Genomic DNA, 57,671 nt, shown 5'->3' with positions numbered 1-57,671 from the left:
AATTCTTAAGAGCCTATTTTCATTTTGAATTGGTCAGATTATTTAAGAATATTCCACTGATTAACAAAGTTTTGAATGCTGATGATTGGTATACGATTACTCAATCTTCATCTGAAGAAATTTACAAACAAATTGAAGAAGATTTAAAAGCCGCGATTCCTGATTTACCTGAAAAAATTCAAGTTAAGGAGCAAGGTCGTGCAAGCAAAGGTGCGGCAATGGCATTGCTGGGAAAAGCTATTTTATTCCAAAATAAAGACGATAGAATGATAGAAGCAGCGACTTGGTTCAATAGTGTTTTAAGTTCAGGTCAATACGCATTACTCGCCAACTTCGGAGATATTTTCAACCCGGAATTAAAATTCAATCAGGAATCCATTCTAGAAATTCCGCAAACAAATAAGCAAAATGCGACTTGGGAACATACCGACATTCTAGGTAATTTATATCCAACGATTATAGGGCCACGAGCTTACGTCGGACCTATTTATTGGGGAGGAGGATATGGTTTCAATCCTGTAAAGGAAAGTTTTGCGCTAGAAATGAAAGCTGATCCAAGATATGGCTTTACGATTCTAAATTTAGATAGTTTAGTAAACAGCAATACAAATGCATCATATAGCAAAGGGTATCAAAATTCGGGTTATTTTATTAAAAAATTTGCAGCATTAAAGAAATATGAGTCAACAACAGGTATTGCTGAATTAAATTGGCCAAATAATTATATTGAAATACGATTAGCAGATGTGTATCTAATGGCAGCAGAAGCACTTGTAAGAGGAAAAATAAACGCAGTTGGCAATAACGGTCATACGGCACAATGGTATCTAGATGAAGTTAGAAAACGTGTTAAATTAGCTTCTGTGCCTGCGACATTAAGCAACATATACCAGGAGCGAAAAATGGAGTTAGCCATGGAAGGACATCGCTTTTATGATCTCGTAAGAACAGGTCAAGCCGCCGAAATCTTAGCCTTTAAAGGTTTTGAGAAAAATAAAAATGAAATTCTGCCCATCCCTTTAAACGAATTGAATAATACGGCCTTGAACCAAAATCCTAATTATTAAAACTAAAACTATACCACATGAAAATTATTAAACGGATTGCTTCGCTAGGTTTAAACTTTCTGTTCTTTTGCCTAATTTCTTGTCAAAAAAATATAGAGAACCTAGGTCCCGCGACTAAAGGTGATTTTGAAATACTTCAATCTAGCCCATACCAATTCACTTTAAAAAACACCACGGCAAAACCAACAATTTCAAGATGGAGAATTCCCAACTTAGGTAAAACATTTGAAGGTGATACTGTTTCCGTTTACATTGGAAGTTCTGGGACATATGATGTGATTTTATATCCAACATCAAAAGGTGGTATTGACTCTGTCGTAAAGCAAATTGAGGTGATTGAAAATGACCCTGAACTATATAATAAAGAAAGTTCCATTGTGGTTTCAGGTTGGTATAATGATGGATGGAATCAGACGAGTCATCAAGTCTATCTCAATAATGATAAGCTGTTTTCTGAAGTTAACCCGTATTGGTACAACCTTGGCACAGATAGTCAGGAACCTGGAAACAGTGTGGCAGATGGATCTATATACGAAAGACCTTATGTTTTCAATGCACAACAAATAGCACAAGTTCGTAGCCGAGGAGATTTAATGATACCAACTATTGGTGATATGTCTAGAAATCAAATCAATGAAATACTTGCTTCAGAAGCATCTCAAGAAAACTTAATAAATAATTTAACTCAAAAAGCATTATATAGGAATTATGATGGATGGGATTTAAATTTTGAACATGCAAATGAAATAGACAAAGATAAATTCTCCGCATTTGTGAAAAAATTAGGAAAAGCATTAAAAAATAACCATAAAATTTTAGATGTTACGATAGGCGGAATTCCTAATGAACTTGAAGAGTCCTATTGGATATTCGATTATAATGCTTTGAATATTCCAGAAGTACGCTACATCAAAATAATGGCATATGATCAATATTTACGTGGTACTCCTAACTTAAATCCTGTTAGTGAATAGCTGGGTCATTAATATTTTAGATTACGCCATTCACACTCGAAATGTTCCTCCAAAGAAAATTATTCTAGGTATTGCAAACTACGGATGGTCTTTCAAATATAATTCAGATGAAGGTCAAATTATTCGGCCATTTACACCTTGGGAAGAATACATGTCGAAACCCGGATTTCAAAGTTGGTATCAAGATTGGTGTGATGAACTTTACGGAGAATGGTTTGAAAATGATGTATACCATGCTGCATTCTTCAATAATGCGGAATCCGTTAATAAAAGAATCAACTTAGTGAACTTATATGGTCTAGCTGGAGTTTGCTTTTGGGTTTTGGGCAAAGAAGACCCAGCAATATATTCTACTAAAATTCCTGTCACACTACCAGGATCACGATAATTTTATAAAAAAACATAGTTAATTCTAAAACATTCATTCTTCTACTTGTCTATAAAATCAAAACTTAATTATTTTTGTTATAGAGTTTCTAATAATCAATTATAAAATTTAAGGTATATCCAGTCATTTCCATAATAAACTTTATTAAACATGATAAAATTACAGTTCAAACAATCGATCAACGCTTCTGCGCAAAACGTTTATGAAACGATGTTAGGTTTAAAAGACAAACGTACATATGAATACTGGGTTTCTGTCTTTAATCCTACCTCCACCTATGAAGGCAATTGGGAAAAGGGTAGCACTATTAATTTTGTAGGGTTTGACGAATTTGGAAAAAAAGGCGGTCTAGTGGCGACCATAGTAGAACATCAACCTGCGGAATTCATATCCATCAAGCAGCTCGGAATATGGGCAGACCCTTTGAATACTTCCAATTCCCAAAGCATTGAAAAACTAGCAGGTGCACATGAAAACTACACTTTTGAAAATAATAATGGAAATACAACAGTTATCGTAGATTTAGAAACCTTGGAGGAATATTTAGAATTTTTTCAAGGTACTTATCCTATTGCTTTGGAAAAATTAAAAGATATTTCCGAAAGGGAATTAGCATAATTCAATATTAATTAAGAAAACCAAGTGAATTAAAATCTGGTTTATATAAGCAGAAGAACATGCCTGTAGACTCTAAATTTTGGTAAACTAAAAGCAATATTGTATACTTCATAGGAAAGTGACAAGAATGACCTTTAAGTAAATATTATACGTTAACTTTGATCACTAAATCGAACAATTATTTATGAAATACCTATACCTAATCATAGCAATTGTCTGCGAAATATTTGCGACTACTTACCTGAAGAAATCGGAAGGTTTTAGTTTATGGAAACCTACTTTAATTTGTGTAATTGGATATTTGGTAGCTTTTTACTTTTTAAGTTTAACCTTAAAATCCATGCCTGTAGGCGTTGCTTATGCCTTATGGTCTGGAATAGGAATCGTTTTTATCACACTGGTCGGTTTATTTATTTTTAAGCAAACACCCGATTTGCCTGCCATTTTAGGAATTACATTAATCGTTGCAGGCGTATTAGTTATCAATTTATTCTCAAAAATGAGTGCTCATTAAACTTAATCTAGGTATTGACCTTGCCTTACTAATAAATTTCTGTACTTATTGAATACCGAAGATTTGGAAATAAATCCCAAATATTTTCCTTCCTTATTGGTCACTGGTAATATCCAAACATCATCTTTATTCATCTTGGCCATCACGACATCCATTGGTTCTGTTTCTAAAAGTACATCTGCCGGCTTTTGAGCCAATACACTAAAACTCGTATCTCGCCCGTTTTCTTCCCCTAATAAAATAGAAAATAATCGCTCACTATATATAATCCCTAAGAACTTTCCTTCTTGATCGACGATTGGAAAAATATTGCGTTTGGAATGAATAATATCAGATTGCCTCATTTTAGGTGTTTCTTCTGGTTTCAATTCCACGAAGTTAGTTTCCAGCACATACCTCATTTTCATCATACTTAATACTGTTCGATCTTTATTTTCATAGGAAATCAAATCGCCTGATTCAGCAAGAACTTTCGTATAGATGGAATGTTTCATTATCGATCGATTGATTAAATAGGATATGGAAGACACCAGCATAAGAGGTACCATCAGGGTGTAACCGCCTGTAATTTCTGCAATTAAAAAAATGCTCGTTAATGGTGCATGCATGATGCCTGCCAACGCAGCAGCCATTCCCGCCATCGTGAAATTGGGTACATTTAATTGAATAAATCCGGTTTGATTCACCCCAAATGCAAAAGCAAATCCCAATAGACCTCCCATGACAAGACTGGGGCCAAATACTCCCCCATTTCCTCCGCCATAAATAGTCAATAAGGAAGCCATAGATTTGGAAAACAGGGTTAATATGGTATAGGCCAAAACAACCCACCAAATGTCTTTAAAATCAGAGAACAACGAGTTTTTAACGATTGCATCGAAATGCCCATCTAATATTTGTTGAATGGTTAAATATCCTTCTCCATACAAGGCGGGGAAAATAAATATCATAATTCCTAAACTGATTCCACTGAACCAAACCTTATTATATGGATTTTTTATCTTTCCAATTCCTGTTTTTATAAGTGTCGATATTTTAGAAAAATACACAGTAAACAATCCCACTAATATCGCCATCAATACGTAAAAGACTAAAGCTTCCACCTTCCATTCGATCGCGGCAGTGTGAAATAAAGGTTCTGCATATAATACACGGGAAATCACGGCAGCTAATGCCGATGAAATCAACAAAGGAATAAATGCGGGTATGGAAAACTCCGTCAATAAAATCTCGATGGCAAAAATCATCCCCGCTACAGGACTATTAAACGCTCCAGATATCCCTGCAGCAGCCCCACAAGCTAAAAGCATCGTAACTTCCTTGTAACTCAATCCGAAAAAACGGCCGATATTGGAACCTATGGCAGAACCACTGTGCGCAATTGGAGCCTCCAATCCGGATGATCCTCCAAATCCTACAGTTAATGCCGATGTAAATATCTGGGAATAAACATTGTGTAAATCAATCTTACTGGATCTTCTGGAGATCGCATAGATGATGGGTGTAATCCCATGATCCATGTGTTTACCTTTTAAAAACTTGCGAACATACAACACGCTTAAAAAGATCCCTATCAATGGAAAAACTAAATACAATAAGTATTTATAATGCCACTCAATATCATTTTGCAAGGTTTCAGCAATAAAATGCGTTAAGCCTTTTAATAATGCGGCTGCCAATCCACCGACTATACCCACTAAAAATGCTAATACGATCAAGAAGTTCCTATTGGAAATTTTTCGCATTCGCCAATTATTAATATTGACAAGCTTTTTTAATAGTTTTTCCTTCATAAGTACCGTATTTGTTTCCAAATTTCTATTAGAAATTGAGGAGGTGTGGAATTCAATGGATGAAAATCAACATCCGTTTGTCCATGTTTAACAAAATTTGATACAAATATAAAATTAGTATTCTGTAGTTCGTATAAGAGTTAGGTATTTTGATGGCTCAAGCAAATCAGAATACTACCTTTGTTGCAGCACACATAAAGGGGAAGATTTGAATAAATTGCATGGAAACAATCTACAGCATAAACTATAAAATCACGAAATCAATGAACGACAAAGCCTATCAGGCGTTAAAAGTATAAGCTAACTGTTCAAAATTAATTCGACCTCTTCCTTAACGTAAAGTAATACTTCTTCTACCATCCTGACACTTCCAATAATTAAAGGACAGCGTTGATGTAAAGCATTTGGTTGAATATCTAAGATTGGCAAAAATCCTGTACTGGCTTTACCCCCAGCCTGTTCAGCAATGAAAGCTAAAGGATTACACTCGTACATTAATCGAAGTTTTCCATTGGGATAGGTTGATGTTTCTGGATACAAGAAAATACCACCTTGAATTAAATTACGGTGGAAATCGGCTACTAAAGATCCTATGTACCTGGATGTATAGGGTCTTTGAGTTGCTGGATCCTGATTCTTACAAAATTGGAGGTATTGTTTGATTCCTGCTGAAAACTGATTATAGTTGCTTTCATTAATAGAATAAGTTTTCCCTAGTTCAGGAATTCGTAATTGCGGATGTGACAAGCAAAACTCACCGATCGAAGGATCTAGTGTAAAACCATTCACTCCTTTACCTGTGCTGTAAACTAACATGGTTGAAGAACCATAAATCACATAGCCTGCGGCGACTTGCTGCCGACCTGTTTGTGCAAAATCTTCATCCTGTAATTCTCCTGAAGGACTAACACGCCTATAAATTGAAAAAATAGTACCAACAGATACATTGGCATCAATGTTTGAAGAGCCATCCAATGGGTCAAAATAAACCATATATTTTCCATTGGGGTAGTGCGATGGACTACTGAGATCTAAACCATCTTCGTGTTCTTCTGAAGCTAAATAACAACATTCTCCCGCTTTTTTTAATATGTCAAGGAAGTAATAATCGGCAAATACATCTAATTTTTGTTGTTCTTCCCCTTGTATATTTTGACTTCCTTGTTTCCCAAGAATATCAGCCAATCCTGCCTTATTAACTTCTCGATGCACAATTTTAGCAGCCAAAGAAATGGATTGTAGAAGACGGGTAAACTCTCCTTTGGCTTGTGGAAATTGTGTTTGTTGTTCGGTGATAAATTGTTCTAATGTCTGAATACTCATATGATTCAATAGCTTAGCTATACTCAAATAGGATGAAAAAAAACTTATTTAACCAAAGTTTCTGCCGCTACAAATTGCTTGTAATTGGAATCAAACATACTTTTCAATTTTAAAGCCAGCTCATCGTAAGCTTCTTCGTTATCCCACATTTTTTTAGGATTCAACAACCTAGAAGGGATTCCAGGGCACTCCTTAGGGATATTTAATCCAAAAATAGGATGTTCCTCAAAACCAGCATCCCCCAAATGGCTGTTCATTGCCGAACGGATCAGTTGTCTGGTATAAGTTAATGAAATCCGTCGACCTACACCATATGGGCCAGCTACCCAACCGGTATTGACCAGCCAAACTTGAATATTGGGGTTGGCTTCCAATTTTTCCTTCAACATTTGCGCATAATGCATGGGATGAAGTGGTAGAAAGGCAGCTCCAAAACATGCAGAAAACGTCGCTGTAGGCGTTTTTACTCCTAACTCGGTTCCTGCCACCTTGGCGGTATACCCATTTAAAAAATAGTACATAGCCTGTTCTGCATTCAATTTTGATATGGCCGGTAAAATGCCAAAGGCATCAGCACTGAGGTAGAATATATGCTTAGGTTCTGCATCCTGACCCTTTGGATTGATATTCGTCAAATGATCAATAGGATATGATGCACGCATATTTTCAGTAATGTTGGCATTGTCAAAATCAACTTCCCTAGTTCCAGGTTTAAATAAGACATTTTCTACCAGTGAACCAAACTTAATCGCATTGTATATCTGAGGCTCTTGCTGTGCAGATAAACCAATAGTTTTGGCATAACAGCCCCCTTCAAAATTGAAAACTTCTTCCTCGGACCAACCATGTTCATCATCTCCTATTAAATAGCGACCTTCATCGGAAGATAAGGTAGTTTTCCCAGTACCTGATAAACCAAAAAATAGCGCTGTGTCTTTCTCTTTTCCTACGTTTGCTGCACAATGCATGGTTAACACCTTATGTTTCAAAGGGAGGTAATAATTAAGTGCACTAAATATACTTTTCTTAATTTCCCCAGTATACGCTGTTCCTATGATTAAAACAAGCTGCTTAGATAAATCGAGTAAAACACAGTGTGCTGTAGGCAAACCTAAATCTGCATAATCTGATACCTCCATCTTGGATGCTACTAATACAGTCCAATCGATATGTTTTTGTTCCTGCACATCGGTATTAATAAACATGTTGTGCACAAAAATATCTTGACAAGGCCCTTCGGTAACCGTTAATATTTCTTGGGCAAATTTAGGGTGATTGCATGCTTGCACCGTACGGATATACAAAGGAATATCTGAAAGGTATAAGCTCACTCGATGCAATAGTAATTCAAAAAGTTGACCGGTAATCGGTTTATTAACTTTTCCCCAATTTACAGTTTGAGCAGTTAATTCATCATGAACTAAAAAACGTGATTCAGGGCAACGACCAGTAAACTGCCCAGTTTGGAAACATAAAGCACCGCTGTCAGATAAGCTTGCTTCTTGATTACGGATTGCGTGTTCTACTAATTCTGGAACGGAAAGCTGGAAATACAATGGATCCAAGGGTTGTATACCCAAATTGGCCAATTGATTGCTAATTAATTTTGTCATATATAGGCTTTATTACGCTGACAAATCTATATATATTTTTAGCATAAAAAAATGAAAATTTAGCATATTGTATAAATTACACATATCTAAAACACTTATTTACAAGGATTTAAATTTAAAATTTTTTATAAAAAAATTTAGCTTGATTTCAATTAAAAAATTATCCAATAACAAAAACATAGTTTAAAGGAAATAGCAACATATTAGCCATCAACAATTGAAAAACAAGTATTTAATGCTTCAAATAATTATAATAAATACATTAAAAAAGTAGATTGTTTGATTTGCTAAAACTTTAAGATAATATTTATTTATAAAATGACAAAATAGGTTTATCTAGCGCAACAATTAGGATTATCCACTTTTTATAAGTTCCAATTGAAATTTACTTGATAAACTATTGCCGTTACAGGGATGTTAATTGGAACTTTCACGGATCTTGTTCGTTTTTTACCGACTGAAATAGAAACGAGATCCGAACAAGATCCGCACGAGATCCTTAGAAGAACAAGCTAAAACCTTAATAAATGGCCTGGTTAAGACGGTCGTGGGAAGGAAACTTTAAGCATATTTACAGTCAAAACAATCCTATAAGGCAATAGAGGTATACTGGGTTTAAATAGCTGCAAATGGACTTAAGCCGTATAAAACAGCAGTCTTCAGCTTTTGAATTCGTTAAACAAATGTCATAACTTCTATTTCTCTAAGGATTTTTATCATTCCTAAGTCATTTCCATGGATTTCAATTTTTTAATTTGAAATATTTACCTGTTATTTGCATTACTTTTTGAACAAATAGATAAAATAGTCAAAAAGTAATATTATGAAAACATACATACTACGCTTTACATTCTTTCTCCTATTGAGCTTACAGCTTCCCCTTGTTTGGGCACAGCAAACCCTGCATATCACTGGAAAAGTATTCAATGCAGACAGCTATGAGCCTATACCTTATGCTACGGTAACCGTGTTGGGTGGAGATAAAAATTTGAAAACGACTACGAATGCCAATGGAGAATATACGATGAACATACCCAACAGCGCTAAAGCGATAAGAGTAAGTTCCATCGGTTTTTCTGCAGAGGAATATCCATTAAATCAAGATCCACAGCAAAACATTCGCGTGATGTTATTTCCATCGAACAGTATCGAGGAAATCGTGGTTACAGCGCCAAGACGTTTAAAATATTCCAACAAAAATAATCCAGCAGTTGAGTTAATCCGAAAAGTAGTTGAACATCGCGATGAGAATAGACTTACGGGTCAAAAGCTTGCAGAATTTGATCAGTATGAAAAAATAAGTTTAGGCTTAAGTAATCTAGATGCGAAGTTTAAGAATAAAAAGATATTTAAAAAATACCAGTTTTTATTCCAAGAAGACGATAGCACGAACAGTGGCAACAATTTTCTATTACCAGCGTATATGGAGGAGAAATTCTCCAAAGTGTATTACCGAAAGGATCCCAATGCGAAAAAACAATACATTCTTGCTGAACGAAAAGCAGAATTTGACCCTAAATTCGTTGATAATGATGGACTAAGTAAATATTTTAATCGATTGTACGATGAGGTTGAAATATACGATAATAACATTCATATTTTAACGAATCAGTTTTTGAGTCCAATAGCGAATTCAGCCCCTACATTTTACCGGTATTACATTACAGATACGATTAAAACAAGTCAACCTTATTTGGTAGAATTAAGCTTCTTCCCTAGGAATAAAGCAGATTTATTATTCAAAGGGAAGTTATACATTACCCTAGATGGACAATATGCAGTTCAACGTGCTGAAATGACGGTAAATGACGATATCAATTTAAATTTTGTACGAGATTTAGCTATCGAACTGGCTTTCAAAAAAAATGATGATCAAAAATACTACCTCAGCAAATCCAGTTTAGGTATCGACTTTTCCATTACCGACAAAGGCAAGGGCATCAAAGGAAAACGCGTGGTATTAATAGATAAATATCAAAATGGCATCGAACGTCCTGATAGTATATACCAGGTTCCTGACAAGTATGTGGTGAACCAAGAACTTGTAAAACCTAAAACTGAAGAAGAGGAAACTTTATGGGCTAATATGCGTTTAGAGCCTTTACAGACCTCTGAAAAGATAATCTATGAAAATATAGACAGTTTACAGCAAATGCCTTCATTTAGGACCTTTATGGACATTTCTACCTTGATTTTTTCAGGCTACAAACAAGCTGGGCCATTGGAAATAGGACCTGTAAATACATTTTATTCGTATAATCCGGTGGAGGGCTTTAGGTTACGTGTAGGTGGAAGAACCACCGACCGCTTAAGCAAGCGATTTTACATGGAAGGTTATGGTGCATATGGCTTTGAAGACCAAAAATGGAAATATTTTCTTAGCGGAACGTACTCATTAAATAATAAGTCCATCTATAAATTTCCACAACATTATGTGCGAATTTCTGCATCATACGACACCAAAATTCCAGGACAAAACTTAGAATTCATCCAAGAGGATAATGTTTTATTGTCTTTTAAACGAGGAGAAAATAAAAGTTATTTGTACAATGAAGTTTATCGCTTAGATTATAAAGTCGAATTCAGCAATAATTTCTCCGTAAATGCTGGATTGGCTACCTGGAAACAGAACCCAGCTGGGGTATTAGCCTTCCGCTTACCGCAATTAAATGGTGCATTCAAGCAATTGAATGAAATGAAGAATACGGAATTTAATATAGGTTTTCGCTATGCTCCAAATGAGGAATATTTTCAAGGAAAATTGTATAGAACTCCCATCGTTAATCAATATCCGATACTTAGTTTCAACTATGCTGCTGGGATAAAAGACTTGTTTGGCGGTGAAAGTGCATACCACAATTTTACAGCTGGCGTATTTAAACGCCTATACTTATCGCAATTGGGCTATGCTGATATCAATGTAGATGGAACTTATATTCTAGGAGATAATTTATCGTTTCCAGTTTTAAATATTCACCGGGCCAACCAAACGTATGCCTATCAGTTGCAATCTTACAACCTCATGAATTTCATGGAATTCATTTCGGACAAGCATGCTTCTTTAAATGTGCAGTATTATATGAATGGTTTCCTATTCAATAAAATCCCTTTACTTAAGAAACTAAAGCTACGGGAGGTTTTTAGTTTTAAAGGTGTTTATGGAAGCTTAAGAGCTAGTAATAATCCATCCTTAAATAATAACATATACGCTTGGCAAGTCAATAATGAAGGCCAACAAACTTCTTATACTTTTGGAAATAAACCGTACATGGAGGCAAGTGCTGGTGTAGCAAATATCTTTAAAATCTTACGTGTGGATGTCGTGAAACGACTGAACTATTTAGATCATCCGGATGCACCAGCATGGGGTGTTCGTGCAAGGGTAAAATTTGATTTTTAGACTAAATAAGGTAGCGGATAGGTTTTTTTTGCTATCTCCTTTGGAACGAGGTCTTCCGAGGCTTTGTGCAGCCGGATACGGATGTTTTGGAAAAAGAGGAGCTATTTAGACTCCGTATCGGTTCTAAATAAGTGCTGAACTTAATCATTTTAAAATCTAGCTTTCCTTAAGCTGTATGTTTAAGTTGATGTTTGCGGAAAAACCGTGTTTTAATCAGCTTTTCTTCAAAAAATATTTGCAATAAACTTTTGTAAGACTTACATTTGTGTCGTTATTAATATGAAGATCACTTGCACATACCATCACTGTTTTCATCATCGCCATTGCGGCGATAGATAATAGTATTGGCTTTTACGTAAAGCAAGTTTTTCCCTTGGATCTTATAACAACATATTAATAAAATACACACACAACAAAAACCGATATTTTGAAAAATCTTAAAATTGCTATCCAGAAATCGGGTAGGTTAAATGAAAAATCAGTACTTCTTCTTAAAAATTGCGGATTAGACTTCGAAAACTATAAAAGTTCATTAATAACACGCGTTTCCAATTTTAACTTGGAAATTTTATTTCTTAGGGATGATGATATTCCGGGTTATGTGGAACAAGGTATTGCAGATTTAGGGATTGTTGGTGAGAATGTGATTGATGAAACCCAATCTAAAGTACAATATCTACAACGTTTAGGATTTGGTAAATGTACATTAAAATTAGCTATACCAAAGGATTCAGCAATCGAGCGATTGGAAGATTTGAATGGAAAATCTATCGCGACCTCCTACCCTAACATCTTACAGCAATTTTTAAATGAATACCATATTCAAGCAGCTATCCGTGAAATCTCCGGTTCGGTAGAAATTGCACCTGGATTAGGCTTGAGCGATGCAATTTGCGATATTGTTTCTACTGGAGGAACATTGAAAAGCAATGGTTTAAAACCATTTGTTGATGTTCGTCATTCTGAGGCTATTCTAATAGGTCGTGAAGGATTGGAAGAGAATCCAATAATCTGCGAATTATTACAACGTATACAATCGGTTTTGAGAGCCAAAGAAACGAAGTATGTGGTATTGAATGTAGAAAAGAAAAATCTAAGCCAAATCACGGAATTATTGCATGGGGTAAAAAGTCCTACAGTAGTGCCATTGGCTGAAGAAGGTTGGGTTGCTGTTCATACTGTTATTTCAGAAGATGACTTTTGGGATAAAATCAACAAATTGAAGGCTGCAGGTGCACAAGGCATTGTAGTTATGCCTATTGAAAAAATTATTTTGTAATATGCTGAAATCTTATTCTTATCAAACACTATCTGCCGAGGAGATTCAGCAGCTAGTGAGCAGAAATACGGATCCTAATCATGCCATTCAAGATACGGTTCACCAGATTATTCAAGAAGTTCAAACGAATGGAGATGCTGCTTTGCTCAATTATGCCAAGCAATTTGATAAGGTTAATTTAGACCGCTTGTTTTTAGATAAGGAAGAAATCGAAGCCTTATCGATGTCTATTTCTCGCGACCAAATGCGCGCGCTGGAAATAGCTTTTCAAAATATATACAAATTCCACCAAACCCAATTACGTAAGGAACGTACAGTGGAAACGATGCCAGGAGTAAAATGCTGGCGAGAAGCGAGAGCCATAGAAAAGGTAGGCTTATATATCCCTGGTGGATCTGCTGTGCTACCAAGCACCTTATTGATGCTGGGTATTCCTGCTCGAATTGCCGGTTGTCGAGAAATTGTTGTTTGCTCGCCCCCACAACACCATGGAAAAATTAATGGCTTTGTAGCTTATTGCCTAAAGCTGTTGAAAATTGAAAAAATTTATTTGGCAGGCGGAGCTCAAGCTGTGGCTGCCATGGCCTTTGGTACGAAGAGCATTCCAAAAGTGAATAAAATATTTGGTCCTGGAAATCAATTTGTCACAAAAGCGAAAAGCTTGATTCAAGGAATGTGCGATGTGAGTATTGACATGCCCGCAGGTCCTTCGGAAGTCTTGGTAATCGCAGATGAATCGGCAAATCCGGCCTTTGTGGCTGCGGACCTTTTAGCGCAAGCGGAACATGGCATAGATAGTCAAGCTGTATTGGTTTGCACGAGTGAGGAAATTGCCTCTGCAGTGAATGTAGAATTGACTGCTCAATTGGCGGTACTCCCGCGTAAAGAATTAGCGGAAAAAGCTATTTTAAATTCCTATGTTGTTTTGGTTAATAGTTTACAAGAGGCTATCGCATTTTCCAATAGCTATGCTCCAGAACACTTAATATTGGAAACGGATCAATGGAATTCGTTAACGCATTTGATTCAAAATGCAGGTTCTGTATTTTTAGGACATTTAACGCCTGAAAGTGCTGGGGATTATGCTTCTGGAACTAATCATACCTTACCTACTTCGGGTTATGCTAAATCCTATTCAGGGGTATCTGTGGATTCTTTTGTGAAAAAAATCACCTTTCAACACATCAGTGAGCAAGGTTTGGAACAGATTGGATCGACCGTGGAAATTCTTGCTGAATTGGAAGGATTGCAAGCGCATAAAAATGCAGTGAGTATTCGAAAGAAAAATAAATAATTTTGATTTTGATCAAAAAAAATAGAGGAAATAATTTTATCCTCTATTTTTTTGTTTTGAATTTATTTCTTCTTCTTTTTCTTTTTAGCAGATTTACCCACTATTTTGGTATAAATCTCTTTGATGGAATCTTTGATTTTCTCTAAGACTTTTTCTTCCGATTTCGGCGTAGATTTTTTCTTATCTTTTACTTCTGCTGCTTTTACTTTCTTCGCCTTCTTATCTTTTTTGACTTTTTTATCTGCTTTCTTTTGATCTTTTTTCTTGTCAGAATCTTTGGCCTTTTGATCTTTTTTCTTATCAGAATCCTTGGCTTTTTTAACTTTCTCTTGATCAGCTTTTAAGTCTTTTTTCGTAGGAACTTCCTCTTTATAGGATGCTTCTTTTTCAATCTTAGCTTTTTCTACTGCTGCTGGAACTTCTTTCTCTTGAGCTTTTTCAGCTTTGACTACAGGTTTTACGGCAGTTTTTACTTGCTTCACTGCTGTAGGTTTTACGGATTTTGAAGTTGTTTTTGCAGTGACTGCACTGGATGCTACTTTCGGCTCAGCTGCCTTCGCCACTGTAGTTTTTGTTGCATCAGCGTTTGCTACTGTGGCTACTGTTGCCTTTGCTGCTGGTTTAACTGAACCGGTTTTCGCAGCTGGTTTTACTGCTACTTTTGTCGTATTGCCTGGTTTACGCCCTCGGGTGCTTAGAGGTTTTGTCGTGGACTCAGTTGTACTGCTTTTGGCAGTTTCTACTTTTGGACTCTCTGCAACGACTGCAGCTTCTTTTTTTACAGGGGCAGGTTTTGCTGTTGATGCTTTAACCGTGGTTGTTTTTGGACTTGCTGAACTTGCTGTTGTAGATTTTGTTGCTGCTGGCTTTGCTGCTGCTGGTCTTACTGTTGTAGATTTTGCTGCCGCTGGTTTTACAGCTACTTTTTTTACTGCTGCTGGTTTAGCCGCACTAACAATCTCCTTTTTCTCTACTGTGGGTTCTGGGGTACCGCCTGTTGTTTTTGTATTTTCTGCCATAATTATTTGATGATTAAGGTAGTCTATTGCTAATTGTTATCTTGGTAATTTGTTGTTTTCCCTAATTATTTTGTTATTTATCTTAAAAATCTAATCTTTAAAAATTGAGTTTTTATGGATTAAAATGAATTCTAAACTATTGATAAATATAGACTATACCATTTTTCTACTTTTATGTATAATATGAATATAGCAAATATGTTTCCAAAAATCGTTAGGATTTAAACGTTTTTAGTTTCTTGTAGTCAATGTTATTGTTTACTTTTGTCAACTAACATAATGGGGTCGACCGGAATTGACAGGGTAGCGATGGTTATGTAAGCATGCAGTGCATTGTGAGTCTAGCACTTTAATCTGAACTTTCACACTTATAATTGGCGAAGAAAACTACGCCTTAGCTGCTTAAGTTAGACTTAACATAGCTATTTGTCCCGTTAAATCCTGTTCTTTGGTTTAACATTAGGGGCATCGAACTTTAGAACTGGTCATGGCGATTCTGCTAAGTCATGACGAGACCCAGCAGATACGGAGAACGGTATAGGTCTGCAACTCACCTTCCCTCCCCCGACAACTAAAGAGAAGCTAAGCATGTAGAAAGCGTAAATCATACTACGTTTGGACGAGGGTTCGAATCCCTCCGGCTCCACCCGAGGGGATTGAAGACATTTCAGTCCCCTTTTTTGTGACTTTCAACAAATTCAATTCGTTCATTTTCAATATATTACGATTAAACAAAGGATTGATTTCGAGAGTTCGATAGCTCCCATTATCGATGATGAGACCCAAATTGAACACCCTTGAAAGTAGCGTACGCTTATCTATGACATTCGATGATTCGTAAAGTTTCGATAGATCTGAGAGTTTATTTAGCTCCGAATTCAGGACCTTTTTTAGCTTGTCTTTGTCTTTTCCGTAATCAAATTTATTGAGTTTTAGCGTTTGTATTTTTTGCGTTAGATCGCTATGCCATCTGGAATAAGTCTCCTGATTAATACTGTTATTGATCCATTTCTCTTCAACCGATCTTAACTTACTTTCTGCCACAGCTAGCTCCTTATTTCTACTTGCATTACCCTCTTTTTCTGTTTTTAAATTCTGATCTAAAATACTTGTTGCTAAGTCGCGAATTTCTTGAATAAGATCCGTTGGAATACTAATTAATTTTAAAATCTCCATCAATTGTTGATGGGCTTTGATAGCACTAATATTGTTATGTTTTGACGTTAACCGACAGCGATAGTAATAATAATATTGACCAGTTTTTCCTCGCGATGCCGCACCTGTCATGAACCGCCCACAATGACATTGTAACAATCCACGCAATGGAATGTCTTCATTTAAGGTAACAACAGTTCGCACTTCCTTACGAAATTTTTCTTGCACTTGGTTCCAAGAATAGAGATCGATAATAGGTTCTGCATTTTTTATTGGAAACATTCCCCCTGGATTATTTTTCCAAGCTTTTACTTTTTGGAAACCACTGTAAAGAGGATTCTTTAAAATTCGATTAATGCAGGAATTACCCGTATGTGGAAATCCCTGAGAAACTGCAATTTCTTGAATCTTATAAATAGGAACATCCTTTAAAAATAAGTCGTAAATTAAGCGTATTACCTGCGCCTCCTCTTCTTCTATCACCAATTTCATGTCACGTTCACGCCTAATCTTTTCATATCCATAAGGAGCTGGTCCGCCATGGATATATTTTCCTTTAATGGCCTTTGCTGAATAGATCCCCCAGTTGATATCATTTTGTCTTTTGATATTTTCTGAGTCTCCCAAAAGAAATTCTAGGCCCATCATAAAATAAGAACTGTGATCGGTAACATCATAGACCATGCTCCGGCCAGCACTGACTATTTTTATCCCATATTCCTTCTGAATTTTCATGACCATATTGATTGCATCGCCCGTTATACGGCTAAATCGCGTCAATTCAGAAACAATCAGGTAATCGATTTCCTGATGATTCTTTTTGATAAATGAAAACAAAGCCTTTACATCGGGACGATCAAATGTCTTAGCGCTATATCCCTCATCTCGGAAAGTATCAATTATTTCAACATCCGCACTATCTGTCCATTGCGAAGTAATAAAATCCTGCCGTTCGATGCTATGGCGACTTTGGTCATAGTTACTGAACCTTAAATATCGAATTCCCTTTTTCATAATAGACAAATAATAGATTTGTTAAAAATTTAATAATTAATCGGAAATTTCCCGATTTTACATCAATTAATTGACAGATTTAACTGTGCCATATAATTATTCAAACTTTAATTGCATGATCAGTTCCAAAAAATAGGATTTTGACCAAATAGCTAGTTTTTTGCTTTCTGGAATAAATTTGATAATATCTTCTTTGACCGTTTCCATAGTAACAGATTCAATACGGTTCCTTAACAACTCAAGGAACTCTTCTTGATGTATTGTTGAATTTGTCCAATCCCCTGTATCCTGAGCTCTAGCTAGAAAATGATCCAGATTCAGAGGGATTCCTTTTCTGATGTACCATTCCAGGTCATACCAATCTCTTCCCTTCACTCTATTTTGCCATTTACGAAACAATAAGGCATGCATTTTTCCTGCAAATAAATTAGGCTTTGTAAAGCATTTGACATAAAAAGAATAGGGTTTGAGCAATAACTTCTCTTCCGTTTCGAATCGCAATAGAGGTTGACGGTCGACTTCTAACTTGATTTTAAGACCAACCATAGCCCCTAGACCCGCATCAAGTACCATACCTTCAAGAACTAGTTCCCTCCAAACGGTTTCTGGTTTTAAAAATGCAGAATCTATCGAAGTTCCCTTTAGTTTTTTCTTTTCTTTAATACTAACCTGCAAGCCAACAGTAGCAAACTCCTCCACTAATCCCTTGAAATATGGTTCTAAAGAGAAATTTGGATCGCTTTCTAATAAAGAAAAGTCTAAATCTTCAGAAAACCGATCCAATCCATAAAATATCCGCAAAGCTGTACCTCCATAAAAGGCAGCTTTTTCAAAGAAACCAGATCGTTGAAGACCAGCTAAGGACACCTCTTGCATAATCTCTCGAAGAGCTGAGAAAGCCTGCTCTTGATTCTTCGGTTCATAGGAAGCTAGCCATTCCTTAATCATCATATCTGTAATGTTTTTAATAACCATCCTAAACTCTGCTTCTTTGGTGAAAAAGCAAGCCAACTCTCCATCATTGCCACGTCCAATGATGAAAGCTGTTCCTCATCCATTCGTAGATCTTCAAATAAAAATGATTTTGTTTGAGGCAAACTTCTCAATAAAATTCCTGAAGTGAGGATAATTCGATCAAACAACGCTTTTTCTGGACAAGCCATAAGAACAGTTTGCCTTTCCGTCAACCGGACACTTTTAATTCCTAATGAGTAGTAGTTTTTCGAAACATGGTAATAGCGAAACCGACCAATCGGCGTCTCATAATACTTGGCTATTTTTGTCGTACAGGAAAGTACTTCAAAAACCTTCTCAGGAATCATTCCCCAATAGGAAAGCGCAGAATCCGAAGATACATAACTTGGACCCCAAAGATGGTTGGCAATTAATTTATCATCCGGTAGATCAACACGCAAGCTAGGTCCTGGAATATAAAAACCATTCTTTAAATGGACCAAGTTCCCTTGCTTAATCATTTCACTGATCTTGTCATTTGGACGTTGATAGCCATCTAACAGACTCAGAAGGATCTGTCGGGTGAGCACCTCTTCACGGTAATTCAGTAAAGAATCTTCAATTTTCATGTTAAATATTTACATAAAAATCGGAATAAAACCGATTTAAACAAAATTATTTAACATTTATTTACGTTTAATGGCTCTTTTATCTGCCCATATTCCTTGAGGGGTATTTATATAACTCCGTAATACATTGCTGACTATAATATCCGCCAATAGATTAACGATTTTTAAACGTTCTGTTTCCAACGGATGAATTGTCGTAACGTTGGATTGTACCGATATTGTTCCTTTATTCTTTTTAATTGATTCATTCATCACGCTGCCTCCCACAAAAAATGCTGCCTTTCATTAATTGACAAAGACAGCATCATTTTTCTTATTATATATTTATCTCTTTTACTCCAATCCTTCTCCAGATAAGATTATACAACTCGGCTTATTTCGATTATATGAAGGATAATATTGGAGATATCCAAAACCATGTAAATCTCCTAGGCATCCATAATATGTACTCGATGCTCGAATCTTAGCTTTAGGCATAATTTGCCTACAATAAACGTGAATCACCTCAGGCTTGCCACATTCCATCCAATACATCCATATTGCAGTATAAATTGCAATATGAGTGGAACCCATCCGCCCATCGTTCGTAATCTTACCCATAAACCTGGAAATCAGCTGCACTCCATTGCACGAATCCATGCAATTATCCCAAAGACTGTTTCACTTTTTTCTTGGATGGCTTAAGGCTGGATTCTCCATCTATTGCAGTTCCCTGCTTTACCTTAGCTGATTTCTTTTCATCTAATGCTTGTTCTTTTCGTTGATGATGAGGTATGGACTGGCTTATCTTTTTAAAGTTTGTGTCATAGATATTGACGGATTTATATTGGGGGTTTGCTTCCACAAAGACCTTCACACTTTCATCGCCTTTCTGGATATTGACTGCATGGAGATTTCCTTTTTTGAGCGAATCGAGGAAATCTTCTCGATACTGTAAATTCGTGTATTGCTCAATATTATGTTTTTCTACTTCCTTATTTAAATCATATCCATAATTTTCATGATACTGATTCATCTTAAAATTTCCATGGTTATCAGTCTGCTTAAAATCCAATTGAATCCAGGCTTTATAGCCTTCCCCTTTTTGATTGATTAATTCTTTGTAAACAGAGCGTCCACTGAGTAAATTATAAGCCTCCTTCATGGTAATATTATTTCCCTTATGGATATAAAACTGCTGACTAAGGTCCGTACTGTTTCCTGCCTTTTGCAGCTCCATTTTATAGGAGTTGAAAAAATAAAGATCCGTTTCTTTGGACTTATTGAAATTCAGGGTTGCTTGCAAATAGTCCTGCTGGTATTGGGCATGATATTGGAGAGTGAAATTCTCCTTACCCTGCAATATTGACTCTTTGAGCTCATTCTCCAGTCCTTCACCAAACCCCGTAAACTTTACTTGATCACGTAGGTATTCAAAATTCTTGTTGTTCATCTTTACAATTTTTATTCGTTGATTAATTTTGCCTTAATAAGATCTTTATTACCAAGTCTCATGCGGAAATTGCGCCCCCCATTCTTTTCCTTTACTTCTAAGATCAAATGTTTTTTATCAGCTAAAGTAAACTTGGGTAATACGCAGACTATTCGCCCCGAGCTAAAGCTTGATACACTCTCGGGCTGACCTTGCATGTTGATTGGATTCAGTTCAATCTCTTGAAAGGCCGTGCGCTTAAGCTGTTTATTATCGCAAACAAAAAAGCGTATGTCATCTAATTGATATTCTAATGCGCTCTCATTGGATAGCAAAAGCACCAAATAGAATAAGTTTTTTTGGACGTAAAGCCCCTCAAGATTCATAGTGACACCAAATGCCCTTTCTCGCTTTATAGCCTTTTGGCCACTGAGTTGTTTGACAAGCCTAATATTGTTTTCTAATATGGCTTCATCAACCGCGAATTTTTTCCCTTTGAAATCCTGCTTTTTCGAAGCTTCCAATACCACAACATTCAACACATCTGGATTTTTCGCATAACTCAACAGAAAGGAATGCAACTTTCCGTCTCCAGTAATGACCGAAAGATTGGTGGCTTCAAAGTCCGCTTTAGCCGATTTTACCTGAAGAATATGATCTGCACCCTCAGCCTTACGAACCAAAATATCCCCAGTGCCAAGGTCTACTCCACGGATTGTATATGGAAATACGATGTTTGTAGTTTTGCTATCGCTGACGGTAAGATTTGAGGTACTAATATCTTGCCCCATAAGCGTTGTTAATCCACAAAGGTTAAACAACAGAAATGCGCTAGCCATTTTGTTAATTGTCGATTCTTTTACATTCATGATTTCTTTGTTTTATTTTTGTTTAAGTAGTACACGATAGCCATCTTTTAAAGTCACTTTAACCGTTTTAACTTGAAGGCTTAGCAGCCTTTTTGCAGCCCCAATACCAGCATCAACGGCTTTGGCCGAAAGAGACTCATCCAGACTGCTCATATTGACGCTTTGAATTCCTTGATCGATCGAGCCTTTACCGACGTCTTTAATACTAGATCCTGGAATAAAGACCCCAGCAATTCCGTCAAGATCATAAAGCTCTAAATCAACAGGGAGGATGGATTGTCCTAATCGAACTGTATTGATTTTAACATGTAACCGATCACCTTGTAGACTGACTACACCATTTAGAAAATGGTTTGCTTCCACAAGTTGTCCCCCCAATTCAACATCTTCGCATAAGGAAAGCTTTAATGTGGAACCACTAACAAGGGTTTGCTCTCCATGGACCTCAGCGAGGATAGCATTGTTTTCCTGCAGAACTGCAACTTTAGAATCAACAAGTCCATAAAAACCACTTCCTGAAGCCTGAGAACTGCTGTCTCCATTTAAGGCATTCGCAATGCCTACTTTCCTACGTTGAACTTGATATACTGGGGGTATATGGGCTAGATTATTTTCTTTGATGGCTTGCTGTATTCTTTCAGGATGTTGGATATCAATAATTTTATCCAACATACCTGATAGCTGCTGCATTTCTGGGTCTTCAGAACCACCTCCATTGATCTGATTCATCAATAGCTGCAATCGGTCAACATCAGAAGGCTCCTCTTTTTCATTTGGATCCCTTAGGCTAAGTTTTCCGTCCGTTGCATCAGTAGGTTCCTCGTTCGTAAGTTGATGTTGCAACACTTCTAGTCGATTTTGAAGGATCAATGCACGGTCATCCAAATTGCTTTGCATTACATCAGGATAGGAACCGCTCATTTCTCCGTCGCGAATTCCTCCTCCAAGACTGTCGGGAATGAAGAAATCAAACGAAGTTTTCCTAACTCCTTGCCGATCGTATTGATCTTCAGAAGGGAAAGCTGCATACAGATCCATTTTGTCTAGTTCTTTATTTTGAGAGAGTTCAGCCTGAGGAACCGCCAATAAAGGTCGATTGCTTATAGAATCCGCTTTAATCTGCTCATCATCAATTATCCTATCCCAGCCCCAATAACCAATCGTAAATAAGGGCAGAACAATTATAGGGAGTGCAAACATTACTGTTCGCTGCTTTCTAGTAATGTTAATTTTTTTTAGTCTATTCATATTTTATATTTTTTGGTTAAACATTTCACAAGAGATCAAAACGGATAAATTACTTTATCAAATGAGATGCTATCCTGGAGTGGAATCCAGGTTTCCATCGGTTTTGGTGATGGACCAATGGAGTGTAATGAAGAATCAACAAAGCTGAATGTTATCGTTAGTTCATTAGAAAAAAAAATTAAATTGACCATTACAGTTACATGGATGCAAAAGGAAATGATCCAAACGAATGTTAAGGCAAGGACTGGCCTAAACTGAATATATTTAACTATTCTAATGACCATTTGGGATAAAACCGCATTGCTTTTTAAATTAGAATAATTTCCAACTACAGCCACACTATTGCCATTTAGCAAATCATTGATTACAACCATCTTTCATCAATTTCTTTTTTCCTTACTGAGTTCCTTATTCTCCAATGTTTTCCACCCCTCGATTAACAGTCCATGTGGATTTTGATCTGACCTTGCAATCTCCCGAAGGGAACCTTCGGTGATGAGCGACCTGGTAACAATACTGCTGGATCGAGTGATAATTTGTTTTCCAAAAAAACGGAACCTCATCGATCGATATTCGATAGATAACAATACACTGTCTGCTTCCAGAGTTTGGCTGACATTTCCAGTAATCAAACCAGAATAAAAACCTCCCTCCATGAGGTCCGAGTAGACCCGCTGAGCACTTTGATCCGCTAAATAAAGAGCCTTACGAATATGCTTTCGATTGGCTTTTTCATCAGGAACCAAGGAAAAAAAAAGTTGATGAAAGGTCTCAACATGGTTTCTACATTCAGACGACAGGTTGTCTCTTCGGTTACTAGCGTAGGCTTCCATCACTTTGCCTTGCGATAGCACATAAATCCGTTCCTGTAGTCCATTTACAGCCCTGAAACTTTTATGTATTGCAAATACACTCAACAATAAACTACCGCAAACCGTGATCAAGCTAAACATTCGCACATGGCGAAACGCCCGATCCAAATTCTTTATACTTCCAAACATCACTTTCCTCCCTTTATTTTTTCAAATCTCCTTTAGCAAACAATTATTGTTCACCATAATCCAATTTATTTCAATTTTTCAGCCATATAGGAATCACCATTTTTACCATTGGAAAAATAAGGATCCGATTGGTTCTGGCCCGACATATCCTGCGTCATCTTATTGTGAGCGGAACCCATAGCATCGATGACCATACCACCCGCAGCAGCACCACCCGTAAGGATAACTTGGGTAGACTTCGAAAATAGACTGCCAATTTTTTGACCTAAAACGGAACCCCCACCAGCATGAACGATATAGTTGGCAACTGAAGGAACACTGAAATATCCAACGATCCCTATGATTAAAAATACCAGGTAGGCCAAATCCGTTCGGCTAAAAAAGGTATCCCCTTGTTCCCCAATTTGCTGAAGATCTAGCTTTAACATATTTTCCTGAATCTTTCCCAAGATCCCTCCAAAAACGTTCGCTACCGGTAACCAAAGAAAGATATTGATGTATCGTGCGACCCAAACCGTCAAGGTATGTTGAAAACCATCGAACACGGCAATTCCGAAGACCAAAGGTCCCAAAATAGAAAGCACTACCAGTTGAAAGGTTCTCAGGGTATTGATACAGAGAGCCGCAGCCTCAAAAAGAATCTGTAGCACCTCGCTCAACCATTCCTTAACGGAATTCCTGAAATTATAGGAAACCTTAGCCATGGCAAACTTGATATCATTTCCAATACCATCCAACATACCCTCTTCTTCCGGGTGCTCTCCATGCGTATATTTATACCATTTGTCGCAATCGCCCTCTCCTGTACTTCCTACGTACATCTGCCAAGTATTTGTTTCTTTAATTGACCGCTCCTTTTGCTCTAGCAACTTTTCTATTGCTTTATTGGAATCTTTGACCATAGATGAACTAACCGTAACAACAGGCTGCATCACGCCATTGATTAAGCCCAAAACCGATGGGAAAATTGCAATACAGAAGCCGATGACAAAGGGACGCAATAACGGATAAAAATCGACAGGATCTGCATTGGCAATATGTCGCCAGATCCTCGAACCAATGTACCAGATAGCAGCAAACCCCGCAATGCCTTGTCCAACGCCCATCAATCGACCGCACAATGGCATCATTTCCTGATATAACTGCTCCAAGATGGAATGCATGCTCTGCATTTCCTGAGCAACACTCTGCGCTTGGATGGCCCTAGGAAACAAACCTATCATAATCAACATGCTAACAACAACGCCTTTCTTCCTCATAACTATTGCTCTTGATTGACACCATACTGTTTACGGATGGATTTACTATCCATCAATTCCCTTTTCCGCTGAAAAAGCAAAATCTTTGCATCGTCTAGAAAATGTTTAAGAAATTGCACCTTTTCCCCCATAGTTTCATAAATGCCATTAATGGCATCCAAACGTTCAGGATCTTCCATGCTTAACACCTGATCCGTAAGGATCATCAGTAGCTCATCCATATTTTCATAGGATTCTTGAAGTAGATTTTTAAGGACGCTAAACATGTATTTTTGCTCCACTTCATTGAGCAGACTTTTCAGGCTTATATGTGCTTGAAACGATCGTATCGTCGCTAGGATGCTGATTTGCATACCGATAATCTTGCCAATCTTGTGATACTTTTTCACTTCAGGACTTACGCGCAGAAGCTCATCAAAAAAAGTCTTATGTAGCGTAAAATTGCCTTCAGTAAGATCCTTAACTGTACGATATCCGCCATTTAGGATATCATAACCCTGCTTCATCTGTTTAAGGATTTTCTTAAATTGGGCTAGTTTTTCTACATTGAGTAATAGCTGCACCACCTCCGTAGATTGTCCCTGTACAGTGCTCACCGGCATTACCCATACCATAATATATAACCCATAAATCAAGATTAATTTCATAAGTGAATAGTTTAATGATGTAGACTTTTCATGATCAGTAGTTCCTTGAGTGCAAGATTTCTATTTTTGATCAGCATAGACACCTCTTGTTCGAGCGCTAAAAGGGAATGGTAGTGGCGCTGCACTTCTTGATGCACGCCCTGCAACTGTTCCAACCTTAATTTATCCGACATGGATAGCTTATCTTCAAGTAGCAAAACCAACATTTCCTCCATCGAATCATAGCCCTTATCGACAATAAGACTCCTTAACTTAATGACATAGGCTCGTTCATCAGCCGACAATCTTGGACTGCCAACCAACTTGTTGAGCCTTCTTTCAGCATTCATCAGTTGTGTTTGCATAGCAATGCTCTGCTCCACCTTTCCAAATCGGCGTACATACGGATTAATATCTTTTAGCGTTTGAAAAAACAGGCTATGAAGGTCCAATTCTCCTCGCTTTAGATCTGAAATAACCCCCATTCCTGTCTTAAAAACACGATAGCCTTTACCCAATAGTTTCAAATAGGATTGATTAGCTAGGATTTGTGTCATAAGGTATTCTTTTTGGGTCTTCTTCTGCTTGAACCATTCCTTAAAGGTTTGCCCTTGGCCAATCTTTAGCATAAGGGTCAATAAACAAGCACTCATCAAGATTTTTTTCATAAGCCTATCGATCTTATGGAAGATTATATAGCCTCTTGATTCGCAACACTTCATCACTCGATTGGCTGCGTTGCAAACTTAAAAGCATATTCTGCTGATTAAATTGCAGTAGGTTTCTATAGTTCTCCTCAACTTTATTTGCCGTTTTATTAATGTATTCCAGTCGCTCAGCATCACTCATTTGAAAGGTATAGGACTGAACCAAGGCTGTGATTTCGTCAATATTTTTTAAGCTCTCATCCAGCATCCCTCCATATACTTTGGCCATATATTGAATTTCCTCCGCCCCAAAATGACAATCGTTTTTTAAGATTTGCCAGGTCCGCTGAAAGGCCCTAAACATCTTTACCTGTTTATCTGAAATTTCCTTGACTTGCTTAAATTGCAGTAAAACCGACTTTACCTTCTTCAAGGAACTATAGTATGTGGTAAACTGCTCCTTTTGATTGGAGCTCCATTGCGCAATTTCATCCAACTTGGTTTTCGACAGGATATTTTCGATCGACTTTTGTACCTGTTGCAACCAAATGGTTTTGTTCTGCAGTCTCTGGATCTTTAAATCCATGGCTTTAACCACTTTCTTAATGGCCGTTCGGATAACCTCTGCCAGAACCAACTGACCGTAAGCCGTCGGATGAGTTGGCATCAGCGGACTACCAAATAGCATAATGACCAACAGCATAAACCTAAATTCAACCGAAAGATATTTTTTAATTAGATAATTCATAACCAGGTCTATTTACTTAACACCTCCTCTAAGCTCCTTGGCCATCGCCTGCACTGCTTGAACGATATTTCCATCTTGTGTTCGAATATGGTATTCAAGCCTCACCTTCTCCCGCTGTTCGGTGCTATAGATTAGGTATTCTTCCAGTGAAACCTCTGTTCGATAAACTTTACTAAGGACTCCGCCAAGGCTAATAAAAACTTCCTTATATTTTAGTTTAGAATCATTGGCTCGATTAATAGATAGTACCAAGGCTTTTTCTTTTTCACTCAATCCCAGAAGTTCTTGGATTTGATCAAATCGGTTTTTATACTTACGTTGATCAAGTAGGATCTTGCAGTCACTGTTATTAATAATCGCTTGTTTGACTACAGCAGAAGATATAATATCGTCTACTTCTTGGGTAACCACCACTGCTTCACCAAAGTACTTTCTAACGGTCTTGAATAGATACTTGATATATTCAGCGAATCCCTCCTTCATCAAGGCTTTCCATGCCTCTTCAATCAGGATCATCTTACGCACACCTTTCATCTTACGGAGTTTATTGATGAAAACCTCCATAATGATAATCGTAACAACAGGAAATAGAATAGGGTGGTCTTTGATATTATCGAGTTCAAAGACAATAAATCGTTCTCCAAGAAGGTCCAAATTTTCCTTTCCATTGAGCAGATAGTCAAATTCTCCACCCCGAAAGTAAGGACGCAGCACATACAGGAAATTATCAATATCGAAGTCCTGTAACTTCACCCGATCATTCATTATACTTTCTCTAAAATCTGATTTTAGATATTCATAAAAAGTATCGAAACAAGCAAAAAGATCAACATGCACGTTAAGGTATTCGTAGTACCCCGAAATCGCATTGGAAAGTGCCACATATTCTGAACGCCTGAAGTTTTCATCATCCTTTTTCCAAAGTGCCAACAACAACGTTTTGATACTTTCCTTTTTTTCGGTATCCAGCTGATCACCTTGTCCAACATAAAATGGATTGAACTGGATTGGATGTGCTTCGGTATAGGTAAAGTAATATCCGCCCACCAACTTGCACAAACCTTGATAGGAATGTCCCACGTCGACCAGCACAATATGGCACCCCTGCTCATAGTAGGACCTGACCATATGATTGGTAAAAAATGATTTTCCAGAACCCGAAGGACCAAGAATAAACTTATTACGATTCGTGCATATCCCACGTTCCATGGGTTCATCACTGATATCTACATGCAATGGTTTGCCGGTCTGGCGATCGCCTAAGCGGATACCTACGGGGCTAAGGGAACTCTCATAGCATGTTTCCAGATTCAGAAAACAGCTGGCCTGATTAGAAAAGGTATCGAAACATTCATTACGCGGAAAGGAGCCGGCATTTCCGGGGATACCTCCCCAAAAAATTTGTGCTGCACCGACGGTTTCCTCCTTCATTTGGCAGTCCATCTGAGACATAGCTGAGGAAAGCATTTGACGCATATTTTTTAGCTTCTCTTCAACTGGCGACCATAACATCACATTGAAATGTGCCTTCACAGCCTGTCGCTGTTGAGCGATGGCCTCATTCAAAAAGTCGTTTGTAGCATCGCGAGCAATCAGATTTTGACGGCTGTATGCAGCTAAAGATTGTAAACGCAACCTTTTACTTTCTATTTTCTTTAATGTTTTTTCTCCATCATCAATGAAAATATATTGACTATACAGATGATCACATGGTAAGAGTTGTCCTAAATGGGAAGAAAATCCAACGCAAAATTTACTTCGCTCGGTGGCATAACGATCATAACTAATCTTACTTCCACATTGTGAAGGTAGCGATTCAGCATCTCCAAGCGTATAGAATTGTACCTTTTGGTGGCCAATGCTTATACCCGTAGAAAAGTCAATATCTTTTAACAACAATGCTTCATTATTTTCTTGTAAGCTGCAATAGCGCTCTATTAGTCCTGAACGTTTTAATTGACTGGCAAGATCGCTCTGTTTCATACGGTGTAATTGGCAGAGGCCACCTTCCTCCAAAATGCTCACAAACTGACCGCAGCTGTCAATAAACCGATCATAGTGGTTCCTGTCAAGCAGATTCTTGGGGACAATATGCGGTCTGATAAGATTGGAAAATAACGAATTGACAGGCCTTGCAGATTCAGAAGATTTACTTAACATCAAATAACAGTGATGGTCCAAATAAGGCCTTTCAAAAAAGTGTTTGTCCGAACACCTGTTCAAGAAGCTTTGTTCAAAAATATTAGCATCCAACTGGATCGAATTTTCCAAAAACCAATCCTGTTTATGAAGTATGCTATAGTTTGGAAGTACTCGTAAGGCCCTAACCCAAGCATGATGAAAATCCTCATAATCCCGCTCACTCAGTGTAAAAATTTCAGGAAGATCAATCTTATAGGCAAGCGTAATATCACCTGCTTTACTAATCATCACATCCTGATCTATTTCCAAAATTGGAAACAATTCTTCTAACTTTCGCTCTTTAGCCATCGTTCATTACTTTTGCTAATTCAATAAATCCATCTTTCTCTATTATTTTTCTAGTCGAAATAGGAGTCGATGTTGACTCTTTACAAATCTTGGAATTTGACTTTTTGCAAGCTGCTTCATTAGCCCATGTTGCCCATATTTACGACTCATTGAAAAGCTCGTCTTTAAAAGTACCACTCCCAAGAACAAGATAACTAGCACACATACCCATGATGGAACATTGAGGTAATACAGTACCGCAAAAAGTATCATAAGCACTAGAATCCCCCCTCCCAAATACCAAATGTATTGGGCTTTCAGGCCCTTAAACTCTAGGGCTTGATTTACGCCCTTATTGATGATATAAACTGAAGCCATTATCGTTAAACGCTAAAAAAAGATTTAATTACAGTGGCCACCAATACCAAAAACACACAGCTGCCAAACCAGGCGGCAGCAACCTTACCCGTATCTGGATCGCCATTATTCCATTTCTGAAAAACCTTCACCGCACCGATCAATCCCAAAATAGCCCCAACGGCATACATCAACTTGGTCCCTGAATCAAAATAACTCCGTACCTTTTCGTTGGCCTCATTAATGCCAGCAAGTCCATCCTGTGCCATGACCACTTCATTTAATTGCTGGTAAGCAACCATCACACTTAACAGGAAGCTTCTTAACATTCGTTTTCCAAATCCTACGCTCTTATCCATCGTTCTAACTTTAAGTTCTTTTTTTATTTCAATAAGCGGTATGCCCCGGTCTTCAGTATTCCAGTATCCCTATTCTCCAATTGCCCCAACGCTGCTGGCACTGAGTGGGGACATCCGCTAATAGTGTTAATCCATGAAATTTAAAATCTGATTTATATCCTCTTCTGGTAGCTCACGATTCATGTGCTGGAACTCACTTCGGATTAGTTCCCCAATCGAATCCTGCAGATTTTGATCATGAAGAGAAGGATATCGTTGAAGAATTTCTCCAACCCCTAGAATAAGCTCTGGCAATTTTTTCGATAGGGACGAGTCGTTCAATAGGCCTCTCAGTTCCATGCAGAACTCATCCAACTTATCCACTTCAGCTTGCCAGAAAGGCTGGTTCTCTAGCACAGCGGAATGAGCACTTTCACCTACAAGATGATCTTCTTTTTCAGGTTGATAATTTTTTGATCGATCAAATGAAGATCGATTTTCAAACCAATTGAGCAGCTTCTGACGGTAAACTATCAGAAAGAGCGCTAGGTAATAAATGCTGGTTGTTACAATCAACAATTGTAGCAAATTGTTCCTATCGAGTTCTTGTATCATCCTACTTTTTATTTATGACCATGACAATTCATTTTGCCAAAGAATTAAATCAAAGAAAGATACTTCCACAGATTCACAAAAGGACAACTTCAAGCTTGTCCCTTAATTGTTCCCTGTTACCGAGTTTATGCATGCAGTAGCTTGAGTTTGGATTGGACTGATTTTGCCATAAAGGTCGGACTCCGGTTCGGAGCGGAACAAAAAATTCCGGCATAAACACAACTCTTTGCGCATACCCCTCATTTATTCCGTTGCTTTTTGACCTTACTCAGCTGCGTCCGTGACATACAGCATAATTCATTCAATCAGAAAAAATTAAATATGAATATTATGGAAAAATTAACTATTATGTTCCCTTGGCAACAGGTTGCCGAAGTACAGATCTCCTACAAAAATCCAGTGAGCCCATCAAAAAGGCCAAAGCTCACCTGCTCTAAGGAAGTTTATTCGCTTTTATTAACTTTTTGGAATCCTGACCGGATTGAGTACACCGAAGAATTCAAAGTGCTTTTATTAAATACAGGGAATCGCGTGCTTGGTATATATCAGGTGTCTGCTGGTGGAAATGATGCCACTCCCGTAGATTCCAAAATTCTGTTTACAGCTGCCCTCAAAGCCAATGCCTCCGCGCTTATTCTCGTGCATAACCACCCCTCAGGTAACATGGTTCCCAGTGAGGCAGATATCAATCTGACCAAAAAATTGGTACAGGCAGCAAAACTCTTGGATATCCGTATTTTGGATCATCTCATCATCTCTGCAGAAAGTTTCTACTCTTTTAAGGATGCAGGAATCTTTTGAAAGGTCTAAAACGATTTTCCAAGGCTTATGTGAATGTATCACATAAGCTTTTTTATTTCCACTTTTACTGCGGCGTCTATCTAAATTTCGTTTGCTTGACTAAATCTCAACAGGCAACTACCGATTCATGGTTTCTAAATTGCACATGTTGACATTGCGATCCATGTTCTCTCCACGATCTATAGGCCAGACTGTCGTCTTTTTTTCCACTAAAAAACTAATTCAGCCTGATGAGTCTTCGACTTGATATTGAAAAAGCGCTCTTAAAAAGGAATTTTTCCAAGATAAATTCATTTTAATAACCTTTTATTTTTTCCATCATTTTTTCCAACACGCGTAACGATGCTTCACGGTCGTATTCTTCGGGAGAATAAGATTTAGTTCTAACAGCCCGGTAAGACAGATGTTTACGACATGAGGTGCTTAAATAGGGAATGATACGTCTAAAAACAGCATTCATGGATTTGGCATTTAACAGTCGGCTGTCATCCATAGCACGAATAAGTAATGCCAATTGATCCGCAGATAGATTGCAGGTGATTTTATCTTGTTCTTGTTTTATACTCTCCATGTTCAAACTAGGATCATAGCTACCTACTCCTAGAACGTAATTTTCCAAACATCCTTCCATGATACTCCGTAGAAATCGTATAGTTGTGTTCTCCCCTCTTCCAGCAGCTAAGGAAAATTCCTCCAAAATTTTCATATAGTGCTTCAAAGAGGCCATACATATGTCCAAGCCAGAGCGTGCCGTGTTTTTTATACCATCATTCAGTTTGTCGTAAAGATGGTGTAAATAACGCTCATCACAAAAGCCTATCCGGATAAAGACGGAGTCCGCTGGTGAAAAAAAAGGATGAATACAGTCAAAGTTGAGCTGCGAAATAAATTCTGTTTTTACCCTTTCAATTTCGAACAAGGTGCTATAGGTCGGTGATACGTGAAGATTCGTTTGCAAGATCGTACTGACCAGTATCAGGGAATCCGAAGTGCTTTTCAAAACTAAAGGATCTTCCAAACCAGGTAACATGCCCAAATCGTGTAGATGCGTGCTCACTTGCCCTGGCGACAACACATCCCCAGCTTGAAGATAACCTGAAAACCACTGATCTGCGAGCGCTAAAAATTTCTCGAGCGATAACAAGACATGGGCTAATTGGTCATCTTTGGGCTCCCCCTGCTCAAAATCACTCAAGCTATGGATAATCCATAGCAAAGTATTCCTAAATTTTTGAAACAATTTCCCAAAATCGCTGTCCTTCCCCCGCACGATGTATAAGCGTTGTAGCAACTGCTTCATAACAGCCAATCGCTGCTGTAAATTCGTTGGGTCTATAACCTCCTCTACTGTCCCATGTTTAAGTGCACAGCCCCAATCATAAATAGCAACAAGTTCCTTAAACAGTGTCTTCTCCATAACATGACTTCCCTAATCCCTTTATAATTCCATTTAATAAATGTGAAGATTATTCAACTGAGATCGCCTGCTAATTTCTTTTCAAGCGTATCAACTTGAGCGTCGAGGTCATTGAAGAAATAGATCCTTTCCTTCTCTGAGAGCCTGCTTAAGCAGCTCGACTTGTTTAAAATCCCTCGAATCCAATCGACGGTTTCCCTTACATAATTATGGTCTACAGTTGCGATACTATTGATTGTATAGAGTTTCACAGAAACGGATTGTTGCTCATCAAAGCAGCATAACATCTGACTGATACCCAAATTCACTGGAGATAAATAAAGATCAAAAGGAACCTCCCCATTCTTACCTTGCGCTTTAGTCCATGATTTCAAATTTGCGGTGAGCTGCTTTAGTTGGGCAATTAAAGTTTTAGACGTTCTTTCGGAACTAAAACTGCCAATGGCTTGAAAATATTCAAGCAAACCAAGAAATGGCTGAATCGTCACTCGTGTCCATATTTCTCGCGAGGGAATAGCACAGTAGGCTTGGTGCAGCTTCCGGAAAACGGGTTCCAAATTTTGCTTTTTGAGTTCATAAACAAACTCCTCATAAGAGATGCCTAGATTTAAAACAGCCTGATTCCAAGTATATAGCTTAAAGTAAGTCAATTCCGAAAATGCCATGAAGTGAAAGATGGGAATGTCGTCTGCACAGAAGATGATTTCTTTCTGATGACAGCTAGAAATCATTTGCAAATGCTGCAGTAATTGCCCAATATAGTGCGTATAATTGATCAGATTTTCCTGATTCAGGCTTGTATGCTTAAACACCACAGCATGCTGCTGCGTCAGCACGAAACGATCCAGGGAAATGGAAAACTTGCGACATAAAATTTCCAATTCATCAACTGTCATTTGTACCTCTCCTCGCTCCCGCCGGTACACAGCATCTCTGCCTACATGTAACAGATCCGCAACCTGTAAGGACCAAGCCGTATCAGATGGAATCCGATTTCGGATTTCTTGAAATATCAATTTTTGAAGATTCATTGGTAGATAGTTTAGGTTCAAAAATTATATTATTGCACAAAATATAAATTAAAAATTAAACACGCAATACTTTTGCTGTATCAGTTAATAAATCATAAATACAGTTAAAAATTTGCAGAATCAGCTGATGACAAACCAGGCTTTACCGAATTAGTCAAAATTTCATGCACGCAGGTCTATAATTTTAGCCTTAACCACTAAAGCTAACGATGAAAGAAGAAATTAAAAGCTTAGATAGCGTATTGGGAGACGCTAAAGACCGTTACTTTTCCTACGGTTTCAGTAAATTCCATTTCCAAATCCAGACCTATGAGTTACTGGTACCCAATCAGCTAATAGGAACGCTTTCCGTTTGTTATGATGGTCCCCAAAGACCACAACAACAGTCCGTTCACCTTGGAAGTATGGAATATGTCTCCATAGGCCTATTTTTGGTCGAAGGCATTCTCATCAAGCAAAAAAGACTTACCAAGGATGAAATTAACCGTTCACTGGTTTCAAGCTTATCCATGAACATAAAAAACTCCCATTTTTTAAATACCAAACTAGACATTCCATTCGAAGCTACCATTACAAATTCCAAGCTAGATTTATCAGCAATTAATGTTGGACTTACCACCATACAGCTAAAAATTCGAGATGCGATTCTGCAAATCGTCATTGACCACCCAGGACCAACCCATATCAAGCATCAAGATTTTCAGCGCTGGCCTACAGCAGAAAATTCCCTACATCAAAAAGAATATAAAAAACGGCTGTTGAAGTTCGATCATATTAAACTGGATCGGCTGAATGAATCCATAACAGCCCAATTACAACACCCTCAAGAATACTCAAGCCATACTTGGGGGCTAAGTGCATACAACAATCCATTAACCTGTTTGGATAGCATAAGGGTTTCCGGACAGCTCATGCAGGTGCTTTTGTATAGCATTCTTGCCACTAACAGAAATGAATGTCCCAATATATGGTTAAGATCCATGGAAGTCGCCTTGGGTAGACCTTACCGATCTTCGGTGTATCAGGTTGAACTAAAATTTATCCGTCGCCAGCAATCCCTACTTCGTGGGCAAACATGGCAAACAGTTCAGCTAAATAGCCAGATTGGAAATTTGAATGCAACGTATAAAATTTGCCATGAGATGCCTTGATCAAAGTACAAGGATCGTGATCAGTGGTACCTATTGCACCGGTAAGACCAGCCTCTCGCTTGCCCTTTCGTTAGCTACCGGTATTCCCACCACCCACGCGCCAACCATGCGCGAGATTTTGCCCAAAGTATTTCCGGGGACCTCGCTAAAGGCTTGTTCTTATGCACAATTGCTCCGACTGGGCATGGAACGTTTTGAAAAGCGCATGCATGCCGAAGCCGGATTGTCTGAAGGGTTCATCAGTGACGGATGTCCACTGCAGGAATGGCTCTATGGCAGCACAAGGCTGCTGACCGGAGCCTACCCCGATGAGAACCATTGGACCATGCTGTGGAAGAAACTCAAGAACTATCGACAGTATCGAGATTTTGAGCTGTTGCTAGCTGGTTTTGAAAAGATGGCCAAAACCTATACCTTGAACCATTATGATTTATTCTTCCATTTACCTGTGGAATTTCCATTTGTCTTAGATGGCCACCGTCCAACATCAGAGCGCTTTCGAAAGGTATCCGAGGACAGGTTGCTGGTATGTTATGCGGAACTTAAGATAATTCCTATTTTTTTAACTGGTAATTTACAGGATCGAATTGATCAGGCATTAGATCATTTAAAAATTCATCCGATCATACCTTCATCCCAAGCAATCAATATTGCAACTGACCTGAAAAAAGTAAATTTTGATCAGATTCAACTTGAACAATCAACCTAAACGATTGAAATAATTATCGACATATACGATCAATGTCGTAAAACATACATAATAATGAGAAATAGAATTAGTTTTGAATTAAGCTTAATTAATCAAGAATCTATTGAAATTCAATCGAATCAATTTGCTCAAAATTCCATTTTATTTTTTTCAGCTTCTCCATATATCGTTAAAAAAAGCAAACTACAGCAGGTAGCGACAGCGAGCATTCAAAAAAACTTTCTGCTCATAGAGCATCACCTGTTAAACGGAACAGCCCTTCTTCCAATTACCATAAAAGCCTTAAATGAAGTATATGTTCTAATTGTATGCGTTCGAGGTAATATATCCTATCATTCAAAAAGAAACTCTTCAATAAATTTAAACCTTCATGAAAAGGAGGCTTTATTTCTTTTTACTGCAAAAGGTACATATCTGGCATTGCCCTTACAATATCCAACAGAAATTTTAACCATAAATTTATTGCCGGAGATATTGCCGTTAGTTTCCTCTAATCAGGCTAACTTACTTGAATTCATTTTCCAACAGAAAAACAATTGGCTTTCCTCCCTACAGATAATATGCTTCAAGACCTCCTATTTGAACAAATTAAAGAAATTTATAGCCTGGGATTCTCGGAAAATAGATTTAAATAACCATCTTTTATTAAATATCCCTGAAATTTTGCTCGGATATTTCAAGTTATTAGCTTCAAAATCTAATACAATTCTTTATCAGAAGATTGCGAATAGTACCCAAACTATGATTCACCAAGACTTACAGCATAACAAAATCCCAAACCTCTTCTCCTTGGCTAAAAAAAATGGAATACACGTTTCAACACTGCAGCAGTCCTTCCGAGAGATTACTGGAACAACGATTAGCAAGTTCATAAAATCAGAACTTCTTCTTCGTATCTCAGAAATTCTAATCCAAACCGATATACCTCTAATAGAAATAGCTTTGATGTTTGGATACTCGGACACCAATAGTTTAAATAGAATTTTCAAGAAGACCTTTGGAACTACCATGGGATCATACCGCAGTATAAAATTGAAATCTACATTTTCCACTTAAAGAACTCAGATTTTATTAGCCAAAAATGTCTACCTGTCAAGAGGAAACTTGACCTAATTTTAGGTTTAGAAACTAGAATTAGACCTATGAAATTTCCGACATATTTCCCCATGAAATCCAATACATTCCCGAAAAAGGCCATTCCTGCGGTTCAATGAGCCGGAATGGCCTTTCAGTATGCATATTTTTGTTCAATATAATTCATTCATTAATTATGAAAACCTTTAGTTTAAAATCCATCTATACAGCATCTATTCTAAGCATATGTTTGCTGGCAACTGTACTTATCTTAAATGCGTTTACTAAGGAGAAGGCTCTTGAGACAAATAATGTGATACCTTCAATTTGGTATTTTCATGGAAATTCCACAGATTCCAGACTTGATTCTACTAAATATTCTTTGAGTCCTGATCCCAACAAACCGTGTGAAGGCCAAGAAGAAGAAGTTTGCACCTTATCTGCGCCGGCAAATGGAGCTGGTTATCCAGATATGAGTGCAATCGCTACGGGCACTTCAAAAGTAAAAGAACGCATCAACGATGCTTTTGCTAGTACACCTTCGACAAACGAGACAGTAACCGCACTTAGAGAGAAAGTAGATTAAAAAATAGGTAAATCAAGCCTAAATTAAGGCAGGCTAATGCCTGCCTTTTTTATCGCTTAGTCTGAATCATACTACTTTTTTCAATGACCTGCGGCGGTATATAATAGCAATACCTAGAATCTCCGGGCGGTAGTATGGCTTCTACTGGTTCGCCATCGTCGCTTAGAAATCTCCTTCGGATGGTCTTCGAAAACCTTGGATCACGGTTCAATCGCCGTAGATCCGTCCAGCGAATGCCTCGAAAGGGCAGTTCCTTCCTCCTTTCTTCCAAAACAAGTTGAAGTGCCTCCAGTTCATTAGTGGCCGTACGTGGAACAAAAGTAGTCCTATCATAACGATGAACAAGCAAGCGGTTGAGCATCTCCATCCCTTCACTCACCTTTCCTGTCCGAACAAGGCATTCAGCAGCAACCAGCACCATTTCATCAACTGCAATTCCCGCAAAGTAACTTGCAGCGGATCCGTTATAGAAACCTTTAAATCGATATCTACTCGGCGTTCTAGCAACAAAAAATGCCGTTTTTCGTAAATCATCATCCTTGTACATACCGTACAAATCCTGTGTAATCGTCAACCTAGATGATGCCATCAAGGAACCTGACGCACTGCTTTTACCATGGTAAATGACCTCGTCGTTCAAGGGCATAAAGGGATAGGCTGCAGAAAGGTCCATTGAATTGTAGTCCATCAATTTCGAATTTCGTTGTAGGGACTGTTGTGCATTTTCCAGTGCATGCTCATAATCACCGATTGATAATTGTATCCTGGCTAAAAGTGCGTATGCTGCAGATTTATTGGGTCTAATTTTATAGCTTACTTCTTCTGGAAGCAATTGGATCGACTTGTTCAGGTCATCAATGATCCGTTGATATCCGTCCTTCACGGAAGATCTGACAGATGGTTCATTGACATTGGAACTCAGTCGAAGTGGTATTCCATAAGGGCTGTTCTGGTCTCCGACCAAATATGCTGGCGAATAGACTTGCATGAGTTGAAAGAATCGATAGCTCCGGAGAAAAAGTCCATCGCCTTTCAATCGATTCCTTAATTCTGGGTCTCCACCTTTCACCCTTTCCAGGGATTCCAGCGCGACGTTGGCATAAAGGATGGTTTCGTATGGAAAAAGCCAGTTCTCGCCAGCACCTCCGTCTTCCGAAAATGGTTCTTCGGCCCATCGGTAAAGTTCCTGATAATAGGCCGAACGGGTGCTGTAGCTTGAAAAATCAATTTCAAAATCATCCGTTCCTGATTCAATATTTCCAAGATAGTTTCCATTTACTCTGGATTCATAGTTTAACAGGGCATTGATATCTTCCAACGTTTCAGGATGACTGTAGGATGTATCTGGCTTCAAAGCCAAGAAATCCTTACAAGATACTATGGATAGACATAGTCCCAATAATGTAATAAGTTTAGTTTTCATCATTTCTTAGGTTTAAGATTCAATCCGACGGAATAGGTTCTCGATACCGGGATGGACAGATTCTCAGGATCCAATCTGAAAATATTCTCTCTCCACAGCATTCCCACATTTCCCATGTAGAAGCTGACCGAAGCATCCAATGTCCTTCCCAAAGGGATCGGTATGCTGAGATTGATATCCTGAAGTCGAACAAATCCACCTGGCTCCACATTTTTTTGGGAATACATGTAAAAGAAGTCACGATTGGAGTTCAACGGAATTTTTAGAGCCGGAACATCGGTTTTCGCTTCATCCCCCGGTTTCCGCCAGCGATATTGTGCGTCAGTATGGCTTGTCCATCCGTTGACCAAGCTGGTATAGTTCACCGTATTTCTGGAAAAATAATTACCTCCCTTAAAGATGATATTGACAGTTAAGGTGATACCCCTATAGGAAAACGTATTCCGAAGGGAACCATGGAACAAAGGCATACCCGATCCAAAGTATTTTAGCTTTTGAAGGGAATCTGCGTTCAATTTGACGTAGTCTTTAGATAGTTCACCGTTCAACATGCCCACCGGATCTCCTTCGCTGTCCAAACCCAAGCTACGCAAACCAAAAATTGGATATAATCCCCACTCTTTGGTAGGGTAAAGACTTAGACCTCTAGCCGTAAGATAATCCCTAGACTCCCTGTTTCCTCCAAAATAGGCCGTTACCCTATCCCTTATCATAGAGAAATAGGTCAGTGTGGACCATGTAAATTTCCGCTGTATGTTGAGGGTATTCATGCTCACATCGATGCCCTCGCCTTTCATATTGGCCACGTTTTTCATCATGCTGTTCATGCCTAAGGTGGGCTCCAATAGATCCTGAGCGAGGATATCAGTCGATTTTTTATTGAAATATTCCAAGCTGCCGGAAATCCTTCGATTAAAAAGGCTATAGTCTAAGCCCAAGTTCATCATGCGCACGTCCTCCCATTTCAAGTCAACATTAGGAAGGCTGTATAAGTAAGCTTGGCGTTCTGGGCTCAGGGTATAGTTCTTGATTTCTAAGATCACTGGCAGGGAGGTTCCCAAGCCGCCAGAATTTCCACTATGACCCCAGGTAGCCCTTAACTTCAATTGATTGATAAACGAAACATTTTTAAGGAACTTTTCTCGGTCCACATTCCATGCTATTCCGGATGACCACAAGGGGTTCCAGCGCCAATTGGTGCCGATGCCAAAGGTGTTTGAAGCATCTTTTCTCATTGAGAAATTCAATAAGTATTTTTCCTTATAACCATATGCTGCATTCCCGAAGAAGGATGCCATTCGGGTATTCTTTGAAGAAAGATTACCGTATCTCGGAATCGTAGTATTTCCCAGAATACCTTGAAAGGTATTGTACGACGTGAGGTAATTCACAAACTGATGAGTTTTCATGAACTCATCGTAACCATAATATCGATAGGAATCCGATTCACGAGGTTGATCGGTAACCTCTCCACCGATTAATGAAGTGAATCGATGGGAGGTAAAAAAAGGTAGATCAATATCTGCTTGGATTCTTCCGCGCCTCTCTACTAATGAGGATCTGTCCTCATCAAAAATGCCTCCTGAGGGGATAGGCGTAAATACTTTTCCATCAATCATCGATGAATATGAATTCTGGAGGTTACGTACATAATAGGAGATTTTGCCATATTCATCCTGGTCGCGGTCCGATTGGATGGTGTGCGCATATTTTCCGCTCAAAATTAGAAAAGGGAACAGCTTATAACTGATGCCTAGGTTCGCCCGCACTTGCATCGTTTGATGATTTCTAGTGGACTCCCATACATTTTGTAGTGGGATAAAAGACCAATCATAGGGCAACTGATTACTGAACTTTTCCAAATATTTATTTGAAAACTGCCTTTCAATACTTATTGGGTTTCCCTCTCCATCGACTAGGGATGCATAAGGATATAAGGTATTTCGTCCCCCACCGGGACTTATCGGATAGTTCAAACCTTCCAAGCTCATTATTGACTGCTGTCCGTTTAGCGCCAGGAGGTAATCTATCGAAATGGATTTCCCCGGTTTATAAAGTCCAGACCAAACCAGTCCTTCGCGTGCGTATTTATTGGTCACGGTCCCCTGCTGATCACGGTCATAGGTCAAGGAAATACGGTTGTGAAAATCTGTGGTACCCCCTGTTGCAGACACATTGTATTTCTGCATAAAGGTATGGCGATAATAATGTTCCAAAAGATCCTTTCGATAATCCCGGCTCTGAAATGCTTTGGTCATTTCAATTGATTCCGTTTCCGATAGCTCGCCTTTTCTCAGTTTGTCGAGCATTTCTACAAATGGGCTTAGCAACGTCCTACTAATGGAGGTTTCATTTAGCGTCGCATCGTAGATACCCTGATCAAACAATTCCTTTTCAATTTCCATGAATGTCCTGGAATCCAAGGTCGGCATATCGAGCAGGCGTGGTTTTCCGATCGTGACGTAGTTAAGCCCCCCCTCAACGCTAACCTTTCCCTGTTTCGATTTCCTGGTGGTAACAACGATTACACCATTACCAGCTCTTGATCCCCATATGGATGCAGCAGCGGCATCTTTAAGGACTGAAACAGATTCTATATCTTGCGGATTGATTGCATCGATGTCCCCAGCATAGGGAAAGTTGTCTACGATCAACAAAGGAGCGGTCATCGCTTCGGTCAATGAATTGATTCCACGCACATGAAATTTGCTATCTCCGCCTCTTTTATCGAACATCACTCCCGGTAAGTACCCTTCCATATTCTGAAAGATATTGCTAGAAGGGCGTTGTGTAATTTCTTTTCGTCCCATCTGTTCGAAACTTCCCGTGGACCGTTCTCTGGAAATTTTCTGATATCCTGTTTCAATAATATGGAGTTTTTCGATTGCTATGGTTTTTCGGTTCATGGTGATCGTCAGATATCTTTGATCATTATCCACTTTAGAATATACCGTATCATAATTTTGATGGGTAAAGACAAGTTGATCTTTTGCTATTGAAAGAATCAAGAAATTCCCTTCTTCATCTGTCTGATAGCTTTTTTGATTGACCTGACTAAAAATACGCACTGCAGGGATTGCCGAACCATCTTGCTGAACCACTTTACCTGAAATCGGTATCTGTGCAATTAGGAAATTCGAATAATAGCAAAAGACTGCAATCATTAAGCCTAAATGTTTTCTTTTCATAACGCCTAATTTTTATGGAATGGCATTGCTGCATCTTTGTTTAAAAAATTCCAAAACGTAATAGTCTGCAGCATTCCTCCTGGCGTAATCCATACATAGGTAGGAAAGGCTCGCACTTCGAATAGACCGGACAGTTCCTTATCCAGGATAATGCTCCTAAAACCTTCAGCGAAATATTCTTGCCGAAACTTATCTTCAAAAGCTATGATTTGATGGATGCTGTCTTTCGTTTTTAGGGGATTGACCATCATTACTTCGAGATCTTCAGGATATTTTTCTTTAAAATAGGAAATCGCTTTTTGGTGGAATATGCAGTTTCCACAGGCCACGGACCAAAAGTCCAATACCAATACTTTGCCCCTGAATTCTTCGAGTGTAGCTATTCGCGTTTCACCGTTTTCATAAATAGTATGTTGTAGTGTCCAAAAGTCGGCAGGGACTTTTTGACCTACGATAACTGTTCTGATGGTATTGCCAAGGCTAGCAGCAGCCTCCGCTTTCGGAGACTGCGCCAGCACAGGACTACTAAACAACATCATATGGAATGCAAAGAGCAAGGCAAGAAATGTTCTTAATGAACATATTTGATAATTTAATGTATTATGCTTTATTCGACAGATTTTTTTGGACAGTTCTCTCCTGCCCCAATAAAAATTCTTCATTTTTTTTAGGATGTTATAATTTGTTAATTTTCAAAGTTGGAGTAGGATAATCAGATTATAATAAAGTTATGTTTAATCTATTTCCTATTTAAACCAGCCATTTGAATAAAATTTAAGATAAATCAATTAAAAAGCCGACAACGTAGTATCCAAAATAATTTACATAATGATTAATATCACTTGTAAGATTTGATTAGGAGTAGTATATTTAGAGTGCGAACAATAAAATATAAAACCGATTATTACATCTTACTAAGTATTCCTATAGATAGTACAGAAGTCGGTTACAACTTACAAAAGATAAGTCAGCATATTCATTAAATCGGAATAGCTTCTCTCCTCTTTTTGCGCTGTTTATTTTAATACATCAATTAATCTGGTGATCGTTTGATGTTCTTATAGATAAGTTTTAAGGAAATCCGTTGTTGATCCTGAATCAATATGGACTTGATGGTCAATCTTTTCATTGTCATAGTTGTTTATTAAATGGTTTATGATAACGATGATACTCCAGAAGCAAATGAGGAAAGCTGAATTGGTAGGTGAAAACCAATAGGGCGAACTCCAAAGCTTTTGAGTGTGGTACCGTCAAGAACCAACCTAGCAACCTAGGCTCCGCAAAAGTCTTACATGAAGTTCGCCCTATTAGACAATATCACTAAGATATAAAAATCTAATAGAAATGGCGAACTCACGATCGGCTCATGCGGAAAGATTGACGGTTTTCACTCATGAGTGACATCGTAAAAGTAGAAGAATACCCTCTTCTCTATTAGTCGCTTATTTAACTAACACAAATATAAGCAATTAAATTTATTCGTCCGCTAAAGAAGACAAAAAATATTTCAATAAATAAATTATCTCTTATAATTAATATGACAAAGAATAAGAATCAAGATCAAAAAGTTTTAGAGAATGATTTGCTAGAATTTATAAATAAAAGATTTCTAGATGCAATTTTAATAAGTGGTAAAAAGCCATCAATTAGAGAAATTGCTAAAGAAACAAATATTGGAAGATCAACAGTAGAAAAAATATTGAAAAAGGATGGTTATGATTTACCAATATCTACAATTAGCAAGATTTGCACCTATGCCAATATATCCTTAAAACAATTTTTTGAAGAGTTTGAGAGATCATTAAAGGATAAATTGAAGTATTTAAAAAAATAAAAGCTTCAGATGTAAAGATAGCGTAATCAGCTACTTTAATAAAACAGAGTCTTTGATATATGGCTTTTCCAAAGGAACTAAAGTTACGGCTCCTTTTTCTAATTTACTCTTGTAGTTGTTAATCCAAATAATCAAAATATTAAAGTTAGGCAAGTCGTATTACTTAGCAACTAGGGCGGCTGATACATTTTTGTAAACCACCAACTCTACCAGTTTTTCTTTTAATTCCTCAGGAAACTCAAAACTTGATAATGATTGTTCTTTCATCTTACTTTAAGTTTTTCTACAAAACTGTAAAGTTGTAGGCGTATAAGACCCCCTGATCTTCGACTCCTCTAATCCGCGCTTAAGACGCATTATTTCGGATTTTCATCGATATCTTCTACCGTTTCTTTGATGGGGTTCTTTTAGTGCGGCTTATTTTCCATCAAAAATGTCAAGGGTTTCTTCATTACTTGCTCATCAAGATAGCCAAGTTGTCGCATAAATTTTAAGATCTGTTCCATTTCTCTTGGCTTTCCGGTAAAATCAAACCAAATCTGGTGTTTGGAATGACTACCCTTGAGATAACCATTGATCATCCCGCGCTTCTGTTTATCACGGAAATAGCGAATGGTTTGTCGCTTGGATTTGAATCTCTTTTCTTCCAAATTTTGTCCTTTTTAAATTAATGCAATTTCAAGGAAAGGTACTGCGGTTTTGTTGATGAAAATCTTCGAGTTTTACCAGAAGTTTAATCAACTCTAGTTTTTCTGAGCGAGTTAAAGGCTCCGTAACTTTTTTAGATGCCTGTCTCATATTGTTAAGGTGGATATCTAAAGCAGCCCTACCCTTTTCAGTAATTTGAATAATCTTATTCCTTTTATCGTTTGCTGCGTCCGACTGTTCTACAAAATCACCTGCAATCAACCTGTTAATGATTTGAATTCCAACGGACTTATCGTGTACATTATGTTTGATCAGTGCAGTTTTAGTCATATTGCCGTGGGCAGATAAAGTAATTAAGTAAAACAAATCATCGGAAGTTGTAAACTCCGAATCTATAATCGCTTCCTTTGCATGTTGCCTAGCATAACGATATAAATGTACCAAGCAAGTATTAATTACACTTTCTGGACTTCGGCCAAGCTCCTTCCCTAGCCAATTTGGTTCTTGTGATTCTGATGTAGATTCTTCTTGATTCAATGCCCATTGTAAGAAAGTCTGCATATCATCAACTTCACTCAACTCGGTGCTTTGTCGATATAGTTCTACAAGTGTCACTAAATCCTTGATTAATCGATAAGACATATTTAAATATTAGCGTATTGTAATTAGAATTAGTGTAAAAATAAACTATTTTCAAATATTTTAGTATAATATAAAACTTATTTAGATATTTGATGTTGATAAAAGTACTTTAAAATACTAATTATATGAAAACTATTAAACTTAAAAAATTATTGATTATTATGGTAATTGCTGGTATAGCGATACTAGGTGCTTGTAAAAAAGAAAACAACGAGCCACAAAATCAAGACATTCTAGGCGTAGTTACGAGCAACGCAGATTTTTCATTACTGCAAACGGCTTTAATCCATGCAAATTTAACCGGTGTTTTAGAAGGTAAGGGTTCGTTCACGGTTTTTGCACCTAATAATGCTGCTTTTGCTGCGGCCGGTTTAGATACAGATACAAAGATTAAAGCAATGCCTGTAGAAACTTTGAAACGTGTACTTTTATACCACGTTTTACCTGCTCGATTAGCTTCATCTTCAATCGCTACGGCTAACAATACGGCGGTTATGACAGCTGCCGATATCAACGTGTTTGTAACAAAAAACCAATCAGGTGTTTTTGTTAACGGAGCGGCTGTTACTACTGCTGATATCAATGCGAGCAATGGTGTTATACATGTAATTAATAAAGTAATTATGCCCCCCAGCGGTAACATTGTTGAAACTGCCCAAGCAAATGCCAACTTTAGTTTTCTAGTTGCTGCAGTACTTAGAGCCAGTCAAGGTGGTACAAATGTAGCGCAAGTATTAGCTAGTGCTGGACCATACACTGTTTTTGCACCAACCAACCAAGCCTTTATTAATGCTGGTTTCGCTAATGTTGAAGCCATCCAAGCTGCAGATCCATCAGCGTTAACTAACATATTAACCTACCACGTAATTGCTGGCCGAATTCTTTCCAGCGACTTAAGCGAAGGAGCTAAGCCAATTACATTGCAAACAGGTGCTTTAACCATAACATTAGCAAGCGGTGCAAAAGTAAAAGGAACTTCAAATACTACAGCAGCTAACATTACTTTAACAGATCTTATGACTACCAATGGAGTAATCCATGTAATAGATCAAGTTTTGTTGCCATAAATTGATAGCACTAATAGTTTAGTTTTTCCGGAATTGGTATACTATTATACCATTCCGGATTTTTCCTTAATCCGACGTCGGTTAATTTTTTAACATTTATAGCATTTAAACTAACATTGAAAAAAATTCTTACTCTCGCCTTATTAATTGTCAGTCTATTTGCCAAAGCGCAAAACACTGGCTTAATTACAGGATCGGTGCTCGATGCGAATACAAGGGTTGGCATTTTAGGGGCTTCTATTCAAGTCAATGAAATTAACATAGGTGCAGTTTCCGATAGTCTTGGAAATTACAAAATCCAAGTTCCTGTGGGCACATATAAATTGACATTGAGCAGGATTGGCTTTGCCAGCCAAGTTAAATACAACATTGTGGTTGGCAGTGGAACACCACAAATTGTAAACTTTGAACTTCAATCTGAGTCAAAATATCTTCAAGCAGTTAACATCAAGTTTAACCGAGAAAAAACTGCCATTGCAACCGATTTGGTTACTCCGCTGTCGGTACAACAGTTAACTGCCGAAGAAATTAGAAGCAATCCTGGTGGCAATTTCGACGTTTCAAAAGTAGTACAAACACTACCAGGGGTGGGGATTAGCAATGGTACAGGTGAGAGAAATGACATCATCATTCGGGGTGGTGCACCGAATGAGAATGTTTACTATTTGGATGGTATCGAAATTCCTGTGCTCAACCATTTTCAAACTCAGGGGAGCTCTGGCGGCGCACAAGGAATTTTAAATGTATCTTTCATCGAAAGTTTGAAACTAAGCTCTTCGGCATTTGATGCTCGTTACGACAATCCCCTGTCTTCTACATTTGTGATTAAACAAAGAGACGGAAATACAGAAAAATTCTCAGGTAATGCCAGGGTTAGCTTAACTGAAACAGCGTTGACGCTGGAAGGACCCATAGCTAAAAACACTACTTTTTTGGCTTCGGCACGCAAATCATACCTTAGTTTTTTGTTTAAACTGATAGATTTACCTATTCGGCCAAATTTCGAGGACTTTCAATTTAAACTTAGCCACAAGTTTAGTGATAAAACCAAATTAACAACAATTGGTTTAGGTGCCATAGATCGGTTCCAATTTGCACCAACCAAAAAATCTACCTTAGAAAATACTTACATTTTACGCTCCACACCTTACATCAATCAGTGGAACTATACCGTTGGTATAAACCTTAATCATAGAATTGAAAATGGATTTTTAAACTTCACACTTAGCCGAAACATGTTTGATAACAGGTTGGATAAGTTTGAAGATCAGGCACAGGATGAGATCAAACGTGTGTTAAATGTAGAATCGCAAGAAGCTGAAAATAAATTAAGAATTGACATCAATAAGTTTTTAAACGGTTGGAAACTTGGTGCAGGTATGGTTGCGCAAGTTGTTGGCTATAAAGGCGAATTATACAATCGCTTAACTAACGCAGTATATGACTTAAATGGCAAACTTGTTAGCCCAGAAAAAACAATCAATTTTAATAATGAAATCAATTTTTGGAAATATGGTGCATTCGTACAAGCCTCAAAAAACTTATTTAACGAAAGTTTATTGGTTTCTGCGGGTGTTCGTACCGATATGAACTCGTTTACAAATAATGGGAATAATCCGTTAAAAACAATCTCGCCGAGACTATCCTTAAGCTATCATTTAAGTCCAAAATGGGATATCAATGCATCCGTAGGAACGTATTTTAAAATCCCGCCCTATACCGCTTTAGGTTATTTAAGTGACAGAGGTCAAGCAAGTAATAAAAATCTAGAATACATTCAATCTACACATTATGTGTTAGGAACTCAATTTCTACCTACACCAGCGCTTCGCTTTACCTTCGAGACATTTTACAAACGCTATAATAACTATTTGGTGTCCATCAACAATGGTATTTCCTTGGCTAATCAAGGTACAGAATACACGTCGTTTGGTAGCGAACCGTTAATGAGTACTGGGGATGGTGAAACTTACGGTTTTGAAGTGTTTGCCCAACAAAAACTTATGAGGCAATTATTTTACGTGGCTAGCTATTCGTATGTAGTCAGTAAGTTTTCGGGCAGCAACGGCCACTTATTTTCTTCATCTTGGGATAATAGGCATCTATTATCTTTAACATTAGGCTACAAACTGAAACGTAATTGGGATTTTGGTCTGAAATACCGTTACGCCGGCGGTACTCCTTACACCCCGTTCGACTTAGTAGCATCACAATTGAACTATTTAAGCTTAGGAACGGGGATAGCAAACTATGCGCAATTAAACGTCAATCGTTTGAACGCCTTCAATCAATTAGATTTTAGAGTTGATAAACGAATTAATTATAAACGTACGTCCCTTAATCTATATGTGGATATACAAAATATCCTTAAGTCTAAAAATGACGATTTCCCTAAATATACTTTCCAACGTACTGAAGACAACTTAAGCTTTGTTACTACAGATGGACAGGCCGTTAAATCCGACGGAACTAATGCTATTCCAACAATTCTGAATACTACCTCTGGAAACTTGATCCCTTCCCTAGGAGTTATTTTCGAATTTTAACAACTTTTTAGACAGCAATTGGTTTTAATCTTAGTTTAAAATTGCAATCATGAACAGAACATTAGCTATTATCAATGGAATTGCTTTGGTAAGTACCATTATCGTTAATTACCTTTCGAACACTGGTGTCTTTAACGGAAATACAATGCAAACCGTTTCAGATCAATATTTAAATTTATTTACCCCAGCAGGTTACGCGTTTTCAATTTGGGGACTTATCTATTTAGGTCTCTTGGCATTTAGCATTTATACTGGGAGGTTTTTGTTTACTCGAAATGAACCAAATCAAGCCATAGGAAAAATTGGCTGGTGGTTTTTAATCTCCAGCCTAGCCAACTCTCTGTGGGTAGTAGCTTGGCTTTACAACAACACCTTGATTAGTGTGTTTTTGATGGTGATATTACTGCTATCGCTAATTAACATGATAATCAAGTTAAAATGTAATTTAACTACGATAAATAAGAAAGATTATATGTTAATTGCTCTTCCTTTTAATTTATACCTTGGGTGGATTTCGGTAGCCATTATTGCAAATATAGCTGCCTACCTCACTAAAATTTCTTGGAGCGCTTGGGGTGTTTCAGCGGTAAATTGGACTTTGATTATGCTGGTCGTAGCCGGTTTGGTAAACATGTACATGGTAACCCAGCGAAATATGCGAGTTTTTGGCTTGGTAGGAATCTGGGCTTTGCTGGCTATTGCCACTCGTCAGCAAGAGTATAGTGCGATAGTTTACACGTCCTACGGTGTTGCTACGGCCATTTTGTTGGGTATCTTTTTTAACTTGGTACGCCCAGCTAACAAGCACCTTAATAAGCTTAATTTATTGGAACCGTGAAAGTGCTAGCGCAGTACCTAGCGAATTATCACACGCTTGAACGAAGCAATTTCAAACCCTAATATTTAATAACATCAACCGCATTTTAGACATATCCTAAAGAACGCATTTTCAGTGGGTTCACAAGTCATGTCTTAATCGGAAACTGTAGAAATCTCCCAAATAAAGTAACTATATTTTTAGATGATTTTTCAAAAATTATAATCTGTATTACTTTATTTCCTCGGGCTATGTTTAAGTAACATGTGTGAGGTATCTATTAGCTAATTATTACGAAGTTCAGCATAATTCAATCGCATTCTACACTTCTTCGCGATTTTATAAGACACATATTGTTGACTTTAATTACCTGTTGTGTGATAATTTAGATAGCCCCCTTGTTTTGATTTTATTACACGATTTAAAAAATTAGGGATGAAGCTTTTAGACTTAAAACAAATATATCTAAAAATGACATATTTGGATTTTGCCTTGGAAAAAGCCCACTCTAAATATCAGGTTATTTTTAATGTAGACAGCTGTATACCCATTAAATGAGTATTTGTCCAACTTAGGGAACTCGCACGGTAATGGTTAACGTTCTAAATACGCTCGTTTTACTTTTGACAGTGCTTCTTAGGTTTTAAAACGTTCAGGCTATTGTGGAATATTTACCGCTACTAAGGCACTGTAGCATGTAATCCCTTTTTGTCTATTCTCCATTTTCAATAAAAGGCTTAAGGATAGCGGCATAGATGATTGGAGAAATACCGAAGATCCCAACTCTCCCCTTCCTTAATCCTTTTTCGATCTGACCATTTCGAAATTTCATCGTACTATAGTTCAAAATAGAACTCAAAATCCACACAGATTTGTCCTCAGCATAGGATTTATTGAGGATAGATTAGATTAAATAACCATTCAACCAATTTAATTTCTTAAATAATATGGAAGTATATTCTAAAAACGGTTTATCCAATCACGGCATGTTTAGTTGATAAATCCTTGAAAAAGTTTACTTAATTAATTAAAAACAGTGTAAATTCATTTCATATTTGTTGATTAAGTAATCTTTTTATAAACTTGTATTGAAAACTAGCTATAACTATTCATATTATTCTGACACATGGTAATCATCAACAATTTTGAAGAATATAAATCATATGAAGGGAAGATATTAGGGACTTCCAATTGGCATAAAATAGATCAAGGTCAAATCAACAGATTTGCTCAAGCAACATTAGATCATCAATGGATTCACATAGATGAAGAAAAGGCCAAAAATGAAGGTCCATTTCAAACTACTATAGCTCACGGATATCTAACTCTTTCATTAATACCTTATTTATGGAAGCAAATTGCAGATGTACGTAATGTAAAAATGGAAATCAATTATGGGATTGAACACCTTAAGTTTGGACAAGCGGTACCTGTAAATAGTGAGGTTCAACTGCAGGCAACGGTAAGGTCAATAACCAATTTGAGGGGAACAGTGAAAGCTGTTATCCAAGCGAAGCTGGCTATTAAAGGTTATGCTAAACCAGCATACGTAGGTGATGTAATTTTTCTTTACCACTTCAATTGACGTGGTAAAGAAAAACTCTTCTAAACCAATTTACTAAAGTTTACAGGTGTCGGAATTTAATCGGACAGCATAGAGGAGTAAGTCTTTAATATATTGACTATTTATAAATCATTTTGTTAGCATGTAATTGAACCACGTGATTCAATAGATCAGTTTAAGCCGGTATGGGTTGCCTGAAGCTGGCTTCTTTGGTAATCTTTAACATTCTATGGAAGTACTTAAGTTTCATTCATAGCAGAAAATAATTAAATAAAAGATTGGGTATCTTCTGCATCAATTTGATCCCTTTGAAATTAATGCACTAGTAAAACCCTGAGGGCGCTGCTCGCCATGTAAACGGTTTCCAACGTTTACCTCCACATTAAATAGCAGATTGGTTTTGGAAATTAAAAGCCAGTTTAATATTATTTTTTTTAGATACTTAATTGAGAAATCAGGATTAGAACGTTGATAAGGCTTTTGAAGAGAGATTATGCGGACTATCTTTGCAATGGGCAGTTTGCGTGTAGCAACTCTTCAATATACCTCATGTAATACAGTAGCCAAAAAGTAAACTCCAGCGAAATTTGATGTTGCTATGCTTACAGACCTCATTTTTACATTCTTCCATACGCCAATAAGCTCGAAACATATTGATTCACAATAAAATAAGACAAGACCCTTAACCCCAAACATTTAAAGGACGAATTAATAATTTACAGAAATATCCTTTTAATTGTGTACATTGGAGTTCCTTCCCACATGCAGACCTTGTAAAATACGAGACGATAGTATGCAAGGCCCTAACTTCAAAATAATGACACTTATATCAAAAAAAGGAATAGCATTCCTTTCAACTTTCCCCCCACGAGCATGCGGTATTGCTACGTACACGACGGACCTTATGACAGCAATAGAGCACAAATTTCATGCTTTTAATCTTTTACCCATACCCATAGAGAACGATGGAATTGAACAAGTTTATGATTTTGAAAGCAATCAGAAACTTCAAGTTTATGTACCAAATTCATTTGATAGACTAATAGAACATATTAATTCAACTTCAACTATAGATTTGCTGTGTATTCAGCATGAATTTGGACTCTTTAAAGATCAAGAAAAAGCCTTACTCTCCTTAATTAGCAATCTAAGGAATCCCGTGTTATTGGTTTTCCATACTGTATTACCCTCACCCAATCAATTATTAGCCGAAAATGTTCAGGCACTTACTGAGGCCGCTTCCCGGGTCTTAGTGATGACTCGAACTTCAGCCAATATTCTGATAACTGATTATAAAGTTTCGCCTGAGAAAATTGTATTGATACCACATGGCACCCACTTAGCTCCTGCTGTTGATAAAAATTATATTCGTCAAAAGTTTGACCTATTAAATAAAAAAGTGCTGAGTACCTTTGGGCTGATAGGTCCTGGAAAAAGCATTGAAACCACATTGAAGGCACTTCCATCGATCATTGCCATCGAACCAAATGTAATGTTTCTCATTCTTGGCATGACACATCCTGCTCTACTTCAAGAAGAAGGAGAACGCTATAGAAACATGCTTAAAGAACTAGTGGTTCAATATCAGATCGAGGAAAATGTCCGATTTGTTGATGAATTTTTATCAACGGAAGATTTATTATCTTACTTACAGATTACGGATGTTTACCTATTTACTTCTAAAGATCCATTTCAAGCCGTAAGTGGCACGTTTTCTTATGCATTGAGCTCCGGGTGCCCAATCGTCTCAACGCCTATACCCCATGTGCGTGAGGTGTTGAAGGAAGAAATGGGTATTATTATCGACTATGAAGCGCCAGATCAATTGGCAGATGCCGTTAATCAAATTTTGAACGATTCAGCAAAACTCGAGAGGATCCGCCATATTAATTTGCAGAAAACCGTGGCCACATCTTGGCAAAATACCGCAATAGCGTATGTAAATGTCTTTCAGAACTTGATCGGTGAGCAACAAAAGCTACAATATGTTGTCCCTCCAATCAAATTGGATCACATTCTGCGTATGACCACGAATATCGGATTTGTACAGTTTGCAAATGTAAGTACGCCCGATGAAAACAGTGGTTTTGCACTTGATGATAATGCACGAGCGCTAATCGCTTTACTCTACCATTACCAACTAACGCAATCCCAAGACGATTTGGTGTTAATCCAGAAATATCTTCAATTTATCGCCTATTGTCAACAAAAAGACGGAACTTTCTTGAATTATGTAGATCATAAAGGTCAATTTACTGATCAAAACTATTGTGAAAATCTCGAAGACGCAAATGGACGGGCAGTATGGGCTTTGGGTGAGGTCATCGGTATGTCCCATACCTTACCAGAAAAAATCATTTCTTTAGCCAATGAATTGTTAGATCAGACTTCCATTCATTTTCTATCTTATCATTCTACTCGATCGATGTCCTTTACGATTAAAGGATTGAGTTATATTAAGCACAACCGTTATCGAAAAGAGTTAACAACCTTAGCAGATCGCTTAATAGCAATGTTTAATCATGAAAGCTCTTCGGAATGGCTGTGGTTCGAATCCTACCTCACTTACGGAAACAGTGCTATTCCTGAAGCTTTACTCGCTGCCTATCAACGCACCGGGGAAACCGTTTACAAAGAAGTTGGCTATAAGGCATTCAATTTTCTTCTTAGTAAGATTATGATTAATAATGAAATCCATGTCATATCCAATAAGGGTTGGGCTCAGCGTGGAAGTGTTAAAACAGCAAGCAAAGGTGGCGAACAGCCTATTGATGTCGCCTATACAATCATTGCTTTGGATCGATTTTACAAAGAAAGTCAGGAATATCGTTACAGAGAGATGATGGAAATTGCCTTTGAATGGTTTTTGGGTCGAAATCATCTTAATCAAATCGTTTATAACCCTGTTACTGGAGGATGCTTTGATGGGCTCGAGGAAGATACCGTAAACATAAATCAAGGTGCAGAATCAACCCTCAGTTATCTTTTGGCCAGACTTATAATGGAAATGCATGTTTTGCCAAATTAAAATTTCGAAAATTAACACACATCATCCCTGAACGTCAATTTTTATCATTACCTTGTTAAATAAAAACCTGCTTTTTAAATAAACCCCTTGCAGCAGGTCAGTCATAAATTAAAGCATGTTGCTTTACCCTTATGTTTTTCAGATTGTCTTGTAACAATCCCTACTTTAAAAGCAATTATCATTTATTACATCGCAATTGAACACTTTCAGCGTAGTCAACGCTACGTCAGCCTTGCTAACGGATTATCGAAAGTTACGATTGGTTCAATAAAAATTAACTTTTTAAACAATTCCTACCATGAGTAAAGATCAGAAAAAAGAAAAAAGCACAAAAGAAAAATTACCATCCTCTTACCAAAAGGAAAAAGATTCGACGTCCAAGGAAACCACAGCAAATGTGTTTAGCAAGAAAAAGAAATAAACTTTTAAACGATATCAGCTTTTTATGGCTAGCTGCTATTCCTTTTGTTGTTGTCAACAACATGCGAGTTTCACCCAAAACTAAAAGGTTCCAAACAGATCTATAATAGTTGTTATGTTGCTTTATGGAAACCTTAGTAAGTTTTCCATAAAGCAACAAGAGGAATGTCAGTCCTTGTTATTTAAGTAAGTAACGCTTCCCCGCAACGAAAAATATAGTTTTTGGAAATCCCTGTTTTGCCGCTAATAGTTAGAACAGCTTATACATATGTCCATATTACGGAAATAACTAAAGACCCTATTTAGGAAGTATTGCTTCGTCTAATTATTCAAGCATTTGCGTAATGTATGAACCTAGGATCTGAATTACTTACACCTAACTTAAAATACAAAAACATTAGATCTTCAGTGATATTTATACGGCGTTCAGCTATAGCTTCTGATACGTACAGCGTAAAACATCGAATTGAAACTGAAAAAGATACTATTGGGATTGAAAGAGATACAAACAATGGGTCTATATTCTGTGTAGTATATGCAATTTATTGAGACTACAACTTGGATATAAAAGATACGAGGTGAACAAGCGTTTTCTATTTTAAAGTTGGTTAATTAAAATATATACTGAACAAATCGTGAGCAGTACTTTTCCGTCTGCCTCTAGTCTACCACAGCAAATACGCTATAAGATGATTGACGAAATATTTATTTATACAATACAAGCAGTTCGTTTGCGTCTTTACGTATGTTTTCTGGTATGAGTAGAGCAGGCATAGTAAAGCGTTACCACTCCACTGAGAAATATTTTTGAATTAATAAGTTTAAATTCGGTGCTATTTTTATATCCTTCAAATAATGACAATCCACCTCCGGCCACTACCGGATGGATACTTAACTGAAATTCATCAATTAAATTTAATTCCAATAATTGGATAATCAAGCTGCGACTGCCAACTAAGATGTCTTTTCCAGGTTGTTGTTTAAGTATTAGAATTTCTTCATCAAGATTGTGTTCGGCCAATTTTGCACTTTCCCAATTTACATGATCAAGCGTTCTTGAAAATACAAGTTTAGGAATATGGTCTATAACATGGGCAAAATGATCCATAGATTTTTCGCCTGATGGATTTTCTACCAAAGTCTTCCAAAATTCCATAAGCTGATACGTTACCCTTCCAAATAAAATCGCGTCAGAATTGCTAAGCAGTTCCGCATAATAATGATGCAATTCACCGTCAGGTATACCCACTGTATGATCGCATATTCCGTCAAGAGTAGTGTTAATTGCTGCAATTATTTTTCTCATGTTTCATACTTTTTAATTGGTTTAGTGATAAAATCAATTCTTTAATTAGTAGAATTTGGCAGATTAAGCTCCTTAACAACCTAAATTCCGTAACTAACCATATTAAGTATATAAAATTATGTAAATGTTTTGCAATCAACAGCATAAAAAATGCATTCGTAAATTCATCATGATATAATCCCCTTGCATTTGGGCAGAAAACAATAAGAACGTTTCATTTTTCTTCGTTTAGAAAATTTTATAAAGGAAGGTTCCATTAGTTTAAGTAAAGGTATCTATTCATTACTTCTAGGAATTCTTAAAAGGATTTTATTCACCAAATTCATTCCCAAAAAAACCGAATTTATTTAGGTTTATGTTAATCATCGTTCAATGGTTGTGAATAGCAGTTGCTAGAACCTAAGTTCTAGCCTTGTCAATCCTTTGGTTGTTTGCTATATTCAAAGAAATCTATTCACCAACCTTACCTATAGGTTATCGATTTATTTTTTATCCAAGCATGGTTGTTGAATTATTTAACGCAGTTTAAAAGCTTGAACTCCGCAAAGGAAAAGCGTGATGTTGAACAAGCATAGTAAATACTCACTAAAGTGCTGCCGCTTTTAATTTCTATCCGATTATGGGGCAATGTTAATTATCCGTTTTTCATAAGTTAACGCATATCTTCGCAACAATACTCCATCGGCATTATGTATTTCATAGCTGTTAATATTTCCCTGATCATCTCGGATCGCCTTAAGGTGATAACTGACGTAGTCTGGAAGATTATAGCTTCCAATTTCATTTTTACTAAATGCAAAATGCTCCATCACATGATGATAGGGTCTTGGGTCTGAACTTCTAGCCAAATGATCAGAAAAAATAGCAAAAGCCATTTGCACCTTATCTTCTTTAAATATTCCAGAACCACTTAAATAATTAATATCAATAAATGTAGAGCTACCAGCGCTATTGGTTATTTTTTTAAGGTTATTATTTACATCCCAATGGTACAGTCTGGTGGAAATACCATAGGATTTGTTTGCTGCATTGTAATTTACAGGGTACCTAGTTCCATTTAGTTTATAGTCAAGCAGTATATCATTTTCGTAGCTATATTCGAATATATAACCATAATTGTGTGCAGGAACTGTGTAAAGCACATCCATATCGACACGTGAAATTAAATCTTGATCAGTATAGGTTAAAGCAGATTTGTAGGTGATCGTCCCTATGTTAAACTCAAAGTACTTTATTTGATTCTTTTCATTGTATTCGAAAATTGACGCTCTAATCGCTCCTGCATTTGGGTACGTGAGCTGAATGGTTTTTACAAAGAAACCATACTCCCTTGGATCAGGACTATCTTTTTTGCTACAGGAGGTTATGATGGTAAAAAGAATGGATAAGATTAATAATAAAGTTGTTTTCATCGATTTATGGCTTTATTGGTTAATTTTCTGATGGATTGATTTTCCAAGCTAATCTTTGATTTCTAATAGCTGGATGACTTGGGCATAACTTTTAGTTCTCCAGAAGCTCCGCCATTTCTCCTGCGTTTGAGTTGATCCTGAAAGCTGCCTACCTGGAGGAATTAATACATATCGGAAACGGTTTCCCCGAATTGAACTGTATTCTGTATCCTGTAAATTCGCACCATTCAGGCTTTCTATTCCTATAAAAATTTGATAATTTGGAATAGCTGAATGCGAGACTGCCAAAGAATATCGCGCATTGCGAAAGGCATAATCAAATAGCACATTATGACTTGACCCAAAATTTCTTCCATATACCAACATCAGCCCACCTGCATTATAA

Annotated in this window: 51 protein-coding genes and 1 other RNA gene (2 of these 52 cut by a window edge); 21 read left to right on the top strand and 31 right to left on the bottom strand. The window is 37.4% G+C overall.

Going from position 1 to position 57,671, the window contains the following annotated elements; all coding sequences use genetic code 11:
- The 5 genes from ACFRAE_RS09100 to ACFRAE_RS09080 all read left to right on the top strand — a co-directional run.
- Positions 1–1,067: the 3' portion of a RagB/SusD family nutrient uptake outer membrane protein gene (locus ACFRAE_RS09100; protein WP_422796832.1), read on the top strand. Its footprint begins 457 nt before the window's first position; the window shows 1,067 of its 1,524 coding nt (coding positions 458–1,524); its start codon lies off the left edge, out of view; it ends in the stop codon at positions 1,065–1,067.
- 17 nt (positions 1,068–1,084) lie between these two features.
- The gene (locus tag ACFRAE_RS09095) at positions 1,085–2,041 is read left to right on the top strand and encodes a glycosyl hydrolase family 18 protein (RefSeq protein ID WP_422796831.1); all 957 of its coding nucleotides are present in this window, start codon (positions 1,085–1,087) and stop codon (positions 2,039–2,041) included.
- Positions 2,034–2,429, top strand: a complete 396-nt coding sequence (locus tag ACFRAE_RS09090) for a glycosyl hydrolase family 18 protein (RefSeq protein WP_422796830.1) — start codon at positions 2,034–2,036, stop codon at positions 2,427–2,429. Before ACFRAE_RS09095 ends, ACFRAE_RS09090 begins: the two co-directional genes overlap by 8 nt.
- A 150-nt stretch (positions 2,430–2,579) precedes the next feature.
- The gene (locus ACFRAE_RS09085; protein ID WP_422796829.1) at positions 2,580–3,047 is read left to right on the top strand and encodes a hypothetical protein; all 468 of its coding nucleotides are present in this window, start codon (positions 2,580–2,582) and stop codon (positions 3,045–3,047) included.
- 184 nt (positions 3,048–3,231) lie between these two features.
- Positions 3,232–3,561: a DMT family transporter gene (locus ACFRAE_RS09080; protein ID WP_422796828.1), complete on the top strand. Its 330-nt coding sequence runs from the start codon at positions 3,232–3,234 to the stop codon at positions 3,559–3,561.
- Positions 3,562–3,563: 2 nt separating this feature from the next.
- Here the strand turns inward: ACFRAE_RS09080 and ACFRAE_RS09075 are convergent, their stop codons facing one another.
- From ACFRAE_RS09075 to ACFRAE_RS09065, 3 genes are all read right to left on the bottom strand, one after another.
- Entirely contained in the window at positions 3,564–5,354 is a 1,791-nt protein-coding gene (locus ACFRAE_RS09075; protein WP_422796827.1) for a chloride channel protein, read from the bottom strand.
- 300 nt (positions 5,355–5,654) lie between these two features.
- Positions 5,655–6,677 carry a class 1 fructose-bisphosphatase gene (gene fbp / locus ACFRAE_RS09070; protein ID WP_422796826.1) on the bottom strand — a complete coding sequence of 341 codons (1,023 nt, stop codon included), beginning with the start codon at positions 6,675–6,677 and terminating at the stop codon, positions 5,655–5,657.
- 44 nt (positions 6,678–6,721) lie between these two features.
- The gene (locus tag ACFRAE_RS09065; protein ID WP_422796825.1) at positions 6,722–8,290 is read right to left on the bottom strand and encodes a phosphoenolpyruvate carboxykinase (ATP); all 1,569 of its coding nucleotides are present in this window, start codon (positions 8,288–8,290) and stop codon (positions 6,722–6,724) included.
- Positions 8,291–9,113: 823 nt separating this feature from the next.
- Between ACFRAE_RS09065 and ACFRAE_RS09060 the strand changes: the two genes are divergently transcribed.
- From ACFRAE_RS09060 to hisD, 3 genes are all read left to right on the top strand, one after another.
- Positions 9,114–11,690 carry a DUF5686 family protein gene (locus tag ACFRAE_RS09060; protein WP_422796824.1) on the top strand — a complete coding sequence of 859 codons (2,577 nt, stop codon included), beginning with the start codon at positions 9,114–9,116 and terminating at the stop codon, positions 11,688–11,690.
- 427 nt (positions 11,691–12,117) lie between these two features.
- Complete coding sequence (gene hisG, locus ACFRAE_RS09055; RefSeq protein WP_422796823.1) at positions 12,118–12,969, top strand: ATP phosphoribosyltransferase; 852 nt, start codon at positions 12,118–12,120, stop codon at positions 12,967–12,969.
- Between the two features lies 1 nt (position 12,970).
- The gene (gene hisD / locus ACFRAE_RS09050; protein WP_422796822.1) at positions 12,971–14,263 is read left to right on the top strand and encodes a histidinol dehydrogenase; all 1,293 of its coding nucleotides are present in this window, start codon (positions 12,971–12,973) and stop codon (positions 14,261–14,263) included.
- Between the two features lie 62 nt (positions 14,264–14,325).
- Here the strand turns inward: hisD and ACFRAE_RS09045 are convergent, their stop codons facing one another.
- Positions 14,326–15,282, bottom strand: coding sequence for a hypothetical protein (locus tag ACFRAE_RS09045; protein WP_422796821.1), 957 nt, complete (start codon positions 15,280–15,282; stop codon positions 14,326–14,328).
- A gap of 281 nt (positions 15,283–15,563) precedes the next feature.
- Between ACFRAE_RS09045 and ssrA the strand changes: the two genes are divergently transcribed.
- Positions 15,564–15,931: a transfer-messenger RNA gene (gene ssrA / locus ACFRAE_RS09040) on the top strand.
- On the opposite strand, the gene ACFRAE_RS09035 is transcribed toward ssrA, so the two are convergent.
- From ACFRAE_RS09035 to ACFRAE_RS08955, 17 genes are all read right to left on the bottom strand, one after another.
- Complete coding sequence (locus ACFRAE_RS09035; protein WP_422796820.1) at positions 15,892–17,451, bottom strand: recombinase family protein; 1,560 nt, start codon at positions 17,449–17,451, stop codon at positions 15,892–15,894. The two genes, ssrA and ACFRAE_RS09035, sit on opposite strands and share 40 nt — an antisense overlap.
- Before the next feature lie 96 nt (positions 17,452–17,547).
- The gene (locus ACFRAE_RS09030; RefSeq protein WP_422796819.1) at positions 17,548–18,402 is read right to left on the bottom strand and encodes a nucleotidyl transferase AbiEii/AbiGii toxin family protein; all 855 of its coding nucleotides are present in this window, start codon (positions 18,400–18,402) and stop codon (positions 17,548–17,550) included.
- A complete protein-coding gene (locus tag ACFRAE_RS09025; protein ID WP_422796818.1) occupies positions 18,399–19,034 on the bottom strand; it encodes a type IV toxin-antitoxin system AbiEi family antitoxin domain-containing protein in 636 nt (211 codons plus the stop codon). Before ACFRAE_RS09025 ends, ACFRAE_RS09030 begins: the two co-directional genes overlap by 4 nt.
- A 57-nt stretch (positions 19,035–19,091) precedes the next feature.
- On the bottom strand, positions 19,092–19,286 hold the full coding sequence (locus ACFRAE_RS09020; RefSeq protein ID WP_422796817.1) for a hypothetical protein: 195 nt from the start codon (positions 19,284–19,286) through the stop codon (positions 19,092–19,094).
- Positions 19,287–19,367: 81 nt separating this feature from the next.
- Complete coding sequence (locus tag ACFRAE_RS09015; RefSeq protein ID WP_422796816.1) at positions 19,368–19,634, bottom strand: hypothetical protein; 267 nt, start codon at positions 19,632–19,634, stop codon at positions 19,368–19,370.
- 43 nt (positions 19,635–19,677) lie between these two features.
- Positions 19,678–20,466 carry a hypothetical protein gene (locus tag ACFRAE_RS09010; protein WP_422796815.1) on the bottom strand — a complete coding sequence of 263 codons (789 nt, stop codon included), beginning with the start codon at positions 20,464–20,466 and terminating at the stop codon, positions 19,678–19,680.
- A gap of 11 nt (positions 20,467–20,477) precedes the next feature.
- Positions 20,478–21,284, bottom strand: coding sequence for a conjugative transposon protein TraN (gene traN / locus ACFRAE_RS09005; protein WP_422796814.1), 807 nt, complete (start codon positions 21,282–21,284; stop codon positions 20,478–20,480).
- Between the two features lie 42 nt (positions 21,285–21,326).
- Entirely contained in the window at positions 21,327–22,562 is a 1,236-nt protein-coding gene (gene traM / locus ACFRAE_RS09000; RefSeq protein WP_422796813.1) for a conjugative transposon protein TraM, read from the bottom strand.
- A gap of 380 nt (positions 22,563–22,942) precedes the next feature.
- Positions 22,943–23,563 (bottom strand): conjugative transposon protein TraK, encoded by a 621-nt coding sequence (gene traK, locus ACFRAE_RS08995; RefSeq protein WP_422796812.1) that lies wholly within the window; start codon positions 23,561–23,563, stop codon positions 22,943–22,945.
- Between the two features lie 65 nt (positions 23,564–23,628).
- Positions 23,629–24,822, bottom strand: a complete 1,194-nt coding sequence (gene traJ, locus ACFRAE_RS08990; RefSeq protein ID WP_422796811.1) for a conjugative transposon protein TraJ — start codon at positions 24,820–24,822, stop codon at positions 23,629–23,631.
- A 2-nt stretch (positions 24,823–24,824) separates the two neighbouring features.
- Entirely contained in the window at positions 24,825–25,469 is a 645-nt protein-coding gene (locus ACFRAE_RS08985; protein WP_422796810.1) for a TerB family tellurite resistance protein, read from the bottom strand.
- Positions 25,470–25,480: 11 nt separating this feature from the next.
- Positions 25,481–26,005: a hypothetical protein gene (locus ACFRAE_RS08980; RefSeq protein ID WP_422796809.1), complete on the bottom strand. Its 525-nt coding sequence runs from the start codon at positions 26,003–26,005 to the stop codon at positions 25,481–25,483.
- A gap of 124 nt (positions 26,006–26,129) precedes the next feature.
- Positions 26,130–26,843: a conjugal transfer protein TraI gene (locus tag ACFRAE_RS08975; protein ID WP_422796808.1), complete on the bottom strand. Its 714-nt coding sequence runs from the start codon at positions 26,841–26,843 to the stop codon at positions 26,130–26,132.
- Positions 26,844–26,855: 12 nt separating this feature from the next.
- Positions 26,856–29,333, bottom strand: a complete 2,478-nt coding sequence (locus ACFRAE_RS08970; RefSeq protein ID WP_422796807.1) for a TraG family conjugative transposon ATPase — start codon at positions 29,331–29,333, stop codon at positions 26,856–26,858.
- 42 nt (positions 29,334–29,375) lie between these two features.
- Positions 29,376–29,690 (bottom strand): DUF4133 domain-containing protein, encoded by a 315-nt coding sequence (locus ACFRAE_RS08965; RefSeq protein ID WP_422796806.1) that lies wholly within the window; start codon positions 29,688–29,690, stop codon positions 29,376–29,378.
- Positions 29,691–29,695: 5 nt separating this feature from the next.
- A complete protein-coding gene (locus ACFRAE_RS08960) occupies positions 29,696–29,971 on the bottom strand; it encodes a DUF4134 domain-containing protein (protein WP_422796886.1) in 276 nt (91 codons plus the stop codon).
- Between the two features lie 183 nt (positions 29,972–30,154).
- The gene (locus ACFRAE_RS08955; RefSeq protein WP_422796805.1) at positions 30,155–30,622 is read right to left on the bottom strand and encodes a hypothetical protein; all 468 of its coding nucleotides are present in this window, start codon (positions 30,620–30,622) and stop codon (positions 30,155–30,157) included.
- Positions 30,623–30,952: 330 nt separating this feature from the next.
- On the opposite strand from ACFRAE_RS08955, the gene ACFRAE_RS08950 reads away from it, so the two are divergent.
- Positions 30,953–31,423, top strand: a complete 471-nt coding sequence (locus ACFRAE_RS08950; protein ID WP_422796804.1) for a JAB domain-containing protein — start codon at positions 30,953–30,955, stop codon at positions 31,421–31,423.
- A 295-nt stretch (positions 31,424–31,718) separates the two neighbouring features.
- Here the strand turns inward: ACFRAE_RS08950 and ACFRAE_RS08945 are convergent, their stop codons facing one another.
- Positions 31,719–32,840, bottom strand: coding sequence for a hypothetical protein (locus ACFRAE_RS08945; protein ID WP_422796803.1), 1,122 nt, complete (start codon positions 32,838–32,840; stop codon positions 31,719–31,721).
- 53 nt (positions 32,841–32,893) lie between these two features.
- Entirely contained in the window at positions 32,894–33,871 is a 978-nt protein-coding gene (locus tag ACFRAE_RS08940) for a helix-turn-helix domain-containing protein (protein WP_422796802.1), read from the bottom strand.
- A 209-nt stretch (positions 33,872–34,080) separates the two neighbouring features.
- Between ACFRAE_RS08940 and ACFRAE_RS08935 the strand changes: the two genes are divergently transcribed.
- The 4 genes from ACFRAE_RS08935 (at position 34,081) to ACFRAE_RS08920 (ending at position 37,391) form a co-directional block, all read left to right on the top strand.
- A complete protein-coding gene (locus tag ACFRAE_RS08935) occupies positions 34,081–35,022 on the top strand; it encodes an AvrD family protein (protein ID WP_422796801.1) in 942 nt (313 codons plus the stop codon).
- A complete protein-coding gene (locus ACFRAE_RS08930; RefSeq protein WP_422796800.1) occupies positions 34,988–35,731 on the top strand; it encodes an ATP-binding protein in 744 nt (247 codons plus the stop codon). The genes ACFRAE_RS08935 and ACFRAE_RS08930 overlap by 35 nt, the downstream gene beginning before the upstream one ends.
- Before the next feature lie 54 nt (positions 35,732–35,785).
- Positions 35,786–36,787 carry a helix-turn-helix transcriptional regulator gene (locus tag ACFRAE_RS08925; RefSeq protein WP_422796799.1) on the top strand — a complete coding sequence of 334 codons (1,002 nt, stop codon included), beginning with the start codon at positions 35,786–35,788 and terminating at the stop codon, positions 36,785–36,787.
- A gap of 214 nt (positions 36,788–37,001) precedes the next feature.
- Entirely contained in the window at positions 37,002–37,391 is a 390-nt protein-coding gene (locus ACFRAE_RS08920; protein WP_422796798.1) for a hypothetical protein, read from the top strand.
- 49 nt (positions 37,392–37,440) lie between these two features.
- On the opposite strand, the gene ACFRAE_RS08915 is transcribed toward ACFRAE_RS08920, so the two are convergent.
- Genes ACFRAE_RS08915 through ACFRAE_RS08905 form a run of 3 tightly spaced genes read right to left on the bottom strand, consistent with a single transcriptional unit; the run spans position 37,441 to position 42,664 of the window.
- Positions 37,441–38,817: a RagB/SusD family nutrient uptake outer membrane protein gene (locus tag ACFRAE_RS08915; RefSeq protein ID WP_422796797.1), complete on the bottom strand. Its 1,377-nt coding sequence runs from the start codon at positions 38,815–38,817 to the stop codon at positions 37,441–37,443.
- Positions 38,814–42,002 (bottom strand): SusC/RagA family TonB-linked outer membrane protein, encoded by a 3,189-nt coding sequence (locus ACFRAE_RS08910; RefSeq protein WP_422796796.1) that lies wholly within the window; start codon positions 42,000–42,002, stop codon positions 38,814–38,816. The genes ACFRAE_RS08915 and ACFRAE_RS08910 overlap by 4 nt, the downstream gene beginning before the upstream one ends.
- A gap of 5 nt (positions 42,003–42,007) precedes the next feature.
- Positions 42,008–42,664, bottom strand: a complete 657-nt coding sequence (locus ACFRAE_RS08905; RefSeq protein ID WP_422796795.1) for a TlpA family protein disulfide reductase — start codon at positions 42,662–42,664, stop codon at positions 42,008–42,010.
- A gap of 875 nt (positions 42,665–43,539) precedes the next feature.
- On the opposite strand from ACFRAE_RS08905, the gene ACFRAE_RS08900 reads away from it, so the two are divergent.
- A complete protein-coding gene (locus ACFRAE_RS08900) occupies positions 43,540–43,836 on the top strand; it encodes a helix-turn-helix domain-containing protein (protein WP_422796794.1) in 297 nt (98 codons plus the stop codon).
- A 407-nt stretch (positions 43,837–44,243) separates the two neighbouring features.
- Here the strand turns inward: ACFRAE_RS08900 and ACFRAE_RS08895 are convergent, their stop codons facing one another.
- Positions 44,244–44,486: a hypothetical protein gene (locus ACFRAE_RS08895; protein ID WP_422796793.1), complete on the bottom strand. Its 243-nt coding sequence runs from the start codon at positions 44,484–44,486 to the stop codon at positions 44,244–44,246.
- Positions 44,487–44,514: 28 nt separating this feature from the next.
- Complete coding sequence (locus tag ACFRAE_RS08890; RefSeq protein ID WP_422796792.1) at positions 44,515–45,126, bottom strand: MarR family winged helix-turn-helix transcriptional regulator; 612 nt, start codon at positions 45,124–45,126, stop codon at positions 44,515–44,517.
- 125 nt (positions 45,127–45,251) lie between these two features.
- On the opposite strand from ACFRAE_RS08890, the gene ACFRAE_RS08885 reads away from it, so the two are divergent.
- From ACFRAE_RS08885 to ACFRAE_RS08860, 6 genes are all read left to right on the top strand, one after another.
- Positions 45,252–46,193, top strand: a complete 942-nt coding sequence (locus ACFRAE_RS08885) for a fasciclin domain-containing protein (protein WP_422796791.1) — start codon at positions 45,252–45,254, stop codon at positions 46,191–46,193.
- Between the two features lie 116 nt (positions 46,194–46,309).
- Positions 46,310–48,739 carry a TonB-dependent receptor gene (locus ACFRAE_RS08880; protein WP_422796790.1) on the top strand — a complete coding sequence of 810 codons (2,430 nt, stop codon included), beginning with the start codon at positions 46,310–46,312 and terminating at the stop codon, positions 48,737–48,739.
- A gap of 49 nt (positions 48,740–48,788) precedes the next feature.
- Positions 48,789–49,577, top strand: a complete 789-nt coding sequence (locus ACFRAE_RS08875) for a hypothetical protein (RefSeq protein WP_422796789.1) — start codon at positions 48,789–48,791, stop codon at positions 49,575–49,577.
- A 1,105-nt stretch (positions 49,578–50,682) separates the two neighbouring features.
- Positions 50,683–51,141: a MaoC family dehydratase gene (locus tag ACFRAE_RS08870; protein WP_422796788.1), complete on the top strand. Its 459-nt coding sequence runs from the start codon at positions 50,683–50,685 to the stop codon at positions 51,139–51,141.
- Positions 51,142–51,937: 796 nt separating this feature from the next.
- The gene (locus ACFRAE_RS08865; RefSeq protein WP_422796787.1) at positions 51,938–54,148 is read left to right on the top strand and encodes a glycosyltransferase; all 2,211 of its coding nucleotides are present in this window, start codon (positions 51,938–51,940) and stop codon (positions 54,146–54,148) included.
- 298 nt (positions 54,149–54,446) lie between these two features.
- Positions 54,447–54,569, top strand: a complete 123-nt coding sequence (locus tag ACFRAE_RS08860) for a hypothetical protein (RefSeq protein ID WP_422796786.1) — start codon at positions 54,447–54,449, stop codon at positions 54,567–54,569.
- A gap of 738 nt (positions 54,570–55,307) precedes the next feature.
- Here the strand turns inward: ACFRAE_RS08860 and ACFRAE_RS08855 are convergent.
- The 3 genes from ACFRAE_RS08855 to ACFRAE_RS08845 all read right to left on the bottom strand — a co-directional run.
- Complete coding sequence (locus ACFRAE_RS08855) at positions 55,308–55,874, bottom strand: dihydrofolate reductase family protein (protein ID WP_422796785.1); 567 nt, start codon at positions 55,872–55,874, stop codon at positions 55,308–55,310.
- A 617-nt stretch (positions 55,875–56,491) separates the two neighbouring features.
- A complete protein-coding gene (locus tag ACFRAE_RS08850; protein WP_422796784.1) occupies positions 56,492–57,286 on the bottom strand; it encodes a hypothetical protein in 795 nt (264 codons plus the stop codon).
- A 48-nt stretch (positions 57,287–57,334) separates the two neighbouring features.
- A protein-coding gene (locus ACFRAE_RS08845; RefSeq protein WP_422796783.1) for a hypothetical protein crosses the window boundary here: on the bottom strand, positions 57,335–57,671 show its end. 620 nt of this gene lie beyond the right edge of the window; 337 of the gene's 957 nt are visible here — the last part of the coding sequence; its start codon lies off the right edge, out of view — the gene reads right to left on this strand; it ends in the stop codon at positions 57,335–57,337.

The sequence above is a fragment of the Sphingobacterium sp. HJSM2_6 genome (genome assembly GCF_049316305.1).
Lineage (GTDB): Bacteria > Bacteroidota > Bacteroidia > Sphingobacteriales > Sphingobacteriaceae > Sphingobacterium.
This window is presented reverse-complemented; position numbering and strand designations above follow the sequence as displayed.

Coding starts and splice junctions, on each gene's coding strand:
- ACFRAE_RS09095 (WP_422796831.1), top strand. CDS start 1,085: ATGAAAATTATTAAACGGATTGCTTCGCTAGGTTTAAACTTTCTGTTC.
- ACFRAE_RS09085 (WP_422796829.1), top strand. CDS start 2,580: ATGATAAAATTACAGTTCAAACAATCGATCAACGCTTCTGCGCAAAAC.
- ACFRAE_RS09080 (WP_422796828.1), top strand. CDS start 3,232: ATGAAATACCTATACCTAATCATAGCAATTGTCTGCGAAATATTTGCG.
- ACFRAE_RS09075 (WP_422796827.1), bottom strand. CDS start 5,354: ATGAAGGAAAAACTATTAAAAAAGCTTGTCAATATTAATAATTGGCGA.
- fbp (WP_422796826.1), bottom strand. CDS start 6,677: ATGAGTATTCAGACATTAGAACAATTTATCACCGAACAACAAACACAA.
- ACFRAE_RS09065 (WP_422796825.1), bottom strand. CDS start 8,290: ATGACAAAATTAATTAGCAATCAATTGGCCAATTTGGGTATACAACCC.
- ACFRAE_RS09060 (WP_422796824.1), top strand. CDS start 9,114: ATGAAAACATACATACTACGCTTTACATTCTTTCTCCTATTGAGCTTA.
- hisD (WP_422796822.1), top strand. CDS start 12,971: ATGCTGAAATCTTATTCTTATCAAACACTATCTGCCGAGGAGATTCAG.
- ACFRAE_RS09045 (WP_422796821.1), bottom strand. CDS start 15,282: ATGGCAGAAAATACAAAAACAACAGGCGGTACCCCAGAACCCACAGTA.
- ACFRAE_RS09035 (WP_422796820.1), bottom strand. CDS start 17,451: ATGAAAAAGGGAATTCGATATTTAAGGTTCAGTAACTATGACCAAAGT.
- ACFRAE_RS09030 (WP_422796819.1), bottom strand. CDS start 18,402: ATGATGATTAAGGAATGGCTAGCTTCCTATGAACCGAAGAATCAAGAG.
- ACFRAE_RS09025 (WP_422796818.1), bottom strand. CDS start 19,034: ATGAAAATTGAAGATTCTTTACTGAATTACCGTGAAGAGGTGCTCACC.
- ACFRAE_RS09020 (WP_422796817.1), bottom strand. CDS start 19,286: ATGAATGAATCAATTAAAAAGAATAAAGGAACAATATCGGTACAATCC.
- ACFRAE_RS09015 (WP_422796816.1), bottom strand. CDS start 19,634: ATGGGTAAGATTACGAACGATGGGCGGATGGGTTCCACTCATATTGCA.
- ACFRAE_RS09010 (WP_422796815.1), bottom strand. CDS start 20,466: ATGAACAACAAGAATTTTGAATACCTACGTGATCAAGTAAAGTTTACG.
- traN (WP_422796814.1), bottom strand. CDS start 21,284: ATGGCTAGCGCATTTCTGTTGTTTAACCTTTGTGGATTAACAACGCTT.
- traM (WP_422796813.1), bottom strand. CDS start 22,562: ATGAATAGACTAAAAAAAATTAACATTACTAGAAAGCAGCGAACAGTA.
- traK (WP_422796812.1), bottom strand. CDS start 23,563: ATGTTTGGAAGTATAAAGAATTTGGATCGGGCGTTTCGCCATGTGCGA.
- traJ (WP_422796811.1), bottom strand. CDS start 24,822: ATGAGGAAGAAAGGCGTTGTTGTTAGCATGTTGATTATGATAGGTTTG.
- ACFRAE_RS08985 (WP_422796810.1), bottom strand. CDS start 25,469: ATGAAATTAATCTTGATTTATGGGTTATATATTATGGTATGGGTAATG.
- ACFRAE_RS08980 (WP_422796809.1), bottom strand. CDS start 26,005: ATGACACAAATCCTAGCTAATCAATCCTATTTGAAACTATTGGGTAAA.
- ACFRAE_RS08975 (WP_422796808.1), bottom strand. CDS start 26,843: ATGAATTATCTAATTAAAAAATATCTTTCGGTTGAATTTAGGTTTATG.
- ACFRAE_RS08970 (WP_422796807.1), bottom strand. CDS start 29,333: ATGGCTAAAGAGCGAAAGTTAGAAGAATTGTTTCCAATTTTGGAAATA.
- ACFRAE_RS08965 (WP_422796806.1), bottom strand. CDS start 29,690: ATGGCTTCAGTTTATATCATCAATAAGGGCGTAAATCAAGCCCTAGAG.
- ACFRAE_RS08960 (WP_422796886.1), bottom strand. CDS start 29,971: ATGGTTGCTTACCAGCAATTAAATGAAGTGGTCATGGCACAGGATGGA.
- ACFRAE_RS08955 (WP_422796805.1), bottom strand. CDS start 30,622: ATGATACAAGAACTCGATAGGAACAATTTGCTACAATTGTTGATTGTA.
- ACFRAE_RS08950 (WP_422796804.1), top strand. CDS start 30,953: ATGGAAAAATTAACTATTATGTTCCCTTGGCAACAGGTTGCCGAAGTA.
- ACFRAE_RS08945 (WP_422796803.1), bottom strand. CDS start 32,840: ATGGAGAAGACACTGTTTAAGGAACTTGTTGCTATTTATGATTGGGGC.
- ACFRAE_RS08940 (WP_422796802.1), bottom strand. CDS start 33,871: ATGAATCTTCAAAAATTGATATTTCAAGAAATCCGAAATCGGATTCCA.
- ACFRAE_RS08935 (WP_422796801.1), top strand. CDS start 34,081: ATGAAAGAAGAAATTAAAAGCTTAGATAGCGTATTGGGAGACGCTAAA.
- ACFRAE_RS08930 (WP_422796800.1), top strand. CDS start 34,988: ATGCAACGTATAAAATTTGCCATGAGATGCCTTGATCAAAGTACAAGG.
- ACFRAE_RS08925 (WP_422796799.1), top strand. CDS start 35,786: ATGAGAAATAGAATTAGTTTTGAATTAAGCTTAATTAATCAAGAATCT.
- ACFRAE_RS08920 (WP_422796798.1), top strand. CDS start 37,002: ATGAAAACCTTTAGTTTAAAATCCATCTATACAGCATCTATTCTAAGC.
- ACFRAE_RS08915 (WP_422796797.1), bottom strand. CDS start 38,817: ATGATGAAAACTAAACTTATTACATTATTGGGACTATGTCTATCCATA.
- ACFRAE_RS08910 (WP_422796796.1), bottom strand. CDS start 42,002: ATGAAAAGAAAACATTTAGGCTTAATGATTGCAGTCTTTTGCTATTAT.
- ACFRAE_RS08905 (WP_422796795.1), bottom strand. CDS start 42,664: ATGAAGAATTTTTATTGGGGCAGGAGAGAACTGTCCAAAAAAATCTGT.
- ACFRAE_RS08900 (WP_422796794.1), top strand. CDS start 43,540: ATGACAAAGAATAAGAATCAAGATCAAAAAGTTTTAGAGAATGATTTG.
- ACFRAE_RS08890 (WP_422796792.1), bottom strand. CDS start 45,126: ATGTCTTATCGATTAATCAAGGATTTAGTGACACTTGTAGAACTATAT.
- ACFRAE_RS08885 (WP_422796791.1), top strand. CDS start 45,252: ATGAAAACTATTAAACTTAAAAAATTATTGATTATTATGGTAATTGCT.
- ACFRAE_RS08875 (WP_422796789.1), top strand. CDS start 48,789: ATGAACAGAACATTAGCTATTATCAATGGAATTGCTTTGGTAAGTACC.
- ACFRAE_RS08870 (WP_422796788.1), top strand. CDS start 50,683: ATGGTAATCATCAACAATTTTGAAGAATATAAATCATATGAAGGGAAG.
- ACFRAE_RS08865 (WP_422796787.1), top strand. CDS start 51,938: ATGACACTTATATCAAAAAAAGGAATAGCATTCCTTTCAACTTTCCCC.
- ACFRAE_RS08860 (WP_422796786.1), top strand. CDS start 54,447: ATGAGTAAAGATCAGAAAAAAGAAAAAAGCACAAAAGAAAAATTACCA.
- ACFRAE_RS08855 (WP_422796785.1), bottom strand. CDS start 55,874: ATGAGAAAAATAATTGCAGCAATTAACACTACTCTTGACGGAATATGC.
- ACFRAE_RS08850 (WP_422796784.1), bottom strand. CDS start 57,286: ATGAAAACAACTTTATTATTAATCTTATCCATTCTTTTTACCATCATA.